The organism is Micromonospora halophytica (assembly GCF_900090245.1).
Lineage (GTDB): Bacteria > Actinomycetota > Actinomycetes > Mycobacteriales > Micromonosporaceae > Micromonospora > Micromonospora halophytica.
In genome coordinates this window covers 1-54,426 of sequence record NZ_FMDN01000026.1, presented here as the reverse complement: position 1 = coordinate 54,426, position 54,426 = coordinate 1, and the positions used below count along the sequence as shown (strand labels likewise).

General features: G+C 72.8%; 59 protein-coding genes, 1 pseudogene and 2 riboswitches (1 of these 62 only partly in view). Of the genes and pseudogenes, 31 read left to right on the top strand and 29 right to left on the bottom strand.

Annotated features, from left to right (window positions below; translation table 11 throughout):
* From clsA to GA0070560_RS29970, 10 genes and pseudogenes are all read left to right on the top strand, one after another.
* Positions 1-302, top strand: partial view of a cardiolipin synthase ClsA gene (gene clsA, locus GA0070560_RS24800; RefSeq protein ID WP_091302017.1) — the 3' portion only. 340 nt of this gene lie to the left of the window's left edge; 302 of the gene's 642 nt are visible here — the last part of the coding sequence; its start codon lies off the left edge, out of view; it ends in the stop codon at positions 300-302.
* Positions 299-1,246: a DUF881 domain-containing protein gene (locus GA0070560_RS24795; RefSeq protein ID WP_091302015.1), complete on the top strand. Its 948-nt coding sequence runs from the start codon at positions 299-301 to the stop codon at positions 1,244-1,246. Before clsA ends, GA0070560_RS24795 begins: the two co-directional genes overlap by 4 nt.
* The gene (locus GA0070560_RS24790; protein WP_067311500.1) at positions 1,243-1,575 is read left to right on the top strand and encodes a small basic family protein; all 333 of its coding nucleotides are present in this window, start codon (positions 1,243-1,245) and stop codon (positions 1,573-1,575) included. The genes GA0070560_RS24795 and GA0070560_RS24790 overlap by 4 nt, the downstream gene beginning before the upstream one ends.
* A gap of 10 nt (positions 1,576-1,585) precedes the next feature.
* Complete coding sequence (locus tag GA0070560_RS24785; protein ID WP_091302013.1) at positions 1,586-2,476, top strand: DUF881 domain-containing protein; 891 nt, start codon at positions 1,586-1,588, stop codon at positions 2,474-2,476.
* A 56-nt stretch (positions 2,477-2,532) separates the two neighbouring features.
* Positions 2,533-2,913 (top strand): glycine cleavage system protein GcvH, encoded by a 381-nt coding sequence (gene gcvH / locus GA0070560_RS24780; protein ID WP_091302011.1) that lies wholly within the window; start codon positions 2,533-2,535, stop codon positions 2,911-2,913.
* Between the two features lie 225 nt (positions 2,914-3,138).
* On the top strand, positions 3,139-3,591 hold the full coding sequence (gene odhI / locus GA0070560_RS24775) for an oxoglutarate dehydrogenase inhibitor Odhl (protein ID WP_088962138.1): 453 nt from the start codon (positions 3,139-3,141) through the stop codon (positions 3,589-3,591).
* Positions 3,592-3,641: 50 nt separating this feature from the next.
* Positions 3,642-4,340 carry a transcriptional regulator FtsR gene (gene ftsR / locus GA0070560_RS24770; RefSeq protein ID WP_170839571.1) on the top strand — a complete coding sequence of 233 codons (699 nt, stop codon included), beginning with the start codon at positions 3,642-3,644 and terminating at the stop codon, positions 4,338-4,340.
* 182 nt (positions 4,341-4,522) lie between these two features.
* On the top strand, positions 4,523-4,987 hold the full coding sequence (locus GA0070560_RS24765) for a bifunctional nuclease family protein (RefSeq protein WP_088979125.1): 465 nt from the start codon (positions 4,523-4,525) through the stop codon (positions 4,985-4,987).
* A gap of 200 nt (positions 4,988-5,187) precedes the next feature.
* Complete coding sequence (locus tag GA0070560_RS24760) at positions 5,188-5,769, top strand: MerR family transcriptional regulator (RefSeq protein WP_091302007.1); 582 nt, start codon at positions 5,188-5,190, stop codon at positions 5,767-5,769.
* Between the two features lie 206 nt (positions 5,770-5,975).
* Positions 5,976-6,446 (top strand): annotated as a pseudogene (locus GA0070560_RS29970) (nitric oxide synthase oxygenase); the annotation flags it as partial.
* 119 nt (positions 6,447-6,565) lie between these two features.
* Here the strand turns inward: GA0070560_RS29970 and GA0070560_RS24750 are convergent.
* Positions 6,566-7,237 (bottom strand): SDR family oxidoreductase, encoded by a 672-nt coding sequence (locus GA0070560_RS24750; protein WP_091302006.1) that lies wholly within the window; start codon positions 7,235-7,237, stop codon positions 6,566-6,568.
* A 69-nt stretch (positions 7,238-7,306) separates the two neighbouring features.
* Between GA0070560_RS24750 and GA0070560_RS24745 the strand changes: the two genes are divergently transcribed.
* Both GA0070560_RS24745 and gcvP read left to right on the top strand, forming a co-directional pair.
* Entirely contained in the window at positions 7,307-8,203 is an 897-nt protein-coding gene (locus GA0070560_RS24745; protein WP_091302004.1) for an NAD-dependent protein deacetylase, read from the top strand.
* A 179-nt stretch (positions 8,204-8,382) separates the two neighbouring features.
* Positions 8,383-8,479, top strand: a riboswitch (glycine riboswitch).
* Between the two features lie 76 nt (positions 8,480-8,555).
* Positions 8,556-11,378 carry an aminomethyl-transferring glycine dehydrogenase gene (gcvP, locus tag GA0070560_RS24740; protein ID WP_091302002.1) on the top strand — a complete coding sequence of 941 codons (2,823 nt, stop codon included), beginning with the start codon at positions 8,556-8,558 and terminating at the stop codon, positions 11,376-11,378.
* A gap of 129 nt (positions 11,379-11,507) precedes the next feature.
* Here gcvP and GA0070560_RS24735 read toward each other — a convergent pair whose 3' ends face one another.
* Entirely contained in the window at positions 11,508-11,708 is a 201-nt protein-coding gene (locus GA0070560_RS24735) for a DUF5999 family protein (RefSeq protein WP_088974232.1), read from the bottom strand.
* A 123-nt stretch (positions 11,709-11,831) separates the two neighbouring features.
* On the opposite strand from GA0070560_RS24735, the gene GA0070560_RS24730 reads away from it, so the two are divergent.
* Entirely contained in the window at positions 11,832-13,031 is a 1,200-nt protein-coding gene (locus GA0070560_RS24730) for a chorismate-binding protein (RefSeq protein ID WP_091302000.1), read from the top strand.
* Between the two features lie 55 nt (positions 13,032-13,086).
* Here the strand turns inward: GA0070560_RS24730 and GA0070560_RS24725 are convergent, their stop codons facing one another.
* From GA0070560_RS24725 to GA0070560_RS24710, 4 genes are all read right to left on the bottom strand, one after another.
* On the bottom strand, positions 13,087-13,914 hold the full coding sequence (locus GA0070560_RS24725; RefSeq protein ID WP_091301998.1) for an SWIM zinc finger family protein: 828 nt from the start codon (positions 13,912-13,914) through the stop codon (positions 13,087-13,089).
* On the bottom strand, positions 13,911-16,712 hold the full coding sequence (locus tag GA0070560_RS24720; RefSeq protein WP_211565979.1) for a DEAD/DEAH box helicase: 2,802 nt from the start codon (positions 16,710-16,712) through the stop codon (positions 13,911-13,913). The genes GA0070560_RS24725 and GA0070560_RS24720 overlap by 4 nt, the downstream gene beginning before the upstream one ends.
* Before the next feature lie 64 nt (positions 16,713-16,776).
* On the bottom strand, positions 16,777-17,529 hold the full coding sequence (locus GA0070560_RS24715; RefSeq protein WP_342670437.1) for an ABC transporter permease: 753 nt from the start codon (positions 17,527-17,529) through the stop codon (positions 16,777-16,779).
* Positions 17,526-17,987, bottom strand: a complete 462-nt coding sequence (locus GA0070560_RS24710) for an ATP-binding cassette domain-containing protein (RefSeq protein WP_091302050.1) — start codon at positions 17,985-17,987, stop codon at positions 17,526-17,528. Before GA0070560_RS24710 ends, GA0070560_RS24715 begins: the two co-directional genes overlap by 4 nt.
* A gap of 72 nt (positions 17,988-18,059) precedes the next feature.
* Here GA0070560_RS24710 and GA0070560_RS24705 point away from each other — a divergent pair, with 72 nt between their 5' ends.
* Both GA0070560_RS24705 and def read left to right on the top strand, forming a co-directional pair.
* Positions 18,060-18,842, top strand: coding sequence for a TetR/AcrR family transcriptional regulator (locus GA0070560_RS24705; RefSeq protein ID WP_091301996.1), 783 nt, complete (start codon positions 18,060-18,062; stop codon positions 18,840-18,842).
* Positions 18,843-18,863: 21 nt separating this feature from the next.
* Positions 18,864-19,373: a peptide deformylase gene (def, locus tag GA0070560_RS24700; RefSeq protein WP_091301993.1), complete on the top strand. Its 510-nt coding sequence runs from the start codon at positions 18,864-18,866 to the stop codon at positions 19,371-19,373.
* A 130-nt stretch (positions 19,374-19,503) separates the two neighbouring features.
* On the opposite strand, the gene GA0070560_RS24695 is transcribed toward def, so the two are convergent.
* Together GA0070560_RS24695 and GA0070560_RS24690 are read right to left on the bottom strand one after the other, a co-directional pair.
* Positions 19,504-20,301, bottom strand: coding sequence for a GNAT family N-acetyltransferase (locus tag GA0070560_RS24695; RefSeq protein ID WP_091301991.1), 798 nt, complete (start codon positions 20,299-20,301; stop codon positions 19,504-19,506).
* Positions 20,302-20,365: 64 nt separating this feature from the next.
* Positions 20,366-21,139 carry a sulfite exporter TauE/SafE family protein gene (locus GA0070560_RS24690; RefSeq protein ID WP_425412710.1) on the bottom strand — a complete coding sequence of 258 codons (774 nt, stop codon included), beginning with the start codon at positions 21,137-21,139 and terminating at the stop codon, positions 20,366-20,368.
* A gap of 220 nt (positions 21,140-21,359) precedes the next feature.
* Between GA0070560_RS24690 and GA0070560_RS24685 the strand changes: the two genes are divergently transcribed.
* On the top strand, positions 21,360-22,139 hold the full coding sequence (locus tag GA0070560_RS24685) for an endonuclease/exonuclease/phosphatase family protein (RefSeq protein WP_091301989.1): 780 nt from the start codon (positions 21,360-21,362) through the stop codon (positions 22,137-22,139).
* Between the two features lie 16 nt (positions 22,140-22,155).
* On the opposite strand, the gene GA0070560_RS24680 is transcribed toward GA0070560_RS24685, so the two are convergent.
* Both GA0070560_RS24680 and GA0070560_RS24675 read right to left on the bottom strand, forming a co-directional pair.
* Entirely contained in the window at positions 22,156-23,046 is an 891-nt protein-coding gene (locus GA0070560_RS24680; protein ID WP_091301987.1) for a bifunctional 5,10-methylenetetrahydrofolate dehydrogenase/5,10-methenyltetrahydrofolate cyclohydrolase, read from the bottom strand.
* Between the two features lie 13 nt (positions 23,047-23,059).
* Positions 23,060-23,141: riboswitch (ZMP/ZTP riboswitch) on the bottom strand.
* A 101-nt stretch (positions 23,142-23,242) separates the two neighbouring features.
* Positions 23,243-24,247 (bottom strand): tyrosine-type recombinase/integrase, encoded by a 1,005-nt coding sequence (locus tag GA0070560_RS24675; protein ID WP_091301984.1) that lies wholly within the window; start codon positions 24,245-24,247, stop codon positions 23,243-23,245.
* A gap of 988 nt (positions 24,248-25,235) precedes the next feature.
* Here GA0070560_RS24675 and GA0070560_RS24670 point away from each other — a divergent pair.
* Both GA0070560_RS24670 and GA0070560_RS24665 read left to right on the top strand, forming a co-directional pair.
* Positions 25,236-26,429, top strand: a complete 1,194-nt coding sequence (locus GA0070560_RS24670; protein ID WP_091301982.1) for an endo-1,4-beta-xylanase — start codon at positions 25,236-25,238, stop codon at positions 26,427-26,429.
* 192 nt (positions 26,430-26,621) lie between these two features.
* Positions 26,622-27,299 (top strand): polysaccharide deacetylase family protein, encoded by a 678-nt coding sequence (locus tag GA0070560_RS24665; protein ID WP_091301981.1) that lies wholly within the window; start codon positions 26,622-26,624, stop codon positions 27,297-27,299.
* An 18-nt stretch (positions 27,300-27,317) separates the two neighbouring features.
* Here GA0070560_RS24665 and GA0070560_RS24660 read toward each other — a convergent pair whose 3' ends face one another.
* Complete coding sequence (locus GA0070560_RS24660) at positions 27,318-28,046, bottom strand: SDR family NAD(P)-dependent oxidoreductase (RefSeq protein ID WP_091301979.1); 729 nt, start codon at positions 28,044-28,046, stop codon at positions 27,318-27,320.
* 351 nt (positions 28,047-28,397) lie between these two features.
* Between GA0070560_RS24660 and GA0070560_RS24655 the strand changes: the two genes are divergently transcribed.
* The 3 genes from GA0070560_RS24655 (at position 28,398) to GA0070560_RS24645 (ending at position 30,055) form a co-directional block, all read left to right on the top strand.
* Positions 28,398-28,718 (top strand): TraR/DksA family transcriptional regulator, encoded by a 321-nt coding sequence (locus GA0070560_RS24655; RefSeq protein WP_091302047.1) that lies wholly within the window; start codon positions 28,398-28,400, stop codon positions 28,716-28,718.
* Positions 28,719-28,836: 118 nt separating this feature from the next.
* On the top strand, positions 28,837-29,301 hold the full coding sequence (locus GA0070560_RS24650) for a peroxiredoxin (protein WP_091301965.1): 465 nt from the start codon (positions 28,837-28,839) through the stop codon (positions 29,299-29,301).
* A gap of 67 nt (positions 29,302-29,368) precedes the next feature.
* Complete coding sequence (locus tag GA0070560_RS24645) at positions 29,369-30,055, top strand: hypothetical protein (RefSeq protein WP_091302045.1); 687 nt, start codon at positions 29,369-29,371, stop codon at positions 30,053-30,055.
* Between the two features lie 47 nt (positions 30,056-30,102).
* Here the strand turns inward: GA0070560_RS24645 and GA0070560_RS24640 are convergent, their stop codons facing one another.
* The 3 genes from GA0070560_RS24640 to GA0070560_RS24630 all read right to left on the bottom strand — a co-directional run bounded on the left by GA0070560_RS24640 (position 30,103) and on the right by GA0070560_RS24630 (position 33,828).
* Positions 30,103-31,278 (bottom strand): GNAT family N-acetyltransferase, encoded by a 1,176-nt coding sequence (locus tag GA0070560_RS24640; RefSeq protein WP_091301962.1) that lies wholly within the window; start codon positions 31,276-31,278, stop codon positions 30,103-30,105.
* A gap of 121 nt (positions 31,279-31,399) precedes the next feature.
* A complete protein-coding gene (cydB, locus tag GA0070560_RS24635; RefSeq protein WP_091301960.1) occupies positions 31,400-32,398 on the bottom strand; it encodes a cytochrome d ubiquinol oxidase subunit II in 999 nt (332 codons plus the stop codon).
* 14 nt (positions 32,399-32,412) lie between these two features.
* Positions 32,413-33,828: a cytochrome ubiquinol oxidase subunit I gene (locus tag GA0070560_RS24630; protein ID WP_091301958.1), complete on the bottom strand. Its 1,416-nt coding sequence runs from the start codon at positions 33,826-33,828 to the stop codon at positions 32,413-32,415.
* Between the two features lie 178 nt (positions 33,829-34,006).
* Here GA0070560_RS24630 and GA0070560_RS24625 point away from each other — a divergent pair, with 178 nt between their 5' ends.
* Positions 34,007-34,780 (top strand): lysophospholipid acyltransferase family protein, encoded by a 774-nt coding sequence (locus tag GA0070560_RS24625; protein WP_091301956.1) that lies wholly within the window; start codon positions 34,007-34,009, stop codon positions 34,778-34,780.
* A 27-nt stretch (positions 34,781-34,807) separates the two neighbouring features.
* Here the strand turns inward: GA0070560_RS24625 and GA0070560_RS24620 are convergent, their stop codons facing one another.
* Positions 34,808-35,641 carry a nitroreductase/quinone reductase family protein gene (locus tag GA0070560_RS24620; RefSeq protein ID WP_091301954.1) on the bottom strand — a complete coding sequence of 278 codons (834 nt, stop codon included), beginning with the start codon at positions 35,639-35,641 and terminating at the stop codon, positions 34,808-34,810.
* A 517-nt stretch (positions 35,642-36,158) separates the two neighbouring features.
* Here GA0070560_RS24620 and GA0070560_RS24615 point away from each other — a divergent pair.
* A complete protein-coding gene (locus tag GA0070560_RS24615) occupies positions 36,159-37,052 on the top strand; it encodes a glycosyltransferase (RefSeq protein ID WP_091301952.1) in 894 nt (297 codons plus the stop codon).
* 35 nt (positions 37,053-37,087) lie between these two features.
* Here GA0070560_RS24615 and GA0070560_RS24610 read toward each other — a convergent pair whose 3' ends face one another.
* Both GA0070560_RS24610 and GA0070560_RS24605 read right to left on the bottom strand, forming a co-directional pair.
* Positions 37,088-37,459 (bottom strand): DUF4180 domain-containing protein, encoded by a 372-nt coding sequence (locus GA0070560_RS24610; protein ID WP_091301950.1) that lies wholly within the window; start codon positions 37,457-37,459, stop codon positions 37,088-37,090.
* Positions 37,452-37,898, bottom strand: a complete 447-nt coding sequence (locus GA0070560_RS24605; protein ID WP_245675692.1) for a helix-turn-helix domain-containing protein — start codon at positions 37,896-37,898, stop codon at positions 37,452-37,454. Before GA0070560_RS24605 ends, GA0070560_RS24610 begins: the two co-directional genes overlap by 8 nt.
* Before the next feature lie 30 nt (positions 37,899-37,928).
* Between GA0070560_RS24605 and GA0070560_RS24600 the strand changes: the two genes are divergently transcribed.
* From GA0070560_RS24600 to GA0070560_RS24590, 3 genes are read left to right on the top strand one after another with little or no spacing between them, the layout of a single operon-like run.
* Positions 37,929-38,777, top strand: coding sequence for a glycerophosphodiester phosphodiesterase family protein (locus GA0070560_RS24600; protein WP_425412709.1), 849 nt, complete (start codon positions 37,929-37,931; stop codon positions 38,775-38,777).
* A 20-nt stretch (positions 38,778-38,797) separates the two neighbouring features.
* Positions 38,798-40,186, top strand: a complete 1,389-nt coding sequence (locus tag GA0070560_RS24595) for an MFS transporter (RefSeq protein ID WP_091301946.1) — start codon at positions 38,798-38,800, stop codon at positions 40,184-40,186.
* 56 nt (positions 40,187-40,242) lie between these two features.
* Complete coding sequence (locus GA0070560_RS24590; protein ID WP_091301944.1) at positions 40,243-40,959, top strand: thymidine kinase; 717 nt, start codon at positions 40,243-40,245, stop codon at positions 40,957-40,959.
* 39 nt (positions 40,960-40,998) lie between these two features.
* Here the strand turns inward: GA0070560_RS24590 and GA0070560_RS24585 are convergent, their stop codons facing one another.
* The gene (locus tag GA0070560_RS24585; RefSeq protein WP_091301942.1) at positions 40,999-41,457 is read right to left on the bottom strand and encodes an Rv0361 family membrane protein; all 459 of its coding nucleotides are present in this window, start codon (positions 41,455-41,457) and stop codon (positions 40,999-41,001) included.
* Between the two features lie 109 nt (positions 41,458-41,566).
* Between GA0070560_RS24585 and GA0070560_RS24580 the strand changes: the two genes are divergently transcribed.
* Genes GA0070560_RS24580 through GA0070560_RS24575 form a run of 3 tightly spaced genes read left to right on the top strand, consistent with a single transcriptional unit; the run spans position 41,567 to position 43,846 of the window.
* On the top strand, positions 41,567-43,273 hold the full coding sequence (locus GA0070560_RS24580) for an acyl-CoA dehydrogenase family protein (protein WP_091301941.1): 1,707 nt from the start codon (positions 41,567-41,569) through the stop codon (positions 43,271-43,273).
* A 39-nt stretch (positions 43,274-43,312) separates the two neighbouring features.
* Positions 43,313-43,426, top strand: coding sequence for a hypothetical protein (locus GA0070560_RS30145; RefSeq protein ID WP_425412708.1), 114 nt, complete (start codon positions 43,313-43,315; stop codon positions 43,424-43,426).
* Between the two features lie 45 nt (positions 43,427-43,471).
* Positions 43,472-43,846 (top strand): VOC family protein, encoded by a 375-nt coding sequence (locus tag GA0070560_RS24575; RefSeq protein WP_091301940.1) that lies wholly within the window; start codon positions 43,472-43,474, stop codon positions 43,844-43,846.
* Between the two features lie 12 nt (positions 43,847-43,858).
* Here GA0070560_RS24575 and GA0070560_RS24570 read toward each other — a convergent pair whose 3' ends face one another.
* Positions 43,859-44,857 carry a tyrosine-type recombinase/integrase gene (locus tag GA0070560_RS24570; RefSeq protein WP_091301939.1) on the bottom strand — a complete coding sequence of 333 codons (999 nt, stop codon included), beginning with the start codon at positions 44,855-44,857 and terminating at the stop codon, positions 43,859-43,861.
* Between the two features lie 81 nt (positions 44,858-44,938).
* On the opposite strand from GA0070560_RS24570, the gene GA0070560_RS24565 reads away from it, so the two are divergent.
* On the top strand, positions 44,939-45,961 hold the full coding sequence (locus tag GA0070560_RS24565; protein WP_091301937.1) for a helix-turn-helix transcriptional regulator: 1,023 nt from the start codon (positions 44,939-44,941) through the stop codon (positions 45,959-45,961).
* Here the strand turns inward: GA0070560_RS24565 and GA0070560_RS24560 are convergent.
* From GA0070560_RS24560 to GA0070560_RS24515, 10 genes are all read right to left on the bottom strand, one after another.
* Positions 45,951-46,376 (bottom strand): Hsp20/alpha crystallin family protein, encoded by a 426-nt coding sequence (locus GA0070560_RS24560; RefSeq protein ID WP_091301936.1) that lies wholly within the window; start codon positions 46,374-46,376, stop codon positions 45,951-45,953. The two genes, GA0070560_RS24565 and GA0070560_RS24560, sit on opposite strands and share 11 nt — an antisense overlap.
* A gap of 98 nt (positions 46,377-46,474) precedes the next feature.
* Entirely contained in the window at positions 46,475-46,975 is a 501-nt protein-coding gene (locus GA0070560_RS24555) for a GNAT family N-acetyltransferase (RefSeq protein WP_245675691.1), read from the bottom strand.
* A gap of 78 nt (positions 46,976-47,053) precedes the next feature.
* Entirely contained in the window at positions 47,054-47,467 is a 414-nt protein-coding gene (locus GA0070560_RS24550; RefSeq protein WP_091301934.1) for a DUF6069 family protein, read from the bottom strand.
* Between the two features lie 74 nt (positions 47,468-47,541).
* Positions 47,542-48,009, bottom strand: a complete 468-nt coding sequence (locus GA0070560_RS24545) for a MarR family winged helix-turn-helix transcriptional regulator (RefSeq protein WP_091301932.1) — start codon at positions 48,007-48,009, stop codon at positions 47,542-47,544.
* 53 nt (positions 48,010-48,062) lie between these two features.
* On the bottom strand, positions 48,063-48,581 hold the full coding sequence (locus GA0070560_RS24540) for a DUF2087 domain-containing protein (RefSeq protein ID WP_091301931.1): 519 nt from the start codon (positions 48,579-48,581) through the stop codon (positions 48,063-48,065).
* Between the two features lie 109 nt (positions 48,582-48,690).
* Entirely contained in the window at positions 48,691-49,080 is a 390-nt protein-coding gene (locus GA0070560_RS24535) for a cupin domain-containing protein (RefSeq protein ID WP_091301929.1), read from the bottom strand.
* Positions 49,081-49,126: 46 nt separating this feature from the next.
* Positions 49,127-49,612: a GNAT family N-acetyltransferase gene (locus GA0070560_RS24530; RefSeq protein ID WP_091301927.1), complete on the bottom strand. Its 486-nt coding sequence runs from the start codon at positions 49,610-49,612 to the stop codon at positions 49,127-49,129.
* Positions 49,613-49,652: 40 nt separating this feature from the next.
* Positions 49,653-50,393, bottom strand: coding sequence for a class I SAM-dependent methyltransferase (locus GA0070560_RS24525; protein WP_091301925.1), 741 nt, complete (start codon positions 50,391-50,393; stop codon positions 49,653-49,655).
* Positions 50,394-50,524: 131 nt separating this feature from the next.
* Positions 50,525-51,595, bottom strand: coding sequence for a MerR family transcriptional regulator (locus GA0070560_RS24520; protein WP_170839570.1), 1,071 nt, complete (start codon positions 51,593-51,595; stop codon positions 50,525-50,527).
* A 346-nt stretch (positions 51,596-51,941) separates the two neighbouring features.
* Positions 51,942-53,054 carry an alpha/beta hydrolase gene (locus tag GA0070560_RS24515; protein WP_091301922.1) on the bottom strand — a complete coding sequence of 371 codons (1,113 nt, stop codon included), beginning with the start codon at positions 53,052-53,054 and terminating at the stop codon, positions 51,942-51,944.
* A gap of 43 nt (positions 53,055-53,097) precedes the next feature.
* On the opposite strand from GA0070560_RS24515, the gene GA0070560_RS24510 reads away from it, so the two are divergent.
* Complete coding sequence (locus GA0070560_RS24510; RefSeq protein ID WP_091301920.1) at positions 53,098-54,414, top strand: ISL3 family transposase; 1,317 nt, start codon at positions 53,098-53,100, stop codon at positions 54,412-54,414.
* Positions 54,415-54,426: the final 12 nt, after the last annotated feature.

Below are 54,426 nucleotides of genomic sequence, written 5' to 3'. Positions count from 1 at the left end.
CCGCGCTGCTGGCCCGCGAGCTGCTGCTGCTCGGCTCGTTGGCGGTGCTGCGCCGCCACGGCTACGGCCCGCCGCCGGTGCACTACGTGGGCAAGACGGCCACCTTCCTGCTCCTGGCGGCCTTCCCGATCCTGCTGCTGGCGGAGACCGTGACGGCGGTGGCGACCGCCGCCTCGGCGATCGGCTGGGGGCTGGCCTGGTGGGGTCTGGTGCTCTACTGGGTCGCCGGCGGGATGTACGTGGTCCAGGCCGGACGGCTGGTCCGGGCGGTGCGGGCCCGGTCCGGGGGAGCGGCGGCATGAGCGCCGGCCCGGACTCCGCCCGCCCGGCGCGCGTCTTCACCCCGGACTTCCTCACCGAACTGTTCCGCAACCCGCTGGACCCGGGGTACGCCGACGCGGCGGCCCGACGGCGGGAGTCCCCGTCGCCGTCCGGGTGGCGGGGCGCGTCGGCGCGGGCGGTCAGCGTCCTGGTGATCGTGGTGGTCGGGTTCCTGTTCGCGGTGGCGTACCGGGAGACCCTGGCCGAGGAGCCGAGCCGCAGCCAGGCACGGGCCGGGCTGATCGCGCAGATCAAGCAGCGGCAGGCGGAGACCGATCGGATGACCGCCCGGGCGGACCGGTTGCGCGAGGAGGTGGGGCGCCAGCGGGACGCCGCGCTGAGCGGTTCGCAGGCGGCCCGGTTGCGCAACCTGGAGGCGGGCACCGGTCTGGGTCGGGTGCGCGGGGACGGCGTGGTGGTGCGCATGGTCGACGCCGCGCCCAAGGAGGACGACGCGGTGACCGGTGACTCGGAGGCCGGTCCGGACCGGGTGATCTACTCCGACCTGCAGAAGGTGGCCAACGACCTGTGGGCCGCCGGGGCCGAGGCGGTGGCGATCAACGGTCAGCGGTTGACGGCGACGTCGACGATCCGTTCGGCGGGGGCGGCGATCCTGGTGGACTTCCGGCCGGTGACGAGTCCGTACGAGGTGATGGCGATCGGGCCGGGCTCGATGCGGGACAAGTTCGAGGAGAGCCGGTCGGCGTACCTGATGCGTCGGGTGGCGAAGCAGACCGGTTTGTCGTTCCAGGTGCGCGAGGCCGAGGACCTCACCCTGCCGGCCGCGCCGGAGCCGCGGCTACGCTACGCGCAGCCTTCGGTCAGTCCGGTCCCGTCGCTGTCGGGGTCGGCGGCCGTCGGTTCGACCAGTCCCGGGCCGGCCGGCCCGGGTACGTCTCCCAGCCCCTCCGGAGGTGTCCGATGATCGCGGTGCTGGCGCTGCTCGCCGGTGTGGTTCTCGGGATCTACTTGGATCCGACCGTGCCCGCCGCGTTGCAGCCGTACCTGCCGATCGCGGTGGTGGCCGCCCTCGACGCGGTGTTCGGTGGGGTGCGGGCGAAGCTGGACCGGATCTTCGACGACAAGCAGTTCGTGGTGTCGTTCATCTCGAATGTGCTGGTGGCGGGTCTGATCGTGTATCTGGGCGACCAGTTGGGGGTGGGCGGTCAGCTCTCCACCGGTGTGGTGGTCGTGCTCGGGGTGCGGATCTTCGGCAACGTGGCGGCGATCCGTCGTCACCTGTTCCGGGCGTAGGTTTGTGGCGATGAGCGACGAGCAGCGGGAGACCGGGACGGGGCGGCCGGAGCCGACGGATCCGGACGGGATGAGTCCGCTGGTGGTGCCGGAGGAGCCGGCGCGGGTTGCGGATGCCGACGGCGACGGTGGCGCGACGGTGAACCTGGCGGAGGCGGCGGCTGCGCCGCCGGAGCCGGTGAAGGGCGGTCCGGGCGCGTTGGGCGGGCGGTTGAGCTCGGCGGGCGTGATGATCGCGGTGCTGTTGGCGTTGCTGGGCTTCACCCTGGTGGTGCAGTTGAAGACGACGTCGACGGATCCGACGTTGGCGGCGACGCGGCAGGAGGACCTGGTCCGGATCTTCTCGGATCTGGATTCGCGGGAGAAGCGACTGCAGCAGGACATCGAGGCTCTCGAGGAGAGTCAGCGGCAGTTGCGTTCCGGTGAGCAGGGTCGGCAGGCGGCGTTGGAGGAGGCCCGGCGGCGGGCGGACCAGTTGGGGATCCTGGCGGGGACATTGCCGGCGCGGGGGCCGGGGTTGAGTGTCCGGTTCGTGCCCGGTGGGAAGCCGATCGCGGCGGAGCGGATCCTGGACGCGGTGCAGGAGTTGCGGGGCGCGGGGGCCGAGGCGATGCAGATTTCCGGTGTCGGTGGCTCGCCGGTGCGGATCGTCGCGTCGACGTACTTCCTGGGCGGGCAGAACGGGTCGCTGGTGGTGGACGGGCGGTCGTTGTCGGGTCCGTTCACGATCACGGTGATCGGTGATCCGACGACGATGTCCACGGCGTTGAAGATTCCGGGCGGGGTGGCCGCGACCGTCGCCGGTGACGGCGGTAACGTGATCGTCGAGGAGCGTGAGGTTGCCGAGGTTTCGGCGCTGCACGGGCCGATGAAGCTGGAATACGCCCGTCCGGTCTCCTGACCGGCGCGGCCGCGCCGGGTCTTCCCCGGTGCACCGATGGATGAAGGACGCGTCTGGTGATTCCTGAGGATCTGCGTTACACCGCTGAGCACGAGTGGGTGGTCGGCGCCGACGGCGGCGTGCTGCGCATCGGTATCACCCACTTCGCACAGGATGCGCTGGGCGACATCGTGTTCGTCCAGTTGCCGGACGAGGGTGCGGTGGTGGCCGCCGGTGAGCCGTTGGGTGAGATCGAGTCGACCAAGAGCGTGTCGGAGATCTACTCGCCGGTGGGCGGTACGGTGTCGGCGCGGAACGAGTCGCTGGGTGACACTCCTGAGGTGATCAACTCGGATCCGTACGGCGCGGGTTGGTTGTTGGAGATCACTCCGGACGATCCGTCGGCGGTGGACGGGCTGTTGACGGCTGCGGCGTATCGCGAGCTCACCGCGAGCTGAAGTGTTGCCCGTGCCGGGCGTGGGGGACGATGATGTTCCCCGCGCGTCCGGTTGCCCTGCATTTCGGCGCTGGCTAGGCTCGCCCAGTCGACCGAGAACCCGATAGTTGAGCGTTGTGTAATTGCCTTCCCGGGCACGGGGAGCCAGCCGCTGGGTGTGCGACTGCCCGGCGGCCAGACCCGCCATTATGCCGACGCTGACCGAACAGATCCGTGAGGTGGTCCCATGACGCGCCCAGGCGACGAGTTCCCCCCGCTCGACGTCACTTCGACGCTCAATCTCGGTTCGTTGGACGAAGTGCTGGAAGGGCCGGACACCGATGTGGTGCCGAGCCGGATGTCCGGCTCGTTGCCGCCGGGGATGGCGCTGCTGGTGGTTCGGCGTGGGCCGAACGCCGGTGCGCGGTTCCTGTTGGACCATGACGTGACCACGAGTGGCCGGCACCCGGACAGTGACATCTTCCTGGACGACGTGACGGTGTCGCGGCGGCACGCGGAGTTCCACCGTGACGGTGGGACGTTCACGGTGCGGGACGTGGGTAGCCTGAACGGCACGTACGTGAACCGTGAGCGGGTCGAGGCGGCGACGTTGAGCAACGGTGACGAGGTGCAGATCGGTAAGTTCCGCGTGGTGTTCATCGCCGGTCCTCGCCCGGAGGAGGAGGCCGGCCGGGGGTGAACGAGCCTGCGGCTTCCTCGCCGCCCGGGGCGGCCCGGTCGCATCCGCTGATGAGTATCGGCGAGGTGCTGGGGCAGTTGCGGGTGGAGTTCCCGGACGTCACGATCTCGAAGTTGCGGTTCCTGGAGGCCGAGGGGCTGGTGGAGCCGCAGCGGACGGCGGCGGGTTACCGGAAGTACAGCTGGGATGACGTGGCCCGGCTGCGGTTCGTGTTGACCGCGCAGCGGGATCAGTATCTGCCGTTGCGGGTGATTCGTGACCAGTTGGCCGAGTGGGACGCCGGTGGTGAGACGCCGGGTCGGCAGCGGCCGACGTTGGTGGCGGTGGGTCCGGGTGGCGAGGTGCCGGGCCGGGCGGTGGAGGAGCCCGAGTCGTCGCAGGTGCGGCTCGGGCGGGTCGACCTGGTGGCGCGCAGTGGCATCGACGAGTCGACGTTGGGCGAGTTGGAGCGGCTGGGTGTGCTGGTGTCGGATCCGCCGGGTTGGTACGACGCGGATGCGTTGATCATCGCGCGGGCGGTGGCGGGTCTGGCGGCGTACGGGTTGGAGCCGAGGCATCTGCGGGGGTACCGGTCGGCGGCGGATCGTGAGGTCGGTCTGTTCGCTCAGTTGGTGGCGCCGTTGGCGCGGCAGAGTGATCCGGCGGCGCGGGCGCGGGCGGCGGAGACGGCGCGGGAGTTGGTGGCGTTGTCGCAGCAGTTGCACGCGGCGTTGGTGCGGGTGGGGTTGCGGTCGACGTTGGGCCGGTGAGCCGGCGGTGGTGGTGCGTGCGGAAAGATCTGCCCCGGGAAGCGTGTCGTAGGCTTGCCGGGGTAACCCTTTTCCGGCGCGGGGCGTGGGGCTGGTGCGCATGGGACGACCGTGTCGCGGTCCGTGTACCGTGCAGGGAAGGGCGCGGTGCGGGCTTGGATGACAACGACACGGAGGCGGCGGTGCGCGAGCTGAGCGTGGTCGGAGTTCGGGTGGAGCTGCCCAGCAACCAGCCGATCGTCCTGCTCAGGGAGGTCGAGGGCGACCGCTATCTGCCGATCTGGATCGGCGCGGTCGAGGCTACGGCGATCGCCTACGAGCAGCAGGGGGTCAAGCCGGCCCGACCGTTGACGCATGATTTGTTGCGGGACGTGCTGGCGGCGTTGAAGGCGCCGTTGCGGGCGGTGGAGATCACCGAGTTGAAGGAGAACGTCTTCTACGCGGATCTGCTGCTGGGCGACGGGGTGCGGGTGTCGGCCCGGCCGAGTGACTCCATCGCGTTGGCGTTGCGGGTGGGTGCTCCGATTCGTTGTGCGGAGCAGGTCCTCAGCGAGGCGGGGATCGTGATCCCGGACGAGCAGGAGGACGAGGTGGAGAAGTTCCGCGAGTTCCTGGACCAGGTGCGTCCGGAGGATTTCGCCGGCTGAGTGCGTCGGCGGTGAGTTTCCCGTCGTAGCGGTCACGCTGTGTGACGTTGTGTGGTGTGGCTGGGTGCGTCGTGTCGCTGCGCGGCGTGTCGCGACCGTTCCTGCGTGGTAACCCCGGGGTGCGTCTGTAGGGTTGCCGTGTCGAGGGGTGCACGTCCCGGAAACGACGTGTCACCGCACTGACGGGGAGGTTGGTCGGGATGCACGAGCCGCGGGATCCTGAGCCGGTTGCGGAGCGGGGCGAGCCGGGTGTGGTGGCGACTGACGGTGACGGTTCGGTGGGTTACCGGGGTGTGACGGCCTGCCACGCGGTGGGGATCAGTTATCGGCAGTTGGACTACTGGGCGCGTACGTCGCTGGTGGTGCCGAGTGTGCGGGACGCGTCGGGGTCGGGGACGCAGCGGTTGTACTCGTTCCGCGACCTGGTGGTGTTGAAGGTCGTGAAGCGGTTGTTGGATGCGGGGGTGTCCCTGCAGAACATCCGGAAGGCGATCGAGGCGTTGCGGTCGCGTGGGGTGGAGGATCTCGCGGGGATCACGCTGATCTCGGACGGCACGACGGTGTACGAGTGTCGGTCGCCGGAGGAGGTGGTCGACCTGTTGCAGGGCGGCCAGGGTGTGTTCGGCATCGCGATCGGTGGGGCGTTCAAGGAGATTCAGGGTTCGTTGTCGCATCTGCCGGCGGAGCCGGCGTCGCCGGGGGGCGGGGAGTCCGCCGAGCCGGCGTCGGAGGTGGTGGGTGACGAGTTGGCGGCGCGTCGGGCGCGTCGTCGGGCGGGCTGAGTTCTTTCGGGTGTGTGCGGGGTGCCGCGGCCGGGTTGCCGGTCGCGGCGTTTTCGTGTGTGGGTGGCCGTGGCGCGGGCCCCGGGGGTTGTCCGTTGTGCACACTCCCGGTTGGAGTCGTCTTGTTGACAGTTGTGGTGTTCCCAGGCACACCCTGTCCAGGGTGATCACCAAAGGCACCAGATCGTCACTGTGAGTGATGGTCGGTGGGGTGGTGCCGAGCTGATGCGTGGGTGCGGCGTGCGGGTGGCGTCGGGGCCTGCCGGAGGACGGGAAGACAAGCCGAAGTGCACACTGACCACCATGTCGGTGTCCGCTCCGTACGGGCGGGCAGCGCTGTCGTCGATCGTTGCGAGTCCGGCTGCCCGGTGACGGGGGCGCCGTCGCAGCGGGTGACATCGCCGGGTGACGTCGCCGTCCGCGGGGACGTCGTCGAGGAGGCGGTGGAGTTCCTGGAGCTGTACCACCGGGAGCGGCGGCTGGCAGGGCTGGCGGAGCGGCTGGCGCAGGTGCGCGAGGAGATCGCGGTGACCGGGTCGTACCGGCACACCCGCGACGAGCTGGGGTACGGGGCGAAGGTCGCGTGGCGGCAGTCGGTGCGGTGTGTGGGGCGGATCCGCTGGGCGGGGTTGAAGGTGCGGGACCGTCGGCACGTCACGACGGTGGCGGGCATCGCGCAGGACTGTCTGCGCAGTCGGAGCAGTTGCGGGCCGACGCGCAGGCGGCGGCGGGGGCCAGCGCCCAACTGCGGGCGGTGCTGGGCGGCTGACCCGGCCACCGGCGGCCGGGTCGTGGATCAGGTGGTGGGGTCGGTGGCCTCGACGGCGGCGACCGCGTCGGCGATCGGCAGTTCCCCGCCGACGAGTTCGAGGGTCGCGCCGATGGTGCCCGGGTGGTGCAGCAGCGCCACGAGGACCCGGGCGACGTCGGTGCGGGTGACCGCGCCGCGCGGGGCGCGCCGGTCGAGGCGGATCCGTCCGGTGGGCGCATCGTCGGTGAGCATGCCGGGGCGCAGCACCGTCCAGTCCAGGTCCCGGCCGGTCAGGTCGTCCTCGGCGGCTCGTTTGGCCCGCAGGTACGCCGCCCACACCTCGTCGGTGCCGGGCGCGGGTGGGTCCTCCACGCCCATGGAGGAGACGAGCAGGTAGCGGCGTACACCGGCGGTCTGGGCGGCGTCGGCGAGCAGCACGGCGGCGGCGCGGTCGACGGTGTCCTTGCGGGCGGCGCCGCTGCCGGGTCCGGCGCCGGCGGCGAAGACGACCGCGTCGGCGCCGGTGAGGTGGGTGGTGACCTCGTCGACGGCGGCGTGTTCCAGGTCGCAGACGACCGGTTGGGCGCCGAGGGCGTGCAGCGGGGCGGCGTGGTCGGGGTTGCGGATGAGGCCGACGGCGGTGTCGCCGCGTCCGGCGAGTTCCCGTTCGAGCAGTTGGGCGATCTTGCCGTGGCCTCCGGCGATGACGACGCGCATACCGGCCAACCTAGCCGTCCGGGTGGCGCGACGACGCTCACTTCGCCCGGGGCGCGGCGTTGAGGCAGCATTGGTCGGGTGACGGAGAGGTTCGACGAGCTTGCCGCCCTGGTGGCCGCCGGTGGTGTCGTGGTGCTGAGCGGGGCGGGGTTGTCCACCGAGTCGGGCATCCCGGACTACCGGGGGCCCAGTGGCGCGGCGCGGCGGCACACCCCGATGACCTATCAGACGTTCACCGGGGACCCGGTGGCGCGGCGGCGGTACTGGGCGCGCAGTCACCTGGGGTGGCGCACGATCGCGCGGGCGGCGCCGAACGACGGGCACCGGGCGGTGGCCGGGTTGCAGGCCGCCGGCCTGGTCGACGGGATCGTCACGCAGAACGTCGACGGGTTGCACACCGCGGCGGGGGCCGCCGGGGTGGTGGAGTTGCACGGCCGCCTGGACGAGGTGGTGTGCCTGGACTGTGGTAACCGGACCTCGCGGGAGGAGTTGGACCGGCGGCTGCGTGAGGCCAATCCGGGGTTCGACGCCGCCGTCTCGGCGGTGAACCCGGACGGGGACGTGGAGCTCGACGACGCGCAGGTGGCCGGGTTCCGGAGCGTGGACTGCACGTTCTGCGGGACGGGTGTGTTGAAACCGGACGTGGTGTTCTTCGGTGAGACGGTTCCGGCGGATCGGGTGTCGCGCTGTTTCGCGATGGTGGGCGGGGCGCGGGCGCTGCTGGTGCTGGGGTCGTCGTTGACGGTGATGTCGGGGCGGCGGTTCGTGCTGCGGGCGGCGAAGCTGGGCATTGCGGTGGCGATCGCCAACCAGGGTCCGACCCGGGGCGACGGGTACGCGACGCTGCGGGTGGACGCGCCGCTGGGGCGGCTGCTGCCCGCGTTGGCCGACGCCGTCGGTGCCGGGTGGCGCGGGGACGCCGCTGCTGGGGCGGTGCCGGCCGGGGTGTCGCCGGTGGCGCTCTAGCCGGCCGGGGCGCGATCAGCGTGCCGGGGCGGTGTGGGGCGTCGGTGCGGCTGGCCCGTCGGGCAGGGGCGTGGTGGTGGGTTCGTGCCCGTCTGTCACCTGTGCGGATCCCGATGATCCTGCCCCGGGGGTACGACGTCTGCCGGAAACAGCGGCGCTGGTAGCGTTGACCATGCCGTAGCACCCACGCGGGAGAGACCGCCCCCTTTGCGGGGCGGCGCCGAAGGGGCAGATCCCTCCCCGGAACCTCTCAGGCAAAAGGACCACGTGGGCAGGCACTGTGGAGCGCCTTGGTGTGCGACTCAGGGGGAGGCCGACCCGTCGACCTCGCCCCCCACTAGGAGCGCAGCGCATGACCGCAGAGCAGTTCGCCGACCGGCACATCGGTCCCGGCCGGGCCGATGAGCGCCGGATGCTGCAGGCCGTCGGCTACGACTCGATCGACGAGCTGATGGACGCGGCGATCCCCGAGGTGATCCGCTGGCACGGCACCCTGGACCTGCCGGAGCCGGCCGGTGAGCGGGAGGCCATCGCCGAGCTGCGGGCCCTGGCCGCCGGCAACACCGTCGCCGTGTCGATGATCGGCCTGGGCTACCACGGTACGCACACCCCGGCGGTGATCCGTCGTAACGTGCTGGAGAACCCGGCCTGGTACACGGCGTACACGCCGTATCAGCCGGAGATCAGCCAGGGTCGCCTGGAGGCGCTGCTGAACTTCCAGACGATGGTGACCGACCTGACCGGGTTGGCCACCGCGAACGCGTCGATGCTCGACGAGGGCACCGCGGCGGCGGAGGCGATGACCCTGGCCCGCCGGGCGTCGCGCAGCAAGAGCTGCGTGTACGTGGTCGACGCGGACACCCTGCCGCAGACGATCGCGGTGATCGGCAGCCGGGCGGAGCCGTTGGGCATCGAGGTGCGGGTGCTGGACCTGGACGTCGAGGAGCTGCCGGCGGAGTTCTTCGGCCTGCACCTGCAGTATCCGGGGGCGTCCGGGGCGGTGCGCGAGCACCGCGACCTGGTCGAGGCGGCGCACGCGGTGGGCGCGCTGGTCACCGTGGCGGCGGATCTGCTGGCGTTGACGTTGCTGCGGCCGCCGGGGGAGATCGGCGTCGACATCGCCGCCGGCTCCACCCAGCGCTTCGGGGTGCCGATGGGCTTCGGTGGCCCGCATGCCGGTTACCTGGCGGTGCGTTCGGGGCTGGAGCGGATGCTGCCGGGCCGGCTGGTGGGGGTGTCGCGTGACGCCGACGGCAACGCGGCGTACCGGCTGGCGTTGCAGACCCGTGAGCAGCACATCCGGCGGGAGAGGGCGACCAGTAACATCTGCACCGCGCAGGTGCTGCTGGCGGTGATGGCCGGCATGTACGCCGTCTACCACGGGCCGGACGGGCTGCGGGTGATCGCGGAGCGTACCCGTGGCATGGCGGCGCGGCTCGCGGCCGGGCTGCGCGCCGGCGGGGTGCAGGTCACGGACGTCGCGTTCTTCGACACCGTCACCGCGGTCGTGCCTTCTCGGGCGGCCGAGGTGGTCGCCGCGGCGGCCGAACGCCACGTGAACCTGCGGCTGGTGGACGCCGACCGGGTCGGGATCTCCTGCGACGAGACGACCACCGGGGCGCACCTGGAGGCGGTGTGGGCGGCGTTCGGGGTGCCGGTCTTCGACGGTGACGGCGACGTCGCGCTGCCGCCGGCGCTGCGCCGCACGTCGGACTTCCTCACCCACCCGGTGTTCCGCACCCACCACTCGGAGACGGCGATGTTGCGCTACCTGCGCCGGCTGGCCGACTTCGACTACGCGCTGGACCGGGGCATGATCCCGCTGGGGTCGTGCACGATGAAGCTCAACGCCACCACCGAGATGGAGCCGGTGAGCTGGCCGGAGTTCGCGCACATCCACCCGTTCGCGCCCGAGTCGCAGACCGCCGGGTACCGGGAGATGATCGCGCAGCTGGAGGCGTGGCTGGCGGAGGTGACCGGGTACGACGCGGTCAGCGTGCAGCCCAACGCCGGGTCGCAGGGGGAACTGGCCGGGCTGCTGGCCATCCGGGCGTACCACGCCTCGCGGGGCGCGGGGCAGCGGGACGTGTGCCTGATCCCGTCGTCGGCGCACGGCACCAACGCCGCGTCGGCGGTGATGGCCGGCATGCGGGTGGTGGTGGTCGGTTGTGACGCCGACGGCAACGTCGACCTCGTCGACCTGGACGCGAAGATCGACAAGCATCGGGACGCCCTCGCCGCGATCATGGTGACGTATCCGTCGACGCACGGCGTGTACGAGACGGGCATCGCGTCACTGTGCGCGAAGGTCCACGACGCCGGTGGGCAGGTGTACGTCGACGGGGCGAACCTCAACGCGCTGGTCGGGTTCGCCAAGCCGGGCCGCTTCGGCGCGGACGTGTCGCACCTGAACCTGCACAAGACGTTCTGCATTCCGCACGGTGGCGGCGGGCCCGGGGTGGGGCCGGTGGCGGTGCGGGCGCACCTGGCGCCGTTCCTGCCCGGCGACCCGGGTGCGGCGCACGTCGGCGGCCGCCCGGCGATCTCGGCCGCGAAGTACGGGTCGGCGGGCATCCTGCCGATCCCGTGGGCGTACCTGCGGATGATGGGCGCGCAGGGGCTGGTCCGGGCGACCGGGGTGGCGGTGCTGGCGGCGAACTACGTGGCGGCGCGGCTGCGTGAGCACTTCCCGGTGCTGTACGCCGGCAACAAGGGCCTGGTGGCGCACGAGTGCATCCTGGACCTGCGGCCGTTGACGAAGGCGACCGGGGTGAGCGTGGACGACGTGGCGAAGCGGCTGATCGACTACGGCTTCCACGCGCCGACGATGTCGTTCCCGGTGGCCGGGACGTTGATGGTGGAGCCGACCGAGAGCGAGGACCTGGCCGAGTTGGATCGGTTCTGCGACGCGATGATCGCTATCCGCGCGGAGATCGACAAGGTCGGCTCGGGTGAGTGGCCCGCCGGGGACAATCCTCTCGCCAACGCCCCGCACACTGCGGCGATGGTGTCGGCCGACGAGTGGCCGCACCCGTATTCGCGGTCGGTGGGGGCGTATCCGGCCGGGGTGCAGCGGGCGGGCCGGTACTGGCCGCCGGTGCGGCGGATCGACGGGGCGTACGGCGACCGGAACCTGGTCTGCTCGTGCCCGTCGCCGGAGGCGTTCGAGGACTGACCCGTACGCTGCGCCGGGGCGGACGTCGTGCCGCCCCGGCCGGTTGGGGTCGACCTGGGCAGGGCGGTCCCGGGCCGGGGGACTAGCCTGTGCCGGGGTGACCTGCTCCTGTGACGGAGAGTGGTCGCCTCAGGCTACGAGTGCGTGGCGGGCGGGGCCGCGGTGCGGGGCGATGGTGCTGCCGTCGGGGAGTAGTTCGCCGGTGTCCTCGAAGACGATGACACCGTTGCAGAGCAGGCTCCAGCCCTGTTCAGGAAAGCAGGCGATGACCCGGGCGGCTTCCCGGTCGGTCGCTTCGGCGGAGGGGCAGGTGGGTTGGTGCTGGCACATCGGGTTCTCCGGACTGTGGGGGCACTGTGTCATGGTTCACATGACCAGTGACGCACAGTACCAAGCGCAAGCGCGCGGAATCGAGCAGCCATCCGTCTTGTTCACCCGAAATCGGCTGAACGGATGAGCCAAGTCCACCCTTACGGCGTGGAAGCGCTCCCACGAGCGCCGGTTGATATACCCGGCGTGCCGGTTGCGTGCCGCAACGTGCTAACCGAGCGGGACCGCTGCGAGTGGACGGTCACTGACGGTGGCGACCCGGCGGAACTCATCGAGACGTTTCTCGCCGGACACGGCATCGACCTGACCGACCTGGCCCGACCCGCCCGCCACGACCCGGACGGCGCGTGCGGCGCCGCCGTGTTCGTCTCGGCCGCCGCCGGGGCGGTCATGGCCGGCGGCCCGATCGGCGCGCCCACCCCGGTGCCGGCGCTGCCCGACGTGGCCGTGGTCGTCTACGGACACGACGCCCACGCCGCCGCGTCCCCCCGCACCCGGGCGCTGCCGTCGCGTTGGTGGCTCGGCGACTGGCAGGAGAGCTGGACCCCCGGCCAGCACGCCGACGCCGTGCAGGCGGTCCGCGCCGCCATCGGCCGCGGCGACGTCTACCAGGTCAACGTCGTCGGGCACGCCGCCGCCGACTACCGCGGCGACCCGGGCCCGGTGCTGTCCCGCCTCGCCGCGCTGCCAGGCGCCCGCTACGGCGGCACCCTGCGCGGCGACGGCTGGGCGGTCGGTTGCGCCTCCCCGGAGACCCTCATCGAGGTCAGCGCCGCGCGGCTGCTCACCCGGCCGATCAAGGGCACCCGCTCGGCCACCGCCGCCGGCCGCCGGGACCTGCTCGCCTCGGCCAAGGAACGCGCCGAACACGTCATGATCGTCGACCTGGAACGCAACGACCTGGCCCGGGTGGCCCGCACCGGATCGGTGCGCGTCGACGAACTGTTCGCCGTGCGCCGCTGGTGCGACCTGTGGCAGGCCGAGTCGACCGTGTCGGCGCAGCCCGCCGACGGACTGGGCCTGGCCGCCCTGCTGCGTGCGGTCTGCCCCGGCGGATCGGTCACCGGCGCGCCGAAACTGGCCGCCCTGGGCCACATCGCGGCCCTGGAGCCGGTCGGGCGGGGCGCCAGCATGGGTGCCCTGGGATGGGTGGCGCCCGGCCACGTCGACCTGGGCCTGACCATCCGCACCGCCGCCGCCGACGCCGACCGGCTGCACGTGTGGGCGGGCGGAGGCATCACCGTCGACAGCGACCCGGCGGCCGAGGTGGCCGAGGCGGCGGCCAAGGCCGCCCCGGTCCGGGCCCGGCTCGCCGCCGGCTGACACCCGGCGGTGCGACCCGGGACCGCCCATCCCGTGACCTTCGACCGGTCGAGGGTCACGGGCCGGTGGGGCCGCGCGACGAGCGCGCCCAGCCCGGCTGCGGCGGGGCCGTGTCGGCCAGCAGCGCGGCGGCCCGGTCGGCGGCCAGCCGGATCCGCTCGCGCAGCACCGCCACGTCCACCCCGGGATCGGGCGGCAGCGGCGGCAGCGTGACCCGCGCCGGCCCGTCCGGCGGGCGCGGCAGCGGCCCGGGCGCCCCGGCGTACGCCGGCCCGGCCGGGGTGCCGTCGCCGACCGGGCAGGCGCGTGGCCCGGTCCGCGTCGGCGTGTCGGCCTCGGTCGGCTCGGTGGGCGGGGCCAGCAGGTCCCGGGGGTCGCGGCCGCGGATCAGCGACAGCAGCAGCGGCTCGGCGTCCAGCAGCCACGCCACCTGATGGCCCAGCGCCGCCGCGTGCCGGCACGGGTGGTCCCAGTCGGGGCAGTCGCACTCCGGCAGCAGCTGTCCCGACTCCGGCAGCAGCCGCACCCCGGCGGTCTCGGCCAGTTCGGTGGGCAACTGCCCGGCCAGCAGGGCGGCCAGGTGTCCGGAGCGGGCGGCCAGCGCGGCGGTGAGGCGGTCCCAGTCGGCCTGCGGCAGCGGGTCGACCCGGAGCACGCTGTGGTGCGCCTGCTCCGGGTCGCCGTCGTGCACCGTGGCGGCGATGCGGCCGGGGCTGATCGTGATCGGTCCGACGTGTCCACGCGCGGCGTGCCGGCGACCCCGCCGCAGCGGCTGCGTATCCAGCGCCGCCCCGGTGAGCGCGGCCAGCCAGCCGGCCGCCCAGTACGACCGGACGCGCCGCGTCGGCCCGGCCGGGAACGCCGGGAAGCCCCGGGCGTTCACCCCGGCCTGCGCAGGGTGACCAGGTCGGACAGGGCGGTGTCGTCGAGGGCGGCCAGGCTGCCCGCTCCGGCGTCGAGGACCGCCTCGGCGAGTTCCCGCTTGCCGGCCAGCAGGGCGGCGATGCGATCCTCGACGGTGCCCTCGGTGACCATCCGGTGCACCTGCACCGGCCGGGTCTGCCCGATCCGGTAGGCCCGGTCGGTGGCCTGGTCCTCCACGGCCGGGTTCCACCACCGGTCGAAGTGCACGACGTGGTCGGCGCGGGTCAGGTTCAGCCCGGTGCCGGCGGCACGCAGCGACAGCAGGAACACCGGCGCGTGCCCGTCGGTGAACCGGCGCACCAACTCGTCGCGGCGTGCCGGCGGCAGCCCGCCGTGCAGCAGCAGCGACTCGACGCCCCGCTCGTGCAGGTGCCGGTGCAGCAGCCGGGCCATCGCCACGTACTGGGTGAAGACCAGCACCGCCGAGCCGGCGGGCAGGATCGCGTCGAGCAGCTCGTCGAGCAGGTCCAGCTTGCCGGAGCGGCCGGCCAGCCGCGGCGCGCTCTCGCGCAGGTACTGCGCCGGATGGTTGCAGATCTGCTTGAGGGCGGTGAGCAGCTTGACCACCAGGGCGTGGCGGACGGGCCCGTCGGTGCCGGCGATGGTGTCCAGCAGTTCGGTGACGGTGGCCTGGTAGAGGGCGGCCTGTTCGGCGGTCAGCGCGACGGGACGGTCGGTTTCGGTCTTGACGGGCAGTTCCGGGGCGATGCCGGGGTCGCTCTTGCGTCGGCGCAGCAGGAACGGCCGTACCAGGCGGGCCAACTCGGCGCGGTGTCGCGGGTCGGCGCCGGCGGGGCCGGCCCACCGGGCGCGGAACTCGGGCAGGGCGCCGAGCAGGCCGGGGGTGCTCCAGTCGAGCACCGCCCACAGGTCGGTGAGGCTGTTCTCCACCGGGGTGCCGGTCAACGCGACCCGCGCGGCGGCGGGCACCGCACGCAGCGCCCGGGCCGCCCCGGCGGCCGGGTTCTTGACGTGCTGGGCCTCGTCGGCGACCAGCAGCGGCCAGCGCCGTCCGGCGAGCACGTCGACGTCGCGGCACAGGGTGGCGTAGGTGGTGAGGACGAACCCGCCGGTGAGGCCGTCGAGGGTACGGTCGGGGCCGTGGTGGCGGCGTACCGGGACCCCGGGGGCGAACCGGCCGATCTCGCGTTCCCAGTTGCCGAGCAGGGAGGCGGGGCACACCACGAGGGTGGGTCCGGCGGTGCCCGGGTCGGCCTGCCGGTGCAGGTGCAGGGCGATCAGCGTGACCGTCTTGCCCAGCCCCATGTCATCGGCGAGGCAGCCGCCCAGGCCGAGCGCGGTCAGCCCGGCCAGCCAGCGCAGCGCGTGGCGCTGGTAGTCGCGCAGGGTGGCGGCGAGGCCGGCGGGCACGTCCACCTCGGCCGGCGCGGCGAGCCGGTCGCGTACCTGCCGGACCCAGCCCTCGACGGCGAGCGGGACGTCGGTGCCGTCGACGGTGAGCGAGCCGGTCAGCGCGGCCCGCAGCGCCGCCACCGGGCTCAGCGGCGTCGGTGCGGGCCGCCGGGCCCGGGCGGCCACGTCCGGGTCGATGAGCACCCAGTGTTCCCGCAGCCGCACCACCGGCCGGTGGGCCTCGGTGAGGGTGCGCAGCTCGGCGGGGGTCAGTGCGGCGCCGTGCAGCGCCACCCGCCAGTCCAGGGCCAGCTCGCCCAGGTCGCCGAGCAGCCCGGTGGCGCCGGCGGATGGACGCAGCCGGGCGGTGGTGGTCAGGTCGCGGCGGAGCCCGGCCGGCCAGTGCACGTCGATGCCGGCGGCGGCCAGCCGCCGACCGCCGGCGCCGAGCAGGTCGGCGAGGTCGTCGTCGCGCAGCGCCAGCACGTCGGGGACCGGCTGCTCGAACAGCCCGGCCAGCGGCGGCCAGCAGGTGGCGGCGTCGCGCAACGCCAGCAGCGCGGTGTCGCGGGTGGCGGCCGGGAAACCGGGCACCGGACCGGCCCACAGCGCGGCGGCGTCGGTGAGCAGGCCCGACCCGGCGCGGCGGCGCAGCTGCACCACCGCCCGCCACGGCCCGTCCGGCGGGCCGAGAGGTTCCAGTCGCAGGGACAGCCGTACGGCGGCCTCGGCGTGGGCGGTGACCCGGGCGGCCCAGTGACGCAGCCGGGGCACCGATGCCGCGGAGGCCGCCGTCCACGGCCCGTCGCCGGGGTCGTCGCGGGGCAGCAGGTCGGCGACCGCGTCGAGGAAGTCGCGCAGCAGCCGGGCCGCATCGGGCAGCCGGGCCGGCGGGCGACCGGGCAGGGGCCGGGCGCGGGCGGTGGGGGGCATCGCGGCGGCCAGGCCGCGCAGCCGGGCGGTGGCGGCGTCGTCGAGGGGGCCGATACGCCAGGTGTCGTGCCCGGCCGGGCTCACGTCGGGCAGCAGCAGGCCCCGGGCGGCCAGGTGCAGCGCTTCGCGGGCCGCCGCCGCCCAGAACGCCGCCGCCGGGTGCGCCGCGTCGGCCGGGGCCAGCAGCAGCGGTATGCCGCGGGTCAGCGGCACGCGGCGTACCGATACCCGCGCCGGTGCGCCGTGCGGCGGCGTCGCGAGGCTCACCTGCGCGGGTGTGCCGGGCCCGGGCGGTGGCGGGTCGCCGTCGGGTGACCAGAGCAGCAGCGTCCCGGCGCGGGGCGGGTCGGCCGGGCTGAACGTGACCGCGTACCGGCCGATCGTCACGGCTGCCCGGTCCGCGTCGCGGCACGGGTCGCCGCCGGCCTGCTCGGGCACCTGCGCGGCGCCGAGGTCGGTGCGGGTGCTCACGTCGGTTCTCCTCACCGGCTCAGCCGCCGGTAGCGGCGCACGGACAGCGGCAGGAACACGGCGGTCAGCAGCAGCGGCCAGGCCACGGCGAGGTCGACCGCGTGCTGCCGGCGAAGGAGTCGCCGCCCCAGCCGGGGTTGCCGAACAGTTCCCGGCAGGGAGCCACGGTCGCCGACAACGGGTTCCACTGGGCGAGGACGGCCAACCAGCCGGGCATGGTGTCGGGGGCGACGAAGGCGTTGGAGGTGAAACCGACCGGCCAGACGATGATCTGCAGCGCCGCCACCGACTCGGGGCTGCGCAGCAGCAGGGCCAGGTGGACGCCGACCCAGATCAGCGCGAAGCGCAGCAGCAGGAGCAGCCCGACGGCGGCCAGCGCCGCCGTCGGACCGTGGTGCCACCGCCAGCCGAGCGCGACACCGCAGGCCATCAGCACGGCCAGCGCGGCCGTGGCGTGCAGCAGGTCGGCGACGGCGCGGCCGGTGACCACCGCCGAGGACGCCATCGGCAGTGACCGGAACCGGTCGGTGACGCCCCGGGCGGTGTCGGTGGCCACGGCGGTGTAGGTCGTCTCGACGCCGAAGGCCATTGTCATGGCGTACATGCCGGGCAGCAGGAACTCGCGGTAGTCACCGCCGCCGGGCACGCTCATCGCGCCGCCGAACAGGTAGCCGAACATCAGCACCAGCAGGACGGGGAAGAGCAGCCCGACGGCGAACGGGACGGGCTGCCGCGTCCAGTGGGCCAGGGCGCGGCCGGTGAGGGTGGCCGTGTCGGTCACGGCCCAGCGCAGCCGGTGCGCGGCGAGGACGCTCATTGGTGCACCTCCTGCCGGCTCCCGGCGGTCAGTCGCAGGAACACCTCGTCGAGGGTGGGGCGGCGCAGCGCCACGTCGGCGGCGGTGAGCCCGAATCGGTGCAGCAGCTCCTCGGCGCGTAGGCGGGCCCGGGCGGGGGAGAGACGGCGCAGTCGGCCGAAGAGCACCAGGTTCTGCCGGCCGCCGAGCACCTCGTCAACGGCGGTGTGCTGACCGGCCAGGCCGATGTGGGCGCGTACCCGCTCGGGGTGGCGGGCCACGTCGTGCCCGCCGACGCGGGCGGTGCCGGCGTCGGCGCGCAGCAGCGTGGTGAGGATGCGCACCAGGGTGGTCTTGCCGGCGCCGTTGGGGCCGAGCACCGCGCAGAGCGTGCCGGCTCCCACGCTCAGGTCGACGCCGGTGAGGGCGGCGGTGTCGCCGTAGCGCTTGCGTAGTCCGTGCACCTCGATGACCGGCATGGACACCCCCTCTCCCCGGAACCGTGCGCCGTACCGTACACCATACGGTACGAGGGACGGTAGGGTGGCGTCATGAGCGTCGAGTACAGCGGCACCGGTGACCCCGCGCGCAGCCTCGCGCTGCTCTGGCGTACCCGGGAGAAGACCAGCCGCAAGGGCGGCGACCTGAGCGTGGAGCGGATCGTGCGCGCCGCAATCGAGGTCGCCGACACCGAAGGACTGGCCGCGCTGTCCATGCGGCGCGTCGCCGAGCGCCTCGCAGTGGGCACCATGTCCCTCTACACCCACGTGCCCGGCAAGGGCGAGCTGCTCGACGTCATGCTCGACACCGTCTACGGCGAGACCACCCGCCCACCGGACGTCGGCGGCGGCTGGCGCGGCCGCCTCGAACAGATCGCCCGGGAGAACTGGGCGCTCTACCTGCGCCACCCGTGGCTGTTGCAGGTCGCCACCACCCGCCCCCCGCTGGGCCCCAACGTCACCGCCAAGTACGAGTACGAACTGCGCGCCGTGGAGGGCGTCGGCCTGACCGACCTCGAGATGGACGCCGTGATCACCCTCGTCGACGGCTACGTCCACGGGGCCGTACGCGGCGCGGTGGAGGCCGCCCAGGCAGCCCAACGCACCGGCATGACCGACGAGCAGTGGTGGCGGGCGCACGCCCCCTACCTGGAAAAGGTGATGGATCCCCAGCGTTTCCCCACCGCCGCCCGGGTCGGCAGCGCCGCCGGCCAGGAGTACCAGGGACCCTCCGACCCGGCCCGGGCCTTCGAGTTCGGGCTGGCCCGCATCCTCGACGGCGTGGCCGTGCTGATCGGTGAGCGCCAGGGCGGGGCGGGGCCCACCGGGGCGTAACGGGCCGATAGCCTTCTCGCCATGACCGTACGCCCCATCAGGATCATCGGTGACCCCGTCCTGCGCACCCCCTGCGCGCCGGTGACCAGCTTCGACGCCGAGCTGCAGCAACTGGTCGACGACCTGATGGACACCCTGACCGGCGCACCCGGCCGCGCCGGCGTGGCCGCCCCGCAGATCGGGGTGAGCGCCCAGGTGTTCGTCTACGACGCCGACGGTCACCGCGGGCACATGATCAACCCGAGCATCGAACTGTCGGACGAGTCGCAGGACGACGACGAGGGCTGCCTGTCCATCCCGGGGCTGTACTTCCCGACCCGGCGGGCGATGCACGCCACGGTGCGCGGCGTCGACCGGCACGGCGAGCCGCTGACCATCTCCGGCAGCGGGTTCCTGGCCCGGGCGTTGCAGCACGAGACCGACCACCTGGGCGGGCGCCTCTACGTCGACACGCTGCGCGGGGACACCCGGCGGCGGGCGCTGCGGGAGATCCGCGCCGGCCGGTTCGACTCGCCCAGCCGCCACCGCTGACCCGCCACACGCCACCCTGTAGTCGATGTCGCCGGTGCAGTCCTTGATCCAGGACTGGGCGCCCGACGCCCGCACCAGCTTGATCTTCGTGCCGGCTGCGTGATCGGCGCGGTGGTGTCCACCACCCGCATCATCGCGGTGTCAATGCCGACGGCAGGCCGAGGCGGGTCAGCCGGTACTCGCCGAAGTCGGCGGCCCGGGTGAAACCCAGCCGCTCGTACAGCCGCACCGCGCGATGGTTGTCGGCCTGCACGTTGAGCACGATCTGCCCGACGTGCGGGCGCATCCGCGCACAGAGCGCGGCGACCGCCGCCCCGGCCAGCCCCTGCCCCCGCACAGCCGGACGGGTAGTGACATTGCCCAGCGCCGCCACCCCGTACGTGGGCGACCACACATGCACCCCGGCCACCGCGACCAACACGCCGTCGCGGCGAATCCCGACATACTGGCCGGTATCGAGCATCCGCGCGTCGAACCAGTTGCCCGGGTAGGCATCGGCGTACAGGGCCCGCAACGCGGGCAGGTCGGCGCTGCCGAGCGGCTCACCGGCAGGAGCGACCCGGGCCAGTCGCCCCAAATCGGTCAACGCCATCCGATGGTGCGCCCCGCCCGCCGGGATCCGATACCAACGGCGCAGCACCTGCGCCAGACCAGGGGACAGGTGCGCGTACAGGCGGGCCGGCAGGACCGGCGCCAAATCAGTGAGCAGGGCCGCGAGCACGTCACGCCGCGCCGGGGGAGCCAGGGCGATCAGCACCGGCTCGTCCACCCCGTGGTAGAGCAGCGCCACCTGGTCGTCACGGCGAAACCACGACGTGTACGGCCAGAAGAAGTCGTCGAGGTCGCCGAGCTGGTAGGCGTACAGCACCGGATCGTGGCGCAGCAACGCGGCCAGGACGGCACGGTCGTGCTCGGCGCGGACCGGCATCAGGCTCAGCGACCCGCCTCGGCGGGCAGGTTCCCGTCCCCCCGGCGAACGAGAACCTGCCGACTCAACCCGCCCGCCACTGATCCCAACCCAACTTCGCCACCAACGCCAACACCACCACCAACAGCACCACCCGCACGAACCCGGCACCCCGACGCAACGCCATCCGCGCACCCAGCATCGCCCCGGCCACGTTGCACACCGCCATCGCCGCGCCCAGCAACCACCACACATGCCCCGTCGCCGCGAACACCACCAACGCCCCCAGGTTCGTGCCCGCGTTGACCACCTTCGCCATCGCCGAACCGTGCACGAAATCCGCACCCACCAACGCGGTGAACGCCAACACCAGAAACGTCCCCGTACCCGGCCCGATCAACCCGTCGTACAACGCGATGCCCACCCCGGCCACCGCCACCGCCACAACCACCCGCAGCCGCGTGCGCCGCACCGGCTGCGCCACCACCCCCAACCGGGGACGCGACACCACGAACACCACCACCGACACCAGCACCACCAGCACCACCGGCCGGTACGCCCCCGCCGGCACCGACCCCGCCAGCGCCGCCCCCAGCCCCGCGCAACACACCGCCAACACCGCAGACGGCCCCGCCACCACCCAGTCGACCCTCGTACGCCGCGCGTACGTCACCGCCGCCGTCGACGTGCCCGCGATCGCCGCCAACTTGTTCGTGCCCAACGCCGTCGCCACCGGCACCCCCGGCGCCGCCACCAGCAACGCCGGCAACAACAGCAACCCGCCGCCACCCACCACCGCATCGACCCAACCAGCCATCGCGGCCACGGCGAGCAGGGTGGTCAACGACAGCGGGTCCAGGTCCACGGGCGGCCATTCTGCCCACCCGCCCCCACCGCCCGCGCCACCCTGTGGCCCACCTCACCAGGCCCGACACCCGGAACACATCTCGGTGAACCTCACCGACCCCGCCGCCGACGCACCCACAACCCCACCGCCGCCACCACGACGAACACCACCACCGAACACAGCAACACCTTGACCACCCGGCAACCATGCCACGCCGACGTAGGGTGCAAGAGTGCGCCTGGCCACCTTCAACCTGCTGCACGGCCGCTCCCTGCACGACGACCTCGTCGACCCCGACCGGCTCACCACCGCCGTCAAGGCCCTCGACGCCGACATCCTCGCCCTGCAGGAGGTCGACCGCGACCAGTCCCGCAGCGGCAACCTCGACCTCACCGCCATCGCCGCCCGCGCCCTCAGCGCCCCCGAACACCGCTTCGCCGCCGCCGTCGTCGGCACCCCCGGCGAAACCTTCCGCCCCCTACGGCACGACGACGACGGCCACGGCGAACCCTGCTACGGCATCGGCCTGATCAGCCGCCACCCCGTACGCACCTGGCAGGTCACCCGCCTCAAGCCCGCACCCGTACGATCCCCGATCTACATCTCCGGCCCCGGCGGCGGACTCCTCCTGCTCCGCGACGAACCCCGCGTCGTGCTCGCCGCCGTCCTGGACACCCCCCACGGACCACTCACCGTCGCCGCCACCCACCTGTCCTTCGTCCCCGGCTGGAACGCCCACCAACTACGCCGAGTCGTACGCGCCCTGCGCGCCCTGCCCGCACCCCGCATCCTGCTCGGCGACCTCAACCTGCCCGCCGGCCCCGCCCGCCTGCTCACCGGCTGGCAACCCCTCGGCCGCCACCCCACCTACCCGGCCGCCAACCCCCGAGTGCAACTCGACCACATCCTCGCCGACCGGCACGGCCTGGACCGACTGCCCCCGGTCACCGCCGTACACACCCCCCGCTCGACCATCTCCGACCACCGGCCCCTCGTCGTCGACCTCGGCTGATCCCCCCGTCGCCCCATCACGACCCGGGCAGACCACCCTGCGCCACCCGCAACGCGTTACGGAACAACATCGCCACCGTCGTCGGGCCCACCCCACCGACCCTCGGCGTGATCGCCCCCGCCACCTGTGCACACGACTCGTCCACATCCGGCAGCAACCGGCGGCCCTCGTACCGCACCCCACCACCGACAACCACCGCACCCGGACGCACATGCTCCGGCCGCACGATCCCCGGCACCCCGGCCGCCGCCACCAGGATCTCCGCCCGCCGCGTGTACCGCGGCCAGTCCGCCACCCCCGTGTGCACCACCGTCACCGCCGCGTTCGCCGTCTCCCGCTTCTGCGCCAACAGCATCGCCAACGGCCGCCCCAACGTCGCCCCGCGACCCAGGACCACCACCTCACGACCCGCCACCGGCACCCCGTGGTACGCCAGCAACGCCTCGATCCCCGCCGGCGTACACGGCAACGGACCCGGCAGACCCAACGCCAACCGACCCATGTTCACCGGGTGCATCCCATCCACGTCCTTGTCCGGGTCCAGCACCTGCAACGCCCGGTCGTAGTCCAGATGCCCCGGAATCGGATGCTGCACCAGCACCCCGTGCACCCCCGCGTCGGCGTTGAACTCCTCCAACACCGCGTGCAGATCCGCCTGCGACGCCGACGCCGGCAGATGCACGTGCGGCGACGCGAAACCCAACTCCGCCGCCTGCCGCTGCTTGATCCGGATGTACCCCGCGCTCGCGTCGTCGTCACCGACCAGCACCGTCGCCAACGACGGCGTCACCCCCGCCGCGCGCAACGCCGCCACACCCTCGGCCACCTCGGACAGGATGCGCTCCGCCACCGGCTTACCCGGCAGCAGCCGAGCCGTGGCGGTCGTGGAAGAAGAGGAAACGGACATGGCTCACCTCGCCCACGGAGGCCCAGGCGGTCGACCCCCGCGACGAGCTCCCCGATGGTTCACCCATCCCCGTGCCGCCAGTCGCGTACCACCCGTCAGCCTGCCACACCCACCGGCCGCAGCGCATCCACCACCGCTCGCGGCCACCAAGCTCCCGGAACCACAGACCCGAGCCACTGACCGCGGCCGTGCGCCACTACCTCGGCAGGATGTCGCCCAGCAGACCCGACAACACCCGGTGCGTCCGGTTCGACCGCACCGCCGCCCGCTGCTGGCCCGCCGTCACCTCGATGTACGTCTGCGACGACGCCAACGACGCATGCCCCAGCAACCGCATGATCTCCGCCGCGCTCGCCCCGTCCTCCGCCAACCGCGTCGCGAACGTGTGCCGCAACGCGTGCAACCGCGCACCCCGGGGCACCCGGTCACCGATACCCGCCCGCCGGTAACAGGAGTCCACCAGGTACTGCAGCCCACCCCGGCGCAGCGGCTCACCGCGCCGGTCCACCAGCAGCGGCGAATCCGGCCGTACGCTACGCGCCCCGAACCGTCGCGCCCGACTGTCCAGATAGGCCACCAGCACCCGGTCCAGCTCCGGCTCGATCGGCACCACCCGCGGCCGGCCGCCCTTGCCTGCCACGTCCACCCGCCGCTCACCGACCCGGCCGCCCACCGACGACACCCGCAACGCCAGCAGCTCCGACAGGCGCAGCCCCGCGCAGAGCGCCAACGCCACCACCGCCACGTCCCGCTCCGGCCACGGATCACGCTGCCGGGCATCCTCGCGCGCCACCGACTCCAGCAGTTCCTCCGGGGTGTCGTCACCGCGCAACGGCTTCGGCTGGGGGAGCGGGGTACGCGGACGACCCACCGCCGGCATCGGATTGCCGGCCACCACCCCCTCGGCCACCAGGAAGGTGAAGTAGGCGTTCCAGCTCGACCACGCCCGGTGCACCGACGCCGCAGCCCGGGGAGCGGCGAACCGGGCGAACGCCGCGCGCATGACCCGGGGGGAGAGGGCGGAGATCATGACCCGGTCGAGGGGGAGGGGAGGAGCGGCGTCCTCGCCCACCAGCGCGGCGACGGTGCGCAGGTCCCTCCGGTACGCCTCCAGAGTGTGCGGGGAGGGTTTACGGGTGGCCCGCGCGGTCAGGAACTCCTCGATCAGTCGCGCTACCGATTCGTCCTGTTTGTCATGCATAAGGGATATTATGCATGACTTTCGCTTTACCGTCGACCAGCCCTCGATCCCGTTGACGAAGAAAGGGGAGGGCCTGCGCCACGACCCGAGCGGGTGCGGCACCGAGGCCAGCAGGCGGCGATGCCGACAGGTTGCGCCGGCCGGTGCCGGCAGGCAGACCGGGGCTCGCCGCGGAAGCGGGAGCGGATCCGCGGCGAGGCGCCCAGCAGCGGGTCTGTCTGGTCGCGCCAGTGGGCTCCGCGAGGCCCACCGCGGCCCGGCCGAGCAACCTGGCCGAGTCGCTGGTCTTTGCCGTGGCGCGCCTGGCGCGCCACGGCAACCGGGCTGGCACCTCCGGGGAAGGCTGGTCGACCGGGCGGCGTGGAGGTGTGTCTGCGCCGGCCGTCCGCCGCTAGCAGGGAAGGGCCGCCGAGCAGGTTACTTGACATAATGTGCATTATCGAATCACCGCTGGATCGGCTGGGAAGGGGGCGGTTGGAGTGTGGACGCCCCACCAGCATCCCCACGCCTGTGACTGTGGGTGCTGACACGTCAGTGACTTGTCGCCCGGCGATCCGTGCGACCCGCTCAGCCCCACGGTTCGATCGCCACAGTCGCACGTCGACAGGCCGCGCCCCTCACGGCGTCGCGTCGGTCGGCACCGCTGGTGCGCCGCACAGCGACATCCGGGCACCTCACACCCCACCCCGGATGGCACCCCGAAACTTCCGGACCTCCAGACACCCTGGTGACCGCCGTCCAGGTGGCGCGCTGATCAGCAGCACCCCAGGAACTTCCGGAAATCTTCGTGGTTGACCGGCCGGGTCTCCGCTCCTAACGTTTCGGTCAAGTTACGGAAGTCGATCCGGAACTATCGGAGGCGTTCGCGGCCCCGCGACCGCTGTGGACGTACACCCGACATTCCCGCGTACGGCACCGCCCTGCGGCGTCGTGGAGTCCCGCACCTCTCCTGGACGCGGCGCGGCGGTCCACTCCGGAAGGACACGAGATGAAGCTGAGACGGTGGACAGCCGTCGCCGCGGTCGCCGTCGCGACCGTCGCGGCGCTGAACGCGCTGCCGGCCACGGCCGGGCGCCCCTACGACCCGACCGCGCAGAGCCTCGGCACGCTCGGGCAACGCCACGGCCTGCACATCGGCACCGCGGTCGACATGGACGCCCTCGCCGACCCCGCCGACCCGCGCTACCGCGAACTCGCCGCCTCGGAGTTCTCGTCGGTGACCGCCGAGAACGAGATGAAGTGGGAGAGCCTGGAGCCCACCCGGGGCAGCTACGACTGGGGGCCGGCCGACGCGTTCGTCGACTTCGCCAGGCGTAACGACCAGCGGATCCGTGGGCACGTCCTGGTCTGGCACAACCAGTTGCCCGGCTGGTTGACCAGCGGAGTGGCCGACGGTTCGATCAGTCGTGAGGAGTTGCGCGAGCTGCTGCGCAACCACATCACCGCCGTGGTCAGCCGCTACCGGGGCAGGATCTGGCAGTGGGATGTGGTCAACGAGGCCGTCAGCGACCCCTGGGACACTCCGTCCACGCTGCACTACAAGGGCTTCTGGGCTCAGCATCTCGGGCCCGGGTACATTGCCGACGCGTTCCGCTGGGCCCGCGCCGCCGACCCGAAGGCCCTGTTGTTCTACAACGACTACAACATCGAGGCCTTCGGCTCGGGCGACCCTGCCGACGACAAGACCCAGTTCGTGTACGACATGGCCAAGCGGCTGCTGGCCGAGGGTGTGCCGCTCGACGGTGTCGGCAGTCAGGGGCATCTGGGCACCCAGTACGGCAATTTCGACACCCTCCAGGTCGCCGCGGCGTTGAAGCGGTTCTCGGCGCTCGGCCTGGCCACGGCGTTCACCGAGGTGGACGTGCGCAGCCGGCTCACCGAGGGCGTGCAGACCGGGGACTCCGAGGAGATCAATCCCCGGTTGCAGGCGTCCGCGGCGAACTTCAGTGTGCTGCTCAAGGCGTGCCTGGCCGACCGGCACTGCCTGTCGTACACGGTCTGGGGTTTCAGCGACCGGCACTCGTGGGTGCCGGGTTGGTTCGACGACCCGCCGGAGGGACTGGCCACCCTCTACGACGAGCGGTACCAGCCCAAGCGGGCGTACCAGGAGGTGAAGGCGGACCTGATCTTCGCTGGTCCGCCGTACGTCCTCCCCCGTGCCACGCACCGTCCGCGCCGCTAGGTGTCTCCCGGCGGCACCGTCCGGGGCGTCCGCGGTCCGGGCGCGTGGCGCCGGCGGCACTTCGGTGCTGATCGACGGAAGTAGATGGGCTGACGCGCGAGCAGCAGGCCCTGCCCCGGGGCCTGCTGCTCGGTCGTACGGCCCGTTGCCCCGGGGCGGGATCGGACCTGTCCCCGTTCGGAAGGCTCGCCGATGTTCTCCACCGCTCCACCCCGTGGTCCCCGTCGCCGCGCCGGCACTGCTGCGGCGACGGTTCGGATCGTCGACACGGTGCCCGGGCGGGGCAAGCTGGTCAGCCTGACCTTCGACGACGGCCCGGACCCCGTGCACACGCCGCGCCTGCTCGACGTGCTGGGCGCGCACGAGGTGCCCGCGGTGTTCTTCGTCTGTGGCGAGCAGGTCGACCGGTGTCCCGATGTGGTTCGGCGCATCGTCGAGGAGGGACACGTGTTGGGCAACCACGGGACGTGCCATGACGACATGGCGCGGTGGCCGGCTGAGCGGGTCGAGGCCGATCTGCGTGGGACGCATGCGGCGATCATGCGGGCCGTACCGGATGCGCCTGTCCCCTGGTTCCGCGCACCCTACGGCGCGTGGGGTGGGACGCCGGCGGTGGCGGCGGGGCTGGGGATGACGTCGGTGGGTTGGCGTCTGGCGGTGACCGACTGGGAGCCGCCCGGCGTGGGCGAGCTGGTCCGCCGGTTGTGCGACGGGGTGAGGCCGGGTGCGGTGGTGCTGCTGCACGACGGGGGTGGGGATCGTAGTCAGACGGTCGAGGCGGTGGCGCGGGTCGTGCCGCTGTTGCGGGCCCGGCGCTGGCGGTTCGTGCTGCCGGACGGTGGCGCCGGTCGGGTCGGGGGTCGGTCCTGACGGGGTGAGGGCGGTGCGTCAGAGGCCGCCGGCGACGCGCAGGACCGCGCCGGTGGTGTAGGAGGCGTCGGGGCCGAGCAGCCAGGCGACGGCTCCGGCGACTTCGTCGGGTTCGCCTGCGCGGCCGAGGGGGACGCGGCCGGCGGCGGATTCGGCGCGGTCGGGCACGCCGGAGAGGGTGTGGATGTCGGTGCGGATGATGCCGGGGGCGACGGCGTTGACGCGGATGCCGTGTGGGGCGAGTTCCTTGGCCAGGCCGACGGTGAGGGTGTCGGTGGCGGCTTTGACGGCGGCGTAGTGGATGTACTCCCCCGGGCTGCCGAGGGTTGCGGCGGCGGAGGAGATGTTGACGATGGCGCCGCCACGGGTGAGTCGGCGGGCGGCCTGTTGGGCGCAGAGGACGTAGCCGATGAGGTTGACGTCGACGACGTGGCGCAGGTCGTCGACGCGGAGGTCGGTGAAGGGCCCGATGGGGCTGGTGACGCCGGCGTTGTTGATCAGTGCGGTGACGGGGCCGAGATCGGCGGCGGCGTCGAAGAGGCGGGTGATCTGGTCGGGGTCGGTGGTGTCGGCGGGTACGGCGACGGCGTGTCGGCCGTGGGCGCGGATGTCGGCGACGACCTGTGCGGCGGCGTGGTGGTCGCGGCGGTAGCCGATGGCGACGTGGTGGCCTTCGGTGGCGAGGCGGCGGGCGGTGGCGGCGCCGATGCCGCGGCTGCCGCCGGTGATGACGGTGACCGGATTCACTGGACCTCTCCCCTGCCCCGGTGGACGCCGGTGACCTTACCGTGGCGGGCCGGCGGCGGATCGTGGTTGGTTTCCGGTGGCCGCGGGCCTATGGTGTCGGGCATGGGTCCGGTCGGCCAGGCGGTGGTGTGCGCCGTCGTCACCTCGGTGGCGGCGGGTTCTGCCGTGCGTGGGCGGGTGGCCGGGCGGTCCGGTGCGCGGGTGGCCGGTGGCCGGGGCGCGGTGCGGGGTGGGCAGCCCCGGCCGGTGCCGGCGGGTCGGGGCCCGCCGGTGGTGTTCGTCTTTCACGGACCAGCCACCTCAGGGCGGAGCTTACGAGCTTCGGCCTTTTTTCTTTTTCGGGAGACGATGATGGGCACTGATGTCGATGTCGCCGACGACCGTTGGTTGCGTGGTGTGCGGGCTGCGCTGACGGCGCAGTTCGAGGAGCAGACGGCGCGGTTGACGCAGCTGACCGCGGACACCGGCGACCCGGGTGAGGTGGACACGCAGGCGGCGCTGGTGGCGGCGACGCGGCGGAGTCTGGAGCAGATCACCGGGGCGTTGACGCGGCTGGCCGAGGGGCGGTACGGGGTGTGTGAGGGGTGTGCCGCGCCGATGCCGCGGGAGCGGTTGGAGGTGCTGCCGCACGCCCGGTTCTGCGTGCCGTGTCAGAGCCGGCGGGGTCGTTGAGGTGAGGCGGGGGCGTCGGTGCGGCGCCCCCGCCGTCGTCGTGGTGGGTTTTGTCGCTGAGGTGGCGGCGGTGTGGGGTGACCTAGGCTCTGGCGTCGGTGGGTCGAGGTGGAGGTGTGTGGTGGGTGGTGTGGGCGTCGGTGACCTGGTCGACGATTTCGAGTTGCCGGACGAGACGGGTGCGTCGCGGCGGTTGTCGGAGTTCCTGGCGGTCGGTCCGGTGGTGTTGTTCTTCTATCCGGCGGCGATGACGCGGGGGTGTACGGCGGAGAGTTGTCACTTTCGGGATCTGGCGGCGGAGTTCGCGGCGGTGGGTGCGCAGCGGGTGGGGATCAGCCGGGATGCGGTGCGGCGGCAGGCGGAGTTCTCCCGGCGGCACGGGTTCGACTATCCGCTGCTGTCGGATGTCGACGGGCGGGTGGCGGGGGTGTTCGGGGTGCGGCGGCGGTTGCCGTTGGGGCCGTTGAGCACACGGCGGATGACGTTCGTGATCGGTCAGGATCGGCGGGTGCTGGCGGTGGTCCACAGTGAGCTGGACATGAATGCTCATGCGGATCAGGCGTTGCGGGCGCTCGGGGGTTGATCTTTTCTCTGTCGGTGCCGGCTGGTATCAAGGGCGGAATCAGACACGTGTACGGGAGAGGGCTGTGATGGCGGGCCAGGGTTTGTCCGATGACGAGGTGCAGGGCATCCGGGAGGCGTTGGCGGCGGGCCGCAAGCCCAAGGTGGTGTTCACGGCGTCGGCGGGGCAGGTCGCCGGGCAGGTGGGCCAGGTGGTGGAGTTGACCGATCCGGCGGTGTCCGAGGAGTTCGTGGTGGTGCGGTTCGGTCGCGACGAGTTGCCCTTCTCCCCCGGTGATGTGGCGATCGCGCCGAAGGGCGCGGGGCGCAAGGTGGCGGAGTCGAGGCCGGAGCCGCAGGTCGAGCCGGCGGTGACGGCAGAGCCGGAGTTCGTGTTGGACACGCCGCGGGTGCCGGCGTCGCGGCGGGAGGAGCCGACGGTGGAGCAGCAGGTGGAGGCGAAGCCGGCGGCCCGGCGGGCGGTGAAGGTGGCCCGGCCGAAGAGCCCGGCGGGTCTGACGGTGACTCTCGCCTACGCCGAGGGTGAGTGGACGGTGGCGGCGCAGCAGGGTGCGAAGGCGCTGGCGAAGCCGTACGTGGTGAAGCCGGTGGAGGCGTTGCGGATGGTGGCGTTGGTGGACGTGCCGGGGGTGCAGGAGGCGGTGGAGCAGATCCTGGCCGCGGAGCGGGCGGAGGCGGAGCAGCAGGCGGAGAAGCTGCGTGCGGAGCTCGCGGAGATCGAGGCGCGGCTGGCGGAGTTGCGCGACGCCCGCTGAGCGGGGCGCGTGCCGTGGCGTAGGAAGCGCCACGGCACGCGGGCCGGTCAGAAGTAGTCGTGCAGGTGGGCCGGTCCCCCGGCGGCGAGCAGGTCCAGGGCGTGGGGTGGGGTGCCGGTCGGGTGGTGCAGCAGGCCGGCGTGGGCGGCGGCGGCCGCTGTGGTGGCGCCGGTGTAGAGCAGGGCGAAGCCGCGCACGCTCAGGTGCAGGTCGGCGTCGGTGTCGGTGCGGCGTAGTTCGGCGGTGCCGTCGGCGATGTCGAGTTGCCAGGTGCCGGTGTTCCAGTCGGCGAGCGGGTCGTCGAGGGTGAAGGTGACGCTGCCGCGTACGTGGGGTGGCCAGCCGCGGTCGCGTACGGCGCGGGTGACGTCGACGGGGCGGTGCATCCAGGTGTCCTGGTCGTGTTCGCGGGTGCTTTCCAGGGGCAGCGTGGCGGCGAGGGCGTCGCCGGGCAGCAGGGTCAGGCGCAGGGTGGGGGCGACGCTGTGCCAGCTGGCGAGGACTGCGACGAGTTCCCGCGCGGCGTCGGCGGTGGTGGCCAGGACGTCGTCGACGGTGAGGACGCTGTCGTGTCCGTAGCCACGGCCGCGTTGCCAGCCGGCGTAGCCGACGAGCCGTCCGTGGTCCTCGACGAGGGTGAGCCCGTCGTAGGGCAGGTCGTCGGTGGCGAAGAGCGGTCCGCGTCGGGTCAGCATGCCGCAGCGGTGCCGGGCGGTCTGTTCGTAGAGGTCGGCGACTGCGGTGAGGTCGGCGGGGCCGCCGGCGCGGACGCTCAGGTGGTCGGCGCGCCGGTGCCGGGGCAGTGTGGCGGTGGGCAGGGCGACGGTGCGCAGCGTGCCGGCGACCTCCCAGCCGCAGGCGCGGTAGGGGGCGCTGACGGTGGGGAACAGCGCGCTGACGGCGGCGCCGCGGTCGTGGGCGTCGCGCAGCAGGGCGCGCAGCAGGGCGCGGGCGATGCCCCGGCCGCGTGCCTCGGGGGCGACGGCGACTCCGGCGACGTCGGCGGCGGCGACGGGGCGGCCGGCCCACCACTGGTCGTGGTGCAGGTCGACGGCTTTGCCGAGCAGCCGGCCGGTGTCGTCGAAGGCGCCGTAGCGGGTCAGGCCGGCGCGGGGTGCGGTGGCGGCGGGTGGGGGTTGCGGGTCGGAGCCGAAGGCCAGTCGGCCGAGTTGCCAGGCGTCGGTGAGTTCGGCGTCGGTGAGTTCGCGGACGGTGACGGGCATCGGGCCACGATAGTGCGCGGGTCGTGGCGGGCGCGGCGGGTTTTCCCCCGGGGTGGGGACGTGCCGCGGGGCCGGTGCGACCCCCTCGCACCGGCCCCGCGTCCCGCGCCCCCGCAGGTCTTCAGTGTTGTGGGATGTTCACTACCCCGATCCGCTTGCGGAACACCCAGTAGGTCCAGCCCTGGTAGGCCAGCACGATGGGGGTGAAGACCACCGCCACCCAGGTCATGATCTTCAGGGTGTAGGGGGTGGAGGCGGCGTTGGTGGCGGTCAGGGTGCCGGCCGGGTCGAGGGTCGAGGGCAGCACGTTGGGGAACAGCGCCGCGAACAGGGTCGCCACGGCCAGGGCGATGGCGACGGCGGTGCCGGTGAACGCCCAGCCTTCGCGGCGGGCCCGGGCGGCGGCGAGTCCGCCGAGCAGGGCCAGCGCCGCGCCGACGGCGAGCACCACGGCGGCGGCGCTGGAGCGGATGCTCAGGGTCCAGGTCAGGAACGCCACCGCGGCCACGGCGGCGCCGAGGCCGAGCTTGACGGCGAGGGCTCCGGCGCGGTCGCGGACCTCGCCGGTGGTCTTCAGGGCGATGAACACCGCGCCGTGGGTGAGGAACAGCGCCGCGGTGGTCACGCCGCCGAGCAGGGCGTACGGGTGCAGCAGGTCGAGCAGGCCGCCGACGTACTCGTGGTCGGCGTCCAGCGGCACGCCGCGCAGGATGTTGGCGAAGGCGACGCCCCACAGGATCGCCGGCAGCAGCGAGCCCCAGAAGATGGCCGCGTCCCAGCGGCGTTTCCAGGACGCCTCGGGGCGCTTGTGGCGGTACTCGAAGGCGACGCCCCGGGCGATCAGGGCGAGCAGGATCAGCAGCAGCGGCAGGTAGAAGCCGGAGAAGAGGGTGGCGTACCACTCGGGGAAGGCGGCGAACATGGCGCCGCCGGCGGTGATCAGCCAGACCTCGTTGCCGTCCCAGACCGGGCCGATGGTGTTGATCAGGACGCGACGTTCCCGGTCGTCGCGGCCGAGGACGGGCAGCAGCATGCCGACGCCGAAGTCGAAGCCTTCGAGGATGAAGTAGCCGGTGAAGAGCACGGCGACGAGGAGAAACCAGATGGTGGTCAGTTCCACGGTGGGCTCCGGGATCAGTAGGCGAAGGCGAGCGGGCGCTCGGCGTCGTCGTCGGTGTCGTCGGGTTCGGCGGTGGGGGTGAGGTCGGGGACGCCGGCCTTGGCGTAGCGGACGAGCAGTTTGAACTCGATGACGGCGAGGGCGGCGTAGATGAGGGTGAAGGCGGTGAAGGAGGTGAGGACCTCGGTCAGGGAGACGCTGCGGGAGACGCCGTCGCGGGTGAGCATCTCGCCGAAGACGATCCAGGGTTGGCGGCCCATCTCGGTGAAGATCCAGCCGAAGGAGTTGGCCAGCAGCGGCAGTACGGGCAGGATCAGGCCGGCGCGTAGCAGCCATCGGCTGGTGGGGGTGCGGCCCTTGCGTTGGGTCCAGAGGACGAGCAGGGCGATCGCGGCGGCGGCCATCCCGAAGCCGATCATGAAGCGGAAGCTCCAGTAGGTGACCGGGATGATCGGGGTGTAGCTGCCGGCGCCGTACTGGCTGGCGTACTGGGCCTGCAGGTCGTTGATGCCCTGGACGGTGCCGTCGGGGTCGCCGGTGCCCAGGTACGACAGCAGGTACGGGATCTTGATGGCGAAGATCTCGCGGCTGCCGTCGAGGCTGCCGATGGTGAGTACGGAGAACGAGGCGGGGCTCTCGGTGGTGTAGAGGCCTTCGGCGGCGGCCATCTTCATCGGCTGCACCTGCGTCATGATCTTGCCTTGGATGTCGCCGGTGATCGTCACCAGGGCGGCGGAGACGAGCACCACCCAGGCGCCGAACTTCGTGGCGAAGCGGTAGGCGCCGGTGTCGGCGCTGTCGCGGTTGCGCATGACGTGCCAGAGGCCGACGGTGACGACCAGTGAGCCGGCGACCAGGAACGAGCCGGCGAGGGTGTGCGGGAAGGTGATCAGCGCGACCTTGTTGGTGAGCACGGCGACGAAGTCGGTCAGTTCCGCCCGGCCGGTCTCCGGGTTGATGGTGTAGCCGACGGGGTTCTGCATGAACGAGTTCGCGGCGAGGATGAAGTACGCGCTGAGGTTGGTGCCGATCGCGGCGGCCCAGATGCTGGCCAGGTGCAGCCGCTTGGGCAGCCGGTCCCAGCCGAAGATCCACAGGCCGATGAAGGTCGATTCCAGGAAGAACGCGACCAGGGCCTCGATGGCCAGGGGTGCGCCGAAGATGTCGCCGACGAAGCGGGAGTAGTCGCTCCAGTTCATGCCGAACTGGAATTCCTGCACGATGCCGGTGACCACGCCCATCGCGAAGTTGATCAGGAAGAGCTTGCCGTAGAACTTGGTGAGCTTGAGGTAGCGCTCGTTGCCGGTGCGGTGCCACAGGGTTTGCAGGATCGCCACCAGGATCGACAGCCCGATGGTCAGGGGCACGAAAAGGAAGTGGTAGACGGTGGTGACACCGAACTGCCAGCGGGCGACGTCCAACGCGTCCACCGGTAACCCTCCAGATGTTCATACTACGAGACGTAGTAGATACTACTGCGCGTCGTAGAAAGATGGGCAGGGTCGGGAGGCCCGAGCCGACCCGGGACCAATGACCCTGATCACCTCTGCCGGTGGACCCGGTGCCGCCCCCCACCGGCTTGCGCGCGCATGCGACCATCCACCCCTGATGGACACCCTGACCTCCCCGTGGCGACCGCCGCTGCTCTGGCGAGCCGCCCAGGCCCTCGCCCGCGCCGTCGTCGCCCTGCTCGCCCGACTGGAGGTCACCGGCGACGTGCCGGAGCACCTGCGTGGCGGGCCGCTGATCCTGGCCGCCAACCACATCAGCCCGTTCGACCCGATCGTCCTCGGCGCCGCCTGCCGCGCCCGCGGCGTCGCACCCCGGTTCATGGCCACCGGCGGGCTGTTCCGCGCCCCCGTCCTGGGCGCGCTCATGCGCCACGCCGGGCACCTGCGTGTCGACCGGGGCACCGCCGCCGTGCACCGGGCCCTCGACGACGCCGCCGCGGCCGTCGCCGCCGGCTCCGTCGTGCTCGTCTACCCGGAGGGACGCATCGGGTTGGACCCGGGCATGTGGCCCGAACGCGGCAAGACCGGCACCGCCCGGCTCGCCCTGGCCTGCGGCGCCCCGATCGTCCCGGTCGCCCAGTGGGGCTCGCACGAGGTGCTCCCCTACCGTGCGCCCAAGGGCATGCTGCGCGGCATCGCCCGCGCCCTGCTGCGGCGGCCGGTGATCCGGGTCCGCTTCGGTGACCCGGTCTACCTGCGCGACCTGCACCACGGCACCCCCGGCGTGGCGCGGCGGGCCACCGACCGGATCGTCGACGCGATCACCGACACCCTCGTGCCGCTGCGCCTCGACGAGCCCGACCGGCCCCGCCACGTCGATCCCGGGCGTCCGGTCGACACCAGCCGGGTGCACCGCCGCCGGGCGGGCTGACCCGTCGGGCCGCCCGCCCGGCCGGCGTCACGCGGGCATGCCCAGGAACGGCGCCAGTTGCTCCTCCTCGTAGGCCAGGTGGGCCAGCACCTGGTCGGTCAGCCGCGCCACCTCCCGGCGCAGCACCTCCCGGTCCGGGTTCGGCGCCGACAGGACGGTACGCAACTGCTGCAGCAGCGCGGCCATCGTCCGGTGCTCCACCTCGATCCGCTGCATGACCGGGGCCAGTTCGGGGTGGTTGTCGGCCAGCCACGGGAACAACCCGGTGTCCTCCTGCTCGTGGTGGCCGTGCAGCCCCTGGCACAGCGTCAGGCAGTTGACCCGCAGCTGCGCGCCGATCCGCGCCCCCGAGCGTTCGACCTCGTCGCGGATGAGCGCCAGCTCCCGCCGGAAGGCGTCGTGCACGGCCACCAGGGCCGCACCCGGCGGTCCGGTCGGCGAGATCGGCGGACCGGGCACCTGCTCCAGCGCCACCACCGGCAGCTGACGCCCCGCCCTGTCCTGGTACTCGGCCCACCCCGGGTGGGCCTCGGCGGCCCGGGCGAAGGCCCGGTCCCGGTCGGCGGCGTCGAGCACCTCCGCGCGGGCACGATAGGTGAAGACCCCGTCCTCGACGGTGACCATGGGGTCGGCCAGCAGGTTGCGGAACCACTGCGGGTCGCGCGGCGCGCCTCCGGCGGAGGCGATCACCAGGACCCGGTCGCCGTCGGGCAGATACCCCAGCGGGGTGGTGTGCGGGGCGCCGGTGCGCGCCCCGGTGGTGGTGAGCAGCAGCAGACGGGCGCCGTCTGACCAGCCGTCGACGCGGCCGGCGTTGGCGCGGAACTCCTCGATGACACGAGTGTTGACGTCATTGGGCATACGGGTACGAGCTCCAGGCGGACGTGCGCGCCGCAGGGCGGACGCGGAAGGGTCGGAGAACGCGGACGTCGACGGACGATCACGCGAAAGGTCGCACCGGCGAGGTGCGCGGGGACAGTGGGGGCGCGACGGGAACGACGGCACCCGGCGTGCAGGGCCTGGACGCGCGAGGCGGGCTCCGGGCCCGCCTCGGCTTCACGCGTCGGCCGGGTGCCCTGTCTCATCGTGGCCCATGGCCGACCCGGCAGTCACGACATCGACCCTAATGCCTACGTGCGCCGATGGGCAACGTGTTCCGCGTCCGCTGCCGTGTTGGAGGGGACCGACCGGATCATCGGCACGTCGACCCCGGCCGCCCGGTGGACACCAGCCGTGCCCACCGCCGCCGACCGGGCGGCTGAACCCGGGCCACGGTGGTGGCGAGGCGCCGCGTGCCGCGCCCAGCACCGGCCGCCGCGCCCGAGGGGAGCCACCCCTGTCCGGCTGCCGTGTTGTCGCTCCCGTTACCACGCGGTAAATTGACCTTCATCGTGCTCCTGATCGAGAGGCGGCAGTCCTGGACGTCGCGCTGGCCTTCGACGCCACCTACGCCCCCCACGCGGCAGTCGTGATGTCCACCGTGGCCGCGCAGACGCCGGGGCCACTGCGGTTCTGGCTGGTCGCCGGTGACGATGTCGCCGAGCGGACCCGCGTCGACATGGCCCGGGCGGCCGGGCCGGAGGCCACGGTCTGTTTCCTGACGGTGGACCCGCCACAGATCCGCCTGCCCGGTTCCCGCAACCCCAGTCTGAGCTACCTCTCCCCCGCGATGTACCTGCGGCTGCTTATCCCCCCGGCGCTGCCACCGGAGGTGGACCGGCTGCTCTACCTCGACTCCGACGTGCTCTGCACCGGCTCGCTGGCGCAGCTGCGCGACGTCGACCTGGCCGGCACGCCGGTCGGCGCGGTACGGGACGCGTTCACCCGCCGGCTCATCGACGCCGGCGGCCTACCCGGCATCTACGGTTCCCGTGACCTCGACGCCCAGGCCCCGTACTTCAACTCCGGCGTGCTGCTCATCGACGTGCCGCGGTGGAAGGAACTCGACGTCACCAGCAAGGCCCTCGACTACGTCACCCGCCACGCCCACGAGTCGCGCTTTCCGGACCAGGACGCCCTCAACTACGCGGTGTACGGCAACTGGACCCGGCTGTCCAAGCGCTGGAACCACATGATGGCGTGGCGGCTCGACCCGGGTATCGGCGGGAGCCTCACGGACGCGTCCATCCTCCACTTCGCCGGCCCGGTGAAGCCCTGGCAGCCCAGCTTCCCGAAGGGCGCGCACCGGCAGCTGTACTGGAGCCACCGTCGCCGCACCGACCCGACCGGCATCCGGCGCAGGTTGCCCGACCTCGTCCAGGGCGGCCGGTAGCGGTCCGGGTCGACACGTCAGGGACCGGCCGGCGTTCAGCGGGGCGCGGCGGTCAGCCGGGCGTCGAGCGCGTCGAGGTCGGGGACGAACCACACATGATCGGCCCGGTTGGACTCGTGCACCAGCGCCCGCAGCGCCGCGCTGGCCGCGAGGTGGGCGGAGATGTCCCCGACCACGACCAGGCGCAGCCGGTAGTTGACGAACTTCTGCATGACCTCGCCGGCGAAGCGGGTGCCGAGGGAGAAGAAGTCGGCGTCCAGCCGGCTCGCGGGCACGGCCACCACCTCCGCGCCGAGGAAGGCCGCGCCGATCAGGTCCAGCGCGTCGGCCACGGTGGCCACCGGCGGGCCGGCCGGGTCGCACACCAGCACCCCGACCCCGGCCCGCTGCTGCACCTCGTCAGCCATCGTGGGCCTCCCCCGCGAGCAGGCCGTTGCCGTCGGTGAGCACGGCGTCGAGCAGGTGCAGCACCTCGGCGGTGTCGCACGCGCCGCCGATCAACACGATCTTCATTCGCTGTCGCTCCTCGTCGTGGACGGTCTGGACCCGCAGCGGCCCGGCCCGGTGGGTGTTGACGCCGGCCAGCACGAGTGTGGCCAGCCGGTCGGCCGCCGCCCGGTCGACGCCGTCGAGCTGCACGATGCTGGAGACCTCCAGCGTGGTGACCGGGCCCGGCGGCGGCTGCGTCCGGCCGAGCAGCGCGTCGAGGTCGGCCGGGGCGATCCGGTACTGCTTGCCGATGCGCACCGCGCGCAGCCGACCCGAGCGGATGTAGCCGCGTACGGTGCGCACGTGCAGGTCGAGCAGGTCGGCCACCTGCTCGACGGAGTACATGTCGTTACCCATAGGACCCTTATTAAGCCATAACAGGGAACGATGGGGAAGTTTATTGTCGTGCCGCCCGGTGAGCACCGGCCCGTCACCCGGCGGCCACCCGCGGCAGGCATACTGCGTCGCGTGCCGACCCCATCCGGTTACCTCGACGCGCCCGGGCCACTGGCCTTCGCCCACCGCGGTGGCGCCGCCGACGGCGACGAGAACACCGCCGAAGCGTTCGCCCGGGCGGTCGGGCTCGGCTACCGGTACGTCGAGACCGACGTGCACGCCACCGCGGACGGGGTGGCCGTCGTCTTCCACGACGCGACGCTGCACCGGGTCACCGGCACCCCGGGGCGCATCGCCGACCTGCGCTGGGCCGACCTCGCCTCGGTACGCGTCGGCGGCGCGGCGGTCGTACCCCGGCTGGACGAGGTCCTGGCCGCCTGGCCGCGGGTCCGGTTCAACATCGACGTCAAGGCCGACGGTGGCGTCGAGCCCACGGTGGCCACGGTGACCCGGACGGGCGCGGGTGAGCGGGTGCTGCTGGCGTCGTTCAGCGACGCCCGGCTGGTCCGGCTGCGGGCGCTGACCCAGGGCCGGGTGGCGACCAGCCTCGGCATGCGCGGGGTGGCCCGGCTGCGGCTGGCCTCGCTGCACGGGCGGCAGCTGCGGCTGCCGGAGTCGGTGGTCGCCGCTCAGGTCCCGCCCCGCTACGGCCGGGTGCCGGTGGTCGACCGCCGGTTCCTCGCCTACTGTCACCGGCTCGGGCTACAGGTGCACGTCTGGACGATCGACGAACCCGCCCAGATGCACGACTTACTTGATCTTGGGGTGGATGGCATCATGACCGATCACGTCGGCGTGCTGCGCGACGTCTACCGCAGCCGCGGCCACTGGGCCGCCTGAACCCCCGGCGGAGGAACCCGATGGCCGAGACCGTCACCCCTGCGGTGGACACCCCTCCACCGGCCAGCACCCGCCGCGAACGCACCGGCTGGTACGTCTACGACTGGGCCAACTCGGCCTTCCAGACCACGGTCATCACCGTGTTCCTCGGCCCGTTCCTCACCACCGTGGCGGAACTGGCCGCCGGGTGCACGATCGACGCCGACAGCTGCGACGGTCACGTGTACCCGCTCGGCATCAAGGTCGCCGCCGGCTCCTACTACCCGTACCTGATCTCCCTGTCGGTGTTCCTCACCGTCTTCGTGCTGCCCGTCATCGGGGCCGTCGCCGACCGGTCGCTGCACAAGAAGCGGCTGCTCGCCGCCGCCGCGTTCACCGGCGCCGGCGCGACCATCGGCTTCCTCTTCGTCACCGGCGAGCGCTACCTGCTCGGCGGTGCGCTGTTCCTGGTGGCCAACATCGCCTTCGGCGCGGCGGTGGTCGTGTACAACTCGTTCCTGCCGCAACTCGGCGGCCCCGACGAACGCGACGCGATCTCCAGCCGCGGCTGGGCCATCGGCTACCTCGGTGGCGGCCTGCTGCTGGCGTTGAACCTCGTCGCCGTCACGGTGCTCAGCGAGGACGGCAACCCGCAACGCACCCTGGACCTGGCCCGCTGGTCCATCGTGTCGGCCGGCGTGTGGTGGGCGGCGTTCACCCTGGTGCCGCTGCGCTGGCTGCGCGAGCACCCCACCGCCGAGGCGCTGCGCGGCGGCGGCAACGTGCTCACCGACGGGTTCCGCCAGCTCGGCCGCACCCTGCGGGAGATCAAGGCGTACCCGCTGACACTGTTCTTCCTGCTCGCCTTCCTGGTCTACAACGACGGCATCCAGACCGTCATCACCCTCGCCAGCCAGTACGGCACCGAGGAACTGCGGCTGAAGCAGGACACCCTGATCGTGACGATCCTGCTGGTGCAGTTCCTCGCCTTCGGCGGCGCGCTCACCCTCGGTGCCCTCGCCCGGCGTATCGGGGCCTGGAAGACGGTGCTGCTGTCGCTGGTGCTGTGGACCGCGGTGATCGTCGGCGCGTTCCGGCTGCCCGCCGAGGCGCCGCTGCCGTTCATGCTGCTCGGCGGCGCGATCGGCCTGGTCCTCGGCGGCAGCCAGGCGCTGAGCCGGTCCCTGTTCAGCCAGCTCATCCCCGCCGGCAAGGAGGGCGAGTACTACGGCTTCTACGAGATCAGCGACAAGGGCACCAGCTGGCTCGGGCCGCTCGCCTTCGGCCTGGTGTTCCAGCTCACCTCCTCCTACCGGGTGGGCCTGGTCTCACTGCTGATCTTCTTCGTGGTCGGCTTCGCGCTGCTGGCCGCCGTGCCGATCCGGCGTGCCATCGTCGCCGCCGGCAACACCCCACCGCGCGTGCTGTAGGGCAGCGGCGTCCACCGGCCCGATCGGAACGCCTCGATCGACTAGGCTGCCCCGACGTGACCGACGACGCCGCTGACACCCCGACCTGCCTGGCCCGCCCGCTCCCGGGCCCGGACGAGGGCTTCACCGGCTGCGCCGCCGCTCGCGGCGTCGACGGCCGGCCGCTGCACGCCGCCGCGCTGAAGTTCTTCTGGGGGCCGATGGACTGCGGCAAGTCCACGATGGCGCTGCAGATGAACTACAACCACGCCCGGCAGGGCCGGCGCGGCCTGGTCACCACCCGCATCGACCGGTCCCTGGGCCCCCAGGTCACCAGCCGCATCGGCCTGGCCCACTCCGCCGTCGAGGTCACCGACTCGCTGGACCTGCGTGCCCTGGTCCGCGACACCTGGGCCGAAGGGGTCCGCGTCGACTACCTGATCTGCGACGAGGCGTCCTTCTACAACGTCGAGCACGTCGAGCAGATGGCCGAACTGGTCGACAGCTACGACGTCGACGTGTATGCGTTCGGCCTGGCCACCGACTTCCGCTCCTGCCTGTTCCCCGCCGCCCGGCGCCTGTTCGAGCTGGCCGACGAGGTGGCCCGGATCCAGATCGAGGTGCTCTGCTGGTGCGGCCGGGAAGGGCTGCTCAACGCCCGGGTCGTCGGCGGGCGGGTGGTCCGCGAAGGCGCGCAGGTCGTCATCGGCGACACGGTGGAGACCGCCGAGATGCGCTACCAGGTGCTCTGCCGGCGGCACTACCGCTCCGGAGACCTCGGCCCGCGCGCCTGACCCGTCGCCGGGGCGTCGTCCGCTCGGCCCTGCGGTCGCTCAGTACGGGTCCCCGCAGACCCGCCAGCCGCCGTCCTCCTTCACCACCGGCACCGTCCGCTGCTCGCCGGCCCCGCCGTCGCGGGTCAGCCGCACGGTGACCTCCCCCACCGGACGGCCGCCTTTCGTACGCACCGACACGTCGAGGATCTCGTGCCCGCTGACCATCGGCGGGGTCCGCACCCAACCGGCGAAACCGACCTCGCTCCACTTGCCCCGGGCCTGCGCGCACAGCCGGTCGTAGGCCCGGTCGACCTCGCCGGCGGAGACCTCCTGGAAGAACCCGTCGGCGGTCTCCCGGACCGGGCCGCTGGCCCCGGTGACCACCTGCACGTTCCACAGGCCCAGCCCGGCCACCCCGGCCACGCACAGCAGCATCGCCGAGGCGCCCAGCACCAGACCGGTGCGCACCGGCCGGTGGGGCCGCGCCGGCCGGGTCCACCCCTGCTCACCGCCCATCACCGTCGACGGTATGCGCCGCGCGGGCCCTGGCGCAGGAACATCGCCCCCTGTCGCGCCGCCGCGCCGATCGTCTACCGTCGGCGCACACCCGGAGGAGGAGCGACGGATGAGCCGCTACGTGCAGCCGGTACCGACCCCCGACGACCCGTACACCGGCGACGCGCTGCTGCGGTCCTGGCTGGAGCGGCACCTCGGCCCGGCCGGACACGCCGCCGCCAAGGGCCGCCTGGCCGACCTGGCCGCCGACGTGACCGGCCCGCTGCGCGCCGCGCACGCCGACGCCGAGGCACACCCACCCACCCTGGTCCGCTACGACGGGTGGGGCGCCCGGGTCGACCGGATCGACACCAGCGCCGGCTGGCAGGCCCAGCGGGCCGCCGCCGCCCGGCACGCCGTGGTCGCGCTGCCCTACCTGGAGTCCGCGCGCGCCAGCTTCGGCACCGCCGCCCGGGTCGTCCAGCACGCCCTGCTGCACCTGTACGCCCCGGAGTCGGCGACCTTCTCCTGCCCGGTGGCCATGGCCGACGGCGCGGCGGCGCTGCTGAGCCTGCCCGGGGTCGACCCGGCGGTACGCGGGGACTGGCTGCCCCGGCTGGTCTCCACCGACCCGGACACCGCCGTGGTCAGCGGGCAGTGGATGACCGAGTCGCAGGGCGGCTCGGACCTGTCCCGCTCCACCACCATCGGCCGGCCCGCCGCCGACGGGTCGTGGCGGCTGACCGGGGAGAAGTGGTTCTGCTCGGCCGCCGACGCGCCGATCGCCGTGGCGCTGGCACGACCCGAGGGCGCCGGCCGGGGCAGCCGGGTGCTCGCGCCGTACCTGGTGCCCCGCTACGCCGCCGACTCGCCCCTGGCCGGCGCCAGCACCGGACCGGACGCGCCCGCGCCGGGGATCACCGTGCACCGGCTCAAGGACAAGCTCGGCACCCGGGCCCTGCCGACCGCCGAGATCGGGCTGCGGGACGCCTACGCGCTGCCGCTGGGCGACCCGGCGGTGCCGGGCCTGGCCCGGGCGATGACCCTGGTCGTGGTGACCCGGGTGCACAACGCCTCGGCCGCGGCCAGCGGCATGCGGCGCGGCCTGGCCTACGCCCGGGCGTACGCGCAGAGCCGGCACGTCGCCGGCGGGCCGCTGGCGGCGAACCCTCTGCACCGGGCCACCCTCGGCGCGCTCGCCGTCGACGCAGCCGGCGCGTTCGCCCTGGCCGGGCACGCGTTCGCGCTGCTCGGGCGGGTGGAGGTCGGCGGCGACCCGGACGCCGCGGCCGAGCTGCGGGTGGTCGCGCCGCTGGCCAAGCTCGCCACCGGCCGGCTCGCCGTCTCCTCCGCCAGCGAGTACGTGGAGGCCTTCGGTGGCGCCGGCTACGTGGAGGACACCGGGGTGCCCCGGCTGCTGCGCGACGCGCAGGTGCTGCCGATCTGGGAGGGCACCACCAACGTGCTGGCCGTGGACGTGCTGCGCGCGGTGGCCCGCGAGGACGCCGGCGGCCCGCTGCTGCGCCGCCTCGACGAGGCCACCGACCTGGCCTGCCCACTGTCGCCGGAACTGGCCGACACCCTCGCCACGGTCACCGCCGAGCTGCGTGACGCCCTCGCCGGGGCCGTCGCCGACCCACGGGCCGCCGCCGTGGTGGCCGGTGCCCGGGGCCTGGCGCTGCGGATGGCGTACGCGCTGGCCACGGCGCTGCTGGTGGAGCATGCCGCCTGGGGCGACGAGCAGGCCGGGCTGGCCGCCCGACTGTGGGCGCGGCGGTGGCTGCGCCACGAGGAGATCGCCGTCGACGCCCATCGGCACCTCGACACGCTCTGTTGACGCCGGCTTGCGGCTCTCCCCGCGTTCCTCGCGGCCGGTGTGCGCGTGGTGAGCCCGGGTGAGGCCATCCTCACGACGGTCCGGGACCTCCTCGCCGAGGCCTACGCCTTCGCTGTCCGCAGGTACGCCAACCAACGCCGCCGACAGTCCTGACGTACCTGCCAGGAGATGTCAGGTACCGGCGGCAGACTGCCGGGCATGACAGTCACCGCAGACCTTGCCATGGTCAACCTGGACAGCCCCGATCCGACCGCACACGCCGCGTTCTACCACCGGGTGCTCGGATGGGAGATCACCCACGCCGAGCCCGGATACGCCATGATCACCGCCCCGACCGGTGTGTCGGTCGGCTTCGGCGCCGTCGAGGCGTACGCGCCGCCACGCTGGCCCGACACCGACTCCGGCAAGCGCTACCACCTCGACCTGTACGTCGACGACCTCGACGTGGCGGAGCAGGAGTTCCTGGCCGCAGGCGCCACGAAGCCGCAGTTCCAGCCGGGCGACGGGCGCTGGGTGGTGCTGCTCGACCCGGCCGGCCAGCCGTTCTGCATCTGTCCCCGCCCACGGGGCTGACCTGCGGCGGGCTCAGCCGCGCCGTCGTGCCCGGGCGGCCCAGATGACGTACGCCGGGTCGCGGTCGAGGTTGTGCCGGTCCCGGTCGTAGCGGCGGGTGGTACGCGGGTCGGCGTGCCCCATCGCGTCCTGCACGTCCTCCAACGGCACCCCCTCCGCGCGGGCGGTGGTGGCGAAGGCGTGCCGCAGCGAGTGCGGCGACAGCTTCGCCGCCGCCGGGATGCCGGCCGTGCGGGCCAGCCGGCGGACCAGCCGGAACACCGAGTGCCGGTCCAGGCGGGCCCCGGTCGTCGTGACCAGCAGCGGACCACTGAGCTGCTCGACGGGCACGCCCTGCGCGGCCGCCCGTGCGGACAGGTACGCGTCGAGCGCGTGCGCGGTGCCGGGGGTGAGCGCGCGGCGGCGTGGCTTGTTGCCCTTGCCGACGAACCGCACGCTGCGGTGCCCCCGTTCCGCGCCCAGGTCGGCGAGGTTCAGCGAGACCAGTTCCCCGACCCGCAGGCCGAGGTCGGCCAGCAGGGCGATCGCGGCACGGTTGCGGGCTGCGGTCGGGCCGGTGTCCGCGTCGGCGGCGGCCAGCAGGGCGTCCACCTCCTCCGGGGTCAGTCCGACGGTGGCCGAGTGGTCCCGGTCGACGCGCGGCCGGTCCGCCCCGGCGACCGGGTTGGCCTCGACCGCCCGCAGCTTCACCAGGAACTCGTACCAGCTGGACAGGGCGGAGAGCTTGCGGGCCACGGTGGCCGGGGTCAGCGGGCGGCCGGACCGCGCGCCCAGCGTGGCCTCCAACTGCCGGGCGTAGGCGTTGACGTCGAGGAAGTTGGCCCGTAACGGATCCAGCTCCCGGCCGGCGCACCAGGCCAGCCAGCCGGCGATGTCGCGCCGGTAGGCGTCCCGGGTGTGCTCCGACAGCCGACGGTTGCGCAGCCACGCCTCGGTGAAGTCGGCCGGCGCTGTCAGCAGGGCGGGCCGGGCCGGGGTGCGGGACAGGACCGGGACGTCGGGACGCAGCATGTGAGAAAGGCTCTCAGCCGTGGCGGGGAATCACCACGAGGCGCGCGGAGCAGGATCCGGCGGCCGGGTTACCGTCGTGCGGTGCGCGCCAGCCGGCTGGTCTCCCTGCTGCTGCTACTGCAGGCCAGGGGGCGGATGACCGCCCAGGAACTCGCCGACGAACTGGAGGTCTCGGTACGTACCGTCTACCGCGACGTCGAGTCGCTCGGCGCTGCCGGCGTCCCCGTGTACGCCGACCGCGGTCCGGCCGGCGGCTACCGGCTGCTCGGCGGTTACCGGACCCGGCTGACCGGGATGACCTCCGGCGAGGCCGCGGCGCTGTTCCTGGCCGGGATGCCCGGCCCCGCCGCCGACCTGGGACTCGGCGCGGTGCTCACCGCGGCCGAACTCAAGTTGCGTGCGGCGCTGCCGGCGGACCTCGCCGAGCAGGGCGACCGCATCCGGCAGCGGTTCCACCTCGACGCGCCGGGCTGGTTCCGCGACCCGGAGTCGACCCCGCACCTGACGGCGCTGGCCGACGCGGTCTGGTCCGAACGCCTGGTCGAGGTGCGCTACCAGCGGTGGAAGCGGCCCCGGGAGGTGACCCGGGTGCTGGCCCCGCTGGGCGTGGTCCTCAAGGCCGGACGGTGGTACCTGGTGGCGCGCGCCGACACCCAGGTCCGCACCTACCGGGTGGCGGCGGTCCTGGCGCTGACCGTCCTCGACGAGGGTTTCACCCGCCCCGCCGACTTCGACCTGGCCGCCTTCTGGCGGGAGTGGACCGACCGGTACGAGCGCGGCGTCTACCGCGACGAGGCGCGCATCCGGGTCACCGTGGCCGCGCTGGAGTTCATGGCGTACGTATTCCCGCCCGCGATGAGCCGGGCGGCGCGGGCTGCGGCCGGGGAGCCGGACGCCGACGGCTGGGTGCGCACCACGGTGCCGATCGAGTCGGTGCGGCACGGGCACACCGAGCTGCTCAAGCTCGGCGCGCAGGTGGAGGTGCTCGCCCCGGCCGAGCTGCGGGAGATGGTGGCGGCCAGCGCCCACGCGATGGCCGCCCTGTACCCACCGGCGGCGGGAGCGTCGCAGGCTCCCGCCGCCGGTGGGTCCGTCAGGCGGTGAGCTGCCGGTGGCCGTTGCCCCCGGCGGTGACGGTGACCCGGCGCGGCTTGGCGCGCTCGGCGATCGGGATGCGCAGCGTCAGCACCCCGTTGTCGTACCCGGCCTCGAGGCGGTCGGTGTCGAGGGTGTCGCCGAGGAACAGTTGCCGGCTGAAGGTGCCCATCGGGCGCTCGGCGGCGACCAGTTCGACCTTGTCACCGGTGGGGCGTCGCCGCTCGGCGCGGACGGTCAGCACGTTGCGCTCCACCGTGCAGTCGATGCTGTCCGGGTCCACGCCGGGCAGGTCGAACGCGGCGTGGAAGTGGTCGCCGTCGCGGTAGGCGTCCATGTGCATCATCGCCGGCCGGGCGGTGGTGCCGAAGAACTGCTCGGCGAGCCGGTCGATCTCACGGAAGGGGTCGGTACGCATCAACATCGTCGTGCCTCCTCGGTTCCCTGGGCCGAAGGTCCAGTCGAGTTGAGCCAGGGTGACTCAACTTCCTATTCGATATGTAGCGCGTGTCGGGCCGGGCGTCAACTCGACGGCAGGAGCTTCTCGAACCAGTGTTCGGCGTACCCGCCGTCGTTGTAGGCAGGGATCTCGGTGTAGCCGTGGCGGGCGTACAGCGCCCGGGCCTCCACCAGGTCGTGGCGGGTGTCCAGCCGGATCCGGTCGACGCCGAGCCGGCGGGCGCGCTGCTCGACGGCGGCCAGCAGTGCCGCCCCGCCCCCGCTTCCCCGGTGCTGCGGGTGGACGAAGAGCCGGGTCAGTTCCGCCCAGGCGGGGCGCAGCCGCAGTCCGGCGCAACCGGCGGGTCGACCCGACCGGTGGGCGACCAGCAGGAGGCCGGTCGGGGCGACGAGATCGTCGCTGGGCTCGTCCCGCAGCGCCGACTCGACCTCGCCCGGGCGTACCGGCCGGCCGTGGTAGCGGCGGACCAGCTCCTCGTAGTAGTGCCACAGCAGGCCGGTGGCGTCGGGGTGCTCGGGTCGGGTCAGGCGCACCGTCCACCCGGCGCTGTCGGACATGCTCATCTGTTGATCGTCGCCACCCGGTCAACGGGAATTCCCGGGCACCGGCGACCGTCGTGGTCGCCGGTGCCGGTGGTCGGCTCAGTGGGCGCGCGTCGGTAGCAGCGCGATCAGCGGCGCCGCCACGGCCAGGTGGATGACGCTCAGGACGATCTTGGCGCCCGTGGTCGCCTCGGTGGCGAAGACGGGGATGAGCGAGAGCAGGGTCAGGGCCACGGCCAGGGTGGTCCAGATGACGGCGGCCCGGCGCCGGGCCAGGCGCTCCAGGACGGCCAGCCCGAACCAGCCGACCAGCGCCGACCCGAGCGAGAAGATCAGCACGGGGACGAAACCGACCACGAAGGCCGGTTGTCCGGGGTTCTCGACGGTGTAGTCGACCCCGGCGATCGCACCGATCACCCAGATCGCGGCGGGGGTCAGGACGGCGGCGGCGACACCCAGCGCGCGGCGGCGCGGAGACGGGGTCGCGGTGGCGGGGTGTGCGGTCACGGTCATGCCAGCTCCTCGGTCGACGAATGGACGCATACGACCGTACCAGATAGTCTTGATCCGAACTATCTCGATTGGGACTAGCAGGTCGGGCGGCTCCCCGGGCCGCACCCACCGCCGGCCAGCCGGCCGGAGACCAGGCTGCTGATCGAGCGCAGGAACACCTCACGGTCCGCCTCGGGCAGTGTCGACAGCACGTCCCGCTGGAGCGCGGCGGCGATCTCCTGCGCCCGGTCGAGCACCTTCTCCCCCTCGACGGTCACCTCCACCAGGCGGGCCCGGCGGTCGGTCGGCGACGGGCGGCGGCGGACCAGCCCGGCGGTTTCGAGTTGGTCGAGGGTGACCACCATGGTGGTCTTGTCGATGCCACACAGGTCACCGATCTGACGCTGGGTCAGACCTCCCGGACGCGCCTTGAGCAACACGCAGTGCCCCCGCGGGGAGATGCCCAGCTCGGCCACACCCGCGCCGTGCTCCACCATGAGCGCGTTACTGGCCCACGCGAGCAGGAACATCAGGTCGGGGGCACCCGGCGAGCACGAGGTCATGCCACCGAGGCTAACAAGGCCGTCCGGATCCGGATCGTCTCGCCGACGGACGGTCAGGGACCGATCCGCCAGTAGACACCCTGCTCCCGGGCGAGCAGGCACTCGTCGACGAGATGACGGCGCAGCGTGACATGGTCCGTGCCACCGCCGTCGCACCACCGCCGCAGCAACTCGTCGACCTGGCGCTCCGGGTAACGGATCCCCGGCTCGAACGACCCGGCCACATGCGCGAGCAGCACCCGCCGCCGGCCGCGCTGTGCGGGCAGGCTCACCAGCACCCCGTCGCGCAGGAAGGTGCGTAGCACCCGCTGCTCGGGATCCTCGGACCGGCTCGGCGGCCCGGCGGTCCGTGCCGCCTCGCGCAGCCGCTCGGCATCCACCCGCAGCTCATCGCCGCTGTCGACGACCACGCCGGCGTCGGCGAGACGCCGCACCGCCGTTGCCACCTGCCGCGCGGGCAGCCCGGCGCGCGCGGCCACCGCGGCCAGGTCACCGCCGTCGAGCACGATCGCCGCGAACACCCGCCGCCGTCCGTCGTCGGCGAGCGCACCCGCCAGAGCCTGCGCCGTCATGCCCGCCACCCTGCCATTGGGATACGGGCACCGCCACGTGTTTTCAGTCGGCCCTGCCCTCGGCGTGCGGTGAGACGCGACGCAGCAGGCCGTGCCGACGCGGTGCGGCTCAGAGGGTGTGCCCGGTGGTGGCGTCCACGTGGTCGGGAACGTCCTCGTGCCGGTCCCCCACGCTCGAGGTGCCTGCCGGCTCGAACATCAGGATCGACGCGCCATCCACCGAGGACGGACGGTGCTCCACGCCACGCGGCACCACGAACACCGCGCCCCGGGGCAGCACCACCGTCCGCTCCCCGGCCGGCTCGCGCAGCGCGATGCGCAACTCACCGTCGAGGACCAGGAAGAACTCGTCGGTGTGGTCGTGGGCGTGCCAGACGTGCTCGCCGGCCACCTTGGCGATGCGTACGTCGTAGTCGTTGACCCGGGTGACGATCCGCGGACTCCACAGCTGGTCGAACGCGGCCAGCGCGCTCGCCAGGTCGATCGGCTCCTCGCTCATCGGCCCATCCTGGCACCGGCCGCGCCCATGCGGTGACCCCGCCGGTCTAGAGGAAACGGTGCATGACGTGCAGGCCGACCCGGCCCCGCTGCGGATGCGCGAAGGACTCCGGCACGGTGCCGATGACGGCGAACCCGAGCCGCCGGTAGAGCCGCACCGCGACCTCGTTGGACTCCGCCACGGCGTTGAACTGCATCGCCGCGTACCCCTGTGTGCGGGCCCAGGCCAGGGCATCCTCCGCCAACGCGCGGCCCACGCCCCGGCCGCGCGCGTCGGCGGCGACCATGAAACTGGCCGTGCTCACATACCGACCCGGACCGGGCCGGTTGGGGCCCATCTTCGCCGTGCCCAGCACCTGATCGCCGTCCATTGCGACCACCGTCCGCCCCGGCGGGGCCTCCACCCACACCTCGCGCAGCACCTTCGCCGGCCAGGCCGGGTCGTACGGGAACGTGTCACCAGCGGCGACGACCTGCGCGACGATCGCCTCGACGGCCGGCCAGTCGGTCTCCACGAAGTCCCTGATGATCATTCGGGCAGACTAGTGGCCGGTGCCCCACGACCCCACCGAATTACCCGGCGGTCGCGACCACCACGAGTTCGCCGTCCTCGCCCGCACCGACCGCCTCGCCGTGCCAGCCACCGTGGACACGGTCCACCCGGAACCCGGCGGCGGTCAGGTCCGCGCGCAGCCGCGCCTCGTCCCGAAAGCGCAGCACCGCCCGGCTGCGCAGCCGCTCACCGCCGGGAAACCGGTAGTGCCGGCGGAGCTCGACCAGGCCGCCGCCGCGCACGGCGGTCACGTCCGTCCAGACCCGCACCACCTGGCCGTCCGGCAGCGGTACGTGCCGACGCGAGTCGACCGGGTTCCACCGCTCCCACCGCCGGTCGGCCGGATCGCGGGAGTCGAACAGCAGCCGACCGCCGTCGACCAGCGCGGCCCGCAGCGCCGCCAAGGTCGCCCGCCACTGCCCGTCGTCGGTCAGGAACTGCGCCACGTGGCTCGTCATCAGCGCCACGTCGTACACCCCGACCGGCAGCACCTCCCGGCTGCCGGCGACCCAGCTGACCCGCTCGGCGCCCGGCTTGGCCCGCGCGGCGGCCAACGACGCGCGGGCCGGATCCACGCCGGTGACGGTGTGTCCGGCCGCGGCGAGGGCGAGGGTCAGCCGACCGGTGCCGCAGCCGAAGTCGAGCACCCGCAGCGGTGCCGTGCCGACCTCGGTGAGGAAGAAGTCGTCGTCGGCGGACCAGCCACATTCGGCGTCGTAGACCGCGACGAGACGGGGGTCGGTGAACTCCGCGTCACGCACCGCCGCACCGTAACCGGACGTGCGTCGGCCCGGCGAGGCGTTTCCCGCCGACGTGGACCGGGCTGCTGCCCGACGACCGGCTGAGGTAGGCCGGCGCACGCCCCGGCGAAAGGCAGCGACGACCGGCCGCCCTACGCCGTGACGGCCTCGGCGACGACGCAGGCGATGTTGTCCGGCGCCCCCTGCTGGTACGCGGCCTCGACCAGGCGTCGCACGAGGTGCTCCGGGTCGGCCTCGGCGGCGAGGACGGACCGGATCGTGGCGTGCGCGACGACGGCGGACAACCCGTCCGAGCAGAGCAGGTAACGGTCGCCGGCCATGACGGTACGCAGCGCGAGGTCCGCCTCGACCTGGTGGCCGCCCGCGCCCAGGGCCCGTACCAGCAGAGCGCGCTGTGGATGCGTCGCGGCCTGGGCATGGTCGAGCCGGTCCTGGTCGACCAGCGACTGAACGTAGGTGTGGTCCCGGGTGAGCAGGGACAGCTCGCCGGCGCGCAGCAGGTAGGCCCGGGTGTCACCGATGTGTGCCAGGGCCAGCAGGGACCCGGAGCGCAGCATCGCCGTCAGGGTGGTGACGGGCTGGTGGTCCTCCAGTGCCGCCTCGCGTACGGTGCGGTCGGCCTCGGCGAGCGCGCCGGCCATCAGTGCGAGCAGGTCCCCCGCCGGCGCCTCGACCGGCTCCAGGGCCCGCAGCGTGTCGATCGCGGCGGCGCTGGCAGCCGCGCCCCCGGGGCCGCGTAGCCCGTCGGCGACCGCCAGCAGTCGCTCACCGGCGTACGCGGCGTCCTCGTTGCTGTCGCGCACGGCTCCGGCCACGCAGTGCACCGCGTGACGGAAGGTCAGCGCCTGGTTCGCATCGGACATCGTGGTGCCCCTTCCTGAGAGGTGATCGACGAGGAAGGTGGCGATGCGTCTGCGGGCAGCCGTGTCGGCGGCGACGCGCACCCAGTACGCCTCGATCGCCGCGGCGGCCGCCTGCGGATCGAGACGGCAGACCGCCCCGATCTCGGCCAGCGGCATGCCGATGCGGCGTAGCTGGGCGATCAGCCGGGCCTTGGGCAGCTGGTCCGGGTCGTAGAACCGGTACCCGGACTCGGGATCGACCGCGGCCGGCGCCAGCAGGCCCGACTCGTCGTAGAGCCGCAACGCCTTCGGCGTCAGCCGCGCCGCCCTGGCGAACGCCCCGATGGTCAACAACCCCACGTCGACATCCTCCTCGTGCCGGCCACCTCGGCCGGCACGACCCAGGCTGGGGTCTGCCCGAGGGTGAAGGTCAAGCGCCACGGGCGCCCGTGGCGAAGGGAAGTCTCTACTCCTCGGGTCCCACGCGTCGACGCACGGGAACAACAGAACAGACATTATGGTGTGCGATTGATTTGCCCGTTACGCCCGAGCAGATTAGTGGATTGCCGTTAATGATAATCCAATAATCTGCTCGGGCATGAGGGCTGTCGGGGCGGTTCTATGGCCGGTTCCCGCGTGGCCGCGCTGACGGTGAGGATGGCCAAGTACCGCTGGCACACCCAGGGTCAGTGCCTGGGCGTGGCGGTTACGGGTTCTGCAGTTGCTGCATGATCAACCTCACGAAGTGGTTCATGTCGGCCTGCAGGCACGGTTCTTGGCTGTGCTTGCCAGTGCATCCGGGGGCCCACGTGCTGCCGTCGTGGTAGTCGATGAAGTGGTGAGGGATACCCGCTGCGGTCAGGTTGGCGGCGGTCACCAGGGCGGTCTGCCTTACCCGGTTCTCGGCCACCGCCTGGACCGGGTCGTCCAGCAGGTTGCCGCCGTCGCCGGTGTACATCGCCACACCCATGCCGCGCAGCGACGCGACATGTTGGGCAGGGCTCTGCGCGTTCCAGACACCGTCCAGCGGCCACACCGGCAGGCCGAAGATCGCGTCGATCGGGACGATCGGGACGCCGTAAGACTCCAACTGGGTGCTGGCGACAACGGCGGCGCGTATCTCCGGGTTCACCAGGTCGAGGTCGCCGGAGAAGCTGCCCACATAGCTGAACAGGTCCGGCCGGTGCTCGGCGTAGCGGAAGGCGCCGAAGCCGCCCATCGAATGACCGGAGATCGCCCTGCCCTGCCTGGTGGGAATGGTCTTCAAGTTGGTGTCGATCAGCGGGATCAGCTGATCGAGATGGAAGAACTGCCAGTTCTGCGGGCCGAGCGCGCCAGGGTTGACCCAGTTGGAGTACCAGCCGCGGCCGCCGCCGTTGGGAGTGACGGTGATCAGCGGCACGGCTGCAGTCGCCTGCTCGACGATCCTCTTGGTCCTGGACGCGTTCGGGTACTCGGGGGCTCCGTGCAGCGTGTAGTGCACCGGATAGCGGGCAGCGGCGGTGCTGTCATACCCGGCCGGCAGGGTAACCATGATGACGTGCTCCCCGGAGACCTGACCCGGGAGCACGGTGTAGGCAGGGACCTGGTCAGAGCGCACCGTGAAGGTGAAGGTGCGTTCCTCGGCGTCCACCCACGCAGGCTGTCTGGTCACGGTGATCCCGAAGCCGTCGTCGAAGCGCGGAGGCGTCGTCCCGGCGTGTGCCGCGGGAACAGCAGGTCCCCACGCGGCGGTGAGAAAGAGGCTCTTCGAAGTTGAGCGGGGTTCGCTGCTGGAGGCGGCCCGAGCGTGAAGGGCTCGCAGCTCATCGGTGATCATCTGAGTGTCTAAGTCGGATGGTCACAAGTGAAGAGCTGCGAGCATGGTCAACGATACGACCCGGCTGCTGGGTCTGGACGGCCTGGTGGCCGAGCGGGTCGAGCTGGACGCCACCGGCGTCCCGGTGGTGCACCTGGCCACCGGTTGTGAACAGGCGCGATGCTGCCCGCAGTGCGGGCAGCGGGCGGTCCGGATCAAGCAGTGGACCACGACCCGGCCGCGGGACCTGCCGGTCGGAGGCCGGCCGGTACGGCTGCGCTGGCGCAAGCGACGCTGGTACTGCCCGACCCCGGCCTGCCCGCGCCAGTCGTTCACCGAACACGTGGCCCAGGTTCCGGCCCGTGCCCGGCTGACCACCCGGCTGCGTCAGGCGGCGGGTGCGGCGGTCGCTGACGGCGGCCGCACGATCGTGCAGGCCGCCCGGGACCACGGCGTCTCGTGGCCGGTCGTCGCGGGCGCATTCACCGCCCACGCGACCAAGGTGTTGCCGGCCGAGCCCGAGCCGGTCACGGTGCTCGGCATTGACGAGGTCCGCCGCGGCAAGCCCCGCTGGGCCTGGGACGAGCAGGCCGGCTCGTGGACCACGACCGCGGACCGGTGGCACGTCGGCTTCGTGGATCTGTCCGGCGGACAGGGTCTGCTCGCCCAGGTCGAAGGCCGGACCACCGTCGCGGTCACCGGCTGGCTGACGGACCGCCCGCCCGTCTGGCGCGACCAGGTCCAGGCGGTGGCGATCGACATGTGCACCGTGTTCAAGAGCGCCGTCCGGCAGGTGCTGCCGCACGCGCTGCTGGTCGTTGACCACTTCCACGTCGTGCAACTGGCCAACCGCGCCGTCACCGAGGTCCGCCGCCGCGTGACACTGACCCAGCGGGGACGCCGCGGCCGCGGCGCCGACCCGGAATGGCGGATGCGTAACCGGCTGACCCGATCCGCTGCCCGCATGCCCGGCAAACACGTCGACCGCCTCGTCGACACCCTCGAGGCACTCCCAGCGCCGATCGGTGCTCCGATTCTGGCTGCGTGGAACGCCAAGGAAGACCTGCTCGACCTGCTCGCCACCGCCCGCACCCAGCCCGACCGGGAACAGATCCACCGGCTGCTGCACCGCTTCTACGCCCGCTGCGCCGCCACTGACCTGCCCGAACTACACCGGCTCGCCACCACCATCGAGACCTGGTGGCCACAGATCCAGGCGTTCCTGACCACCGGCATCACCAACGCCGGCTCAGAAGGCACCAACCGAGTCATCAAAACCGTCGCCCGCGACGCCTACGGCTTCCGCAACCCCGAGAACCAGCGCCTACGCACCCGCACCGCCACCACCCGACGCCACCGCGGACAACTCAACCCCGCTTAACTTCGATGAGCC

Coding starts and splice junctions, on each gene's coding strand:
- GA0070560_RS24795 (WP_091302015.1), top strand. CDS start 299: ATGAGCGCCGGCCCGGACTCCGCCCGCCCGGCGCGCGTCTTCACCCCG.
- GA0070560_RS24790 (WP_067311500.1), top strand. CDS start 1,243: ATGATCGCGGTGCTGGCGCTGCTCGCCGGTGTGGTTCTCGGGATCTAC.
- GA0070560_RS24785 (WP_091302013.1), top strand. CDS start 1,586: ATGAGCGACGAGCAGCGGGAGACCGGGACGGGGCGGCCGGAGCCGACG.
- odhI (WP_088962138.1), top strand. CDS start 3,139: ATGACGCGCCCAGGCGACGAGTTCCCCCCGCTCGACGTCACTTCGACG.
- ftsR (WP_170839571.1), top strand. CDS start 3,642: ATGAGTATCGGCGAGGTGCTGGGGCAGTTGCGGGTGGAGTTCCCGGAC.
- GA0070560_RS24760 (WP_091302007.1), top strand. CDS start 5,188: ATGCACGAGCCGCGGGATCCTGAGCCGGTTGCGGAGCGGGGCGAGCCG.
- GA0070560_RS24750 (WP_091302006.1), bottom strand. CDS start 7,237: ATGCGCGTCGTCATCGCCGGAGGCCACGGCAAGATCGCCCAACTGCTC.
- gcvP (WP_091302002.1), top strand. CDS start 8,556: ATGACCGCAGAGCAGTTCGCCGACCGGCACATCGGTCCCGGCCGGGCC.
- GA0070560_RS24735 (WP_088974232.1), bottom strand. CDS start 11,708: ATGTGCCAGCACCAACCCACCTGCCCCTCCGCCGAAGCGACCGACCGG.
- GA0070560_RS24730 (WP_091302000.1), top strand. CDS start 11,832: ATGAGCCAAGTCCACCCTTACGGCGTGGAAGCGCTCCCACGAGCGCCG.
- GA0070560_RS24715 (WP_342670437.1), bottom strand. CDS start 17,529: ATGAGCGTCCTCGCCGCGCACCGGCTGCGCTGGGCCGTGACCGACACG.
- GA0070560_RS24710 (WP_091302050.1), bottom strand. CDS start 17,987: ATGCCGGTCATCGAGGTGCACGGACTACGCAAGCGCTACGGCGACACC.
- GA0070560_RS24705 (WP_091301996.1), top strand. CDS start 18,060: ATGAGCGTCGAGTACAGCGGCACCGGTGACCCCGCGCGCAGCCTCGCG.
- def (WP_091301993.1), top strand. CDS start 18,864: ATGACCGTACGCCCCATCAGGATCATCGGTGACCCCGTCCTGCGCACC.
- GA0070560_RS24695 (WP_091301991.1), bottom strand. CDS start 20,301: ATGCCGGTCCGCGCCGAGCACGACCGTGCCGTCCTGGCCGCGTTGCTG.
- GA0070560_RS24680 (WP_091301987.1), bottom strand. CDS start 23,046: ATGTCCGTTTCCTCTTCTTCCACGACCGCCACGGCTCGGCTGCTGCCG.
- GA0070560_RS24675 (WP_091301984.1), bottom strand. CDS start 24,247: ATGCATGACAAACAGGACGAATCGGTAGCGCGACTGATCGAGGAGTTC.
- GA0070560_RS24670 (WP_091301982.1), top strand. CDS start 25,236: ATGAAGCTGAGACGGTGGACAGCCGTCGCCGCGGTCGCCGTCGCGACC.
- GA0070560_RS24665 (WP_091301981.1), top strand. CDS start 26,622: ATGTTCTCCACCGCTCCACCCCGTGGTCCCCGTCGCCGCGCCGGCACT.
- GA0070560_RS24655 (WP_091302047.1), top strand. CDS start 28,398: ATGGGCACTGATGTCGATGTCGCCGACGACCGTTGGTTGCGTGGTGTG.
- GA0070560_RS24645 (WP_091302045.1), top strand. CDS start 29,369: ATGGCGGGCCAGGGTTTGTCCGATGACGAGGTGCAGGGCATCCGGGAG.
- GA0070560_RS24640 (WP_091301962.1), bottom strand. CDS start 31,278: ATGCCCGTCACCGTCCGCGAACTCACCGACGCCGAACTCACCGACGCC.
- GA0070560_RS24625 (WP_091301956.1), top strand. CDS start 34,007: ATGGACACCCTGACCTCCCCGTGGCGACCGCCGCTGCTCTGGCGAGCC.
- GA0070560_RS24620 (WP_091301954.1), bottom strand. CDS start 35,641: ATGCCCAATGACGTCAACACTCGTGTCATCGAGGAGTTCCGCGCCAAC.
- GA0070560_RS24610 (WP_091301950.1), bottom strand. CDS start 37,459: ATGGCTGACGAGGTGCAGCAGCGGGCCGGGGTCGGGGTGCTGGTGTGC.
- GA0070560_RS24605 (WP_245675692.1), bottom strand. CDS start 37,898: ATGGGTAACGACATGTACTCCGTCGAGCAGGTGGCCGACCTGCTCGAC.
- GA0070560_RS24600 (WP_425412709.1), top strand. CDS start 37,929: ATGGGGAAGTTTATTGTCGTGCCGCCCGGTGAGCACCGGCCCGTCACC.
- GA0070560_RS24595 (WP_091301946.1), top strand. CDS start 38,798: ATGGCCGAGACCGTCACCCCTGCGGTGGACACCCCTCCACCGGCCAGC.
- GA0070560_RS24585 (WP_091301942.1), bottom strand. CDS start 41,457: ATGGGCGGTGAGCAGGGGTGGACCCGGCCGGCGCGGCCCCACCGGCCG.
- GA0070560_RS24580 (WP_091301941.1), top strand. CDS start 41,567: ATGAGCCGCTACGTGCAGCCGGTACCGACCCCCGACGACCCGTACACC.
- GA0070560_RS24575 (WP_091301940.1), top strand. CDS start 43,472: ATGACAGTCACCGCAGACCTTGCCATGGTCAACCTGGACAGCCCCGAT.
- GA0070560_RS24570 (WP_091301939.1), bottom strand. CDS start 44,857: ATGCTGCGTCCCGACGTCCCGGTCCTGTCCCGCACCCCGGCCCGGCCC.
- GA0070560_RS24560 (WP_091301936.1), bottom strand. CDS start 46,376: ATGTTGATGCGTACCGACCCCTTCCGTGAGATCGACCGGCTCGCCGAG.
- GA0070560_RS24555 (WP_245675691.1), bottom strand. CDS start 46,975: ATGAGCATGTCCGACAGCGCCGGGTGGACGGTGCGCCTGACCCGACCC.
- GA0070560_RS24550 (WP_091301934.1), bottom strand. CDS start 47,467: ATGACCGTGACCGCACACCCCGCCACCGCGACCCCGTCTCCGCGCCGC.
- GA0070560_RS24545 (WP_091301932.1), bottom strand. CDS start 48,009: ATGACCTCGTGCTCGCCGGGTGCCCCCGACCTGATGTTCCTGCTCGCG.
- GA0070560_RS24540 (WP_091301931.1), bottom strand. CDS start 48,581: ATGACGGCGCAGGCTCTGGCGGGTGCGCTCGCCGACGACGGACGGCGG.
- GA0070560_RS24535 (WP_091301929.1), bottom strand. CDS start 49,080: ATGAGCGAGGAGCCGATCGACCTGGCGAGCGCGCTGGCCGCGTTCGAC.
- GA0070560_RS24530 (WP_091301927.1), bottom strand. CDS start 49,612: ATGATCATCAGGGACTTCGTGGAGACCGACTGGCCGGCCGTCGAGGCG.
- GA0070560_RS24515 (WP_091301922.1), bottom strand. CDS start 53,054: ATGATCACCGATGAGCTGCGAGCCCTTCACGCTCGGGCCGCCTCCAGC.
- GA0070560_RS24510 (WP_091301920.1), top strand. CDS start 53,098: ATGGTCAACGATACGACCCGGCTGCTGGGTCTGGACGGCCTGGTGGCC.